The organism is Candidatus Competibacter phosphatis, from assembly GCF_012939995.1.
Lineage (GTDB): Bacteria > Pseudomonadota > Gammaproteobacteria > Competibacterales > Competibacteraceae > Competibacter > Competibacter phosphatis.
The window spans coordinates 1-51,326 of sequence record NZ_SPMZ01000054.1 but is presented as its reverse complement, the minus strand read 5'-3'; the positions used below and the strand labels follow the sequence as shown (position 1 = coordinate 51,326).

The 51,326-nt window shown below is 59.7% G+C and carries 38 protein-coding genes, 1 tRNA gene and 4 pseudogenes; 20 read left to right on the top strand and 23 right to left on the bottom strand.

What is annotated here, in order from left to right; genetic code table 11:
- From E4P82_RS16270 to E4P82_RS16240, 7 genes are all read right to left on the bottom strand, one after another.
- Positions 1–266: transposase (locus tag E4P82_RS16270; protein WP_246327633.1), on the bottom strand; the 266-nt coding region annotated here is incomplete at its 3' end.
- A gap of 386 nt (positions 267–652) precedes the next feature.
- Positions 653–913 carry a hypothetical protein gene (locus tag E4P82_RS16265; RefSeq protein WP_169249866.1) on the bottom strand — a complete coding sequence of 87 codons (261 nt, stop codon included), beginning with the start codon at positions 911–913 and terminating at the stop codon, positions 653–655.
- A gap of 277 nt (positions 914–1,190) precedes the next feature.
- Positions 1,191–2,222 (bottom strand): dihydroorotase, encoded by a 1,032-nt coding sequence (pyrC, locus tag E4P82_RS16260; RefSeq protein WP_169249865.1) that lies wholly within the window; start codon positions 2,220–2,222, stop codon positions 1,191–1,193.
- A 147-nt stretch (positions 2,223–2,369) separates the two neighbouring features.
- Positions 2,370–3,140, bottom strand: a complete 771-nt coding sequence (locus tag E4P82_RS16255; protein ID WP_169249864.1) for an alpha/beta hydrolase — start codon at positions 3,138–3,140, stop codon at positions 2,370–2,372.
- Between the two features lie 1,486 nt (positions 3,141–4,626).
- Positions 4,627–4,920: a hypothetical protein gene (locus E4P82_RS16250; protein WP_169249863.1), complete on the bottom strand. Its 294-nt coding sequence runs from the start codon at positions 4,918–4,920 to the stop codon at positions 4,627–4,629.
- 212 nt (positions 4,921–5,132) lie between these two features.
- A complete protein-coding gene (locus tag E4P82_RS16245) occupies positions 5,133–7,136 on the bottom strand; it encodes an acyl CoA:acetate/3-ketoacid CoA transferase (RefSeq protein ID WP_169249862.1) in 2,004 nt (667 codons plus the stop codon).
- Between the two features lie 61 nt (positions 7,137–7,197).
- Positions 7,198–8,589, bottom strand: coding sequence for a GntP family permease (locus E4P82_RS16240; protein ID WP_169249861.1), 1,392 nt, complete (start codon positions 8,587–8,589; stop codon positions 7,198–7,200).
- A 211-nt stretch (positions 8,590–8,800) separates the two neighbouring features.
- On the opposite strand from E4P82_RS16240, the gene E4P82_RS16235 reads away from it, so the two are divergent.
- A complete protein-coding gene (locus tag E4P82_RS16235; RefSeq protein WP_169249860.1) occupies positions 8,801–9,709 on the top strand; it encodes a LysR family transcriptional regulator in 909 nt (302 codons plus the stop codon).
- 73 nt (positions 9,710–9,782) lie between these two features.
- On the opposite strand, the gene glnD is transcribed toward E4P82_RS16235, so the two are convergent.
- Positions 9,783–12,524 (bottom strand): [protein-PII] uridylyltransferase, encoded by a 2,742-nt coding sequence (glnD, locus tag E4P82_RS16230; RefSeq protein WP_169249859.1) that lies wholly within the window; start codon positions 12,522–12,524, stop codon positions 9,783–9,785.
- A 26-nt stretch (positions 12,525–12,550) separates the two neighbouring features.
- Positions 12,551–13,318, bottom strand: coding sequence for a type I methionyl aminopeptidase (gene map, locus E4P82_RS16225; protein ID WP_169249869.1), 768 nt, complete (start codon positions 13,316–13,318; stop codon positions 12,551–12,553).
- A gap of 291 nt (positions 13,319–13,609) precedes the next feature.
- Here map and rpsB point away from each other — a divergent pair, with 291 nt between their 5' ends.
- The 14 genes and pseudogenes from rpsB (at position 13,610) to lpxB (ending at position 27,268) form a co-directional block, all read left to right on the top strand.
- Positions 13,610–14,368, top strand: a complete 759-nt coding sequence (gene rpsB / locus E4P82_RS16220; RefSeq protein WP_169249858.1) for a 30S ribosomal protein S2 — start codon at positions 13,610–13,612, stop codon at positions 14,366–14,368.
- A gap of 142 nt (positions 14,369–14,510) precedes the next feature.
- Positions 14,511–15,386 (top strand): translation elongation factor Ts, encoded by an 876-nt coding sequence (tsf, locus tag E4P82_RS16215; protein ID WP_169249868.1) that lies wholly within the window; start codon positions 14,511–14,513, stop codon positions 15,384–15,386.
- Between the two features lie 83 nt (positions 15,387–15,469).
- Positions 15,470–16,195 carry a UMP kinase gene (pyrH, locus tag E4P82_RS16210; protein WP_169249857.1) on the top strand — a complete coding sequence of 242 codons (726 nt, stop codon included), beginning with the start codon at positions 15,470–15,472 and terminating at the stop codon, positions 16,193–16,195.
- A gap of 5 nt (positions 16,196–16,200) precedes the next feature.
- Entirely contained in the window at positions 16,201–16,758 is a 558-nt protein-coding gene (gene frr, locus E4P82_RS16205; RefSeq protein ID WP_169249856.1) for a ribosome recycling factor, read from the top strand.
- A 54-nt stretch (positions 16,759–16,812) separates the two neighbouring features.
- Positions 16,813–17,577 (top strand): polyprenyl diphosphate synthase, encoded by a 765-nt coding sequence (uppS, locus tag E4P82_RS16200; RefSeq protein ID WP_169249855.1) that lies wholly within the window; start codon positions 16,813–16,815, stop codon positions 17,575–17,577.
- Positions 17,570–18,382: a phosphatidate cytidylyltransferase gene (locus tag E4P82_RS16195; protein ID WP_169249854.1), complete on the top strand. Its 813-nt coding sequence runs from the start codon at positions 17,570–17,572 to the stop codon at positions 18,380–18,382. The genes uppS and E4P82_RS16195 overlap by 8 nt, the downstream gene beginning before the upstream one ends.
- On the top strand, positions 18,379–19,578 hold the full coding sequence (gene ispC, locus E4P82_RS16190; RefSeq protein ID WP_169249853.1) for a 1-deoxy-D-xylulose-5-phosphate reductoisomerase: 1,200 nt from the start codon (positions 18,379–18,381) through the stop codon (positions 19,576–19,578). The genes E4P82_RS16195 and ispC overlap by 4 nt, the downstream gene beginning before the upstream one ends.
- Before the next feature lies 1 nt (position 19,579).
- Positions 19,580–20,944: a sigma E protease regulator RseP gene (gene rseP, locus E4P82_RS16185; protein WP_169249852.1), complete on the top strand. Its 1,365-nt coding sequence runs from the start codon at positions 19,580–19,582 to the stop codon at positions 20,942–20,944.
- Positions 20,945–20,981: 37 nt separating this feature from the next.
- Positions 20,982–23,270, top strand: a complete 2,289-nt coding sequence (gene bamA, locus E4P82_RS16180; RefSeq protein ID WP_169249851.1) for an outer membrane protein assembly factor BamA — start codon at positions 20,982–20,984, stop codon at positions 23,268–23,270.
- 76 nt (positions 23,271–23,346) lie between these two features.
- The gene (locus E4P82_RS16175; protein ID WP_169249850.1) at positions 23,347–23,844 is read left to right on the top strand and encodes an OmpH/Skp family outer membrane protein; all 498 of its coding nucleotides are present in this window, start codon (positions 23,347–23,349) and stop codon (positions 23,842–23,844) included.
- A 5-nt stretch (positions 23,845–23,849) separates the two neighbouring features.
- The gene (gene lpxD, locus E4P82_RS16170) at positions 23,850–24,878 is read left to right on the top strand and encodes a UDP-3-O-(3-hydroxymyristoyl)glucosamine N-acyltransferase (RefSeq protein WP_169249849.1); all 1,029 of its coding nucleotides are present in this window, start codon (positions 23,850–23,852) and stop codon (positions 24,876–24,878) included.
- 21 nt (positions 24,879–24,899) lie between these two features.
- The gene (gene fabZ, locus E4P82_RS16165) at positions 24,900–25,340 is read left to right on the top strand and encodes a 3-hydroxyacyl-ACP dehydratase FabZ (RefSeq protein ID WP_169249867.1); all 441 of its coding nucleotides are present in this window, start codon (positions 24,900–24,902) and stop codon (positions 25,338–25,340) included.
- Positions 25,337–26,110, top strand: a complete 774-nt coding sequence (gene lpxA / locus E4P82_RS16160; protein ID WP_169249848.1) for an acyl-ACP--UDP-N-acetylglucosamine O-acyltransferase — start codon at positions 25,337–25,339, stop codon at positions 26,108–26,110. The genes fabZ and lpxA overlap by 4 nt, the downstream gene beginning before the upstream one ends.
- A 14-nt stretch (positions 26,111–26,124) precedes the next feature.
- Positions 26,125–27,268 (top strand): annotated as a pseudogene (lpxB, locus tag E4P82_RS16155) (lipid-A-disaccharide synthase).
- A 347-nt stretch (positions 27,269–27,615) separates the two neighbouring features.
- On the opposite strand, the gene E4P82_RS16150 reads toward lpxB, so the two are convergent.
- The gene (locus E4P82_RS16150; RefSeq protein ID WP_169249847.1) at positions 27,616–29,547 is read right to left on the bottom strand and encodes a vanadium-dependent haloperoxidase; all 1,932 of its coding nucleotides are present in this window, start codon (positions 29,545–29,547) and stop codon (positions 27,616–27,618) included.
- A 474-nt stretch (positions 29,548–30,021) separates the two neighbouring features.
- Here E4P82_RS16150 and E4P82_RS16145 point away from each other — a divergent pair, with 474 nt between their 5' ends.
- The 5 genes and pseudogenes from E4P82_RS16145 to E4P82_RS23780 all read left to right on the top strand — a co-directional run bounded on the left by E4P82_RS16145 (position 30,022) and on the right by E4P82_RS23780 (position 34,831).
- Entirely contained in the window at positions 30,022–30,213 is a 192-nt protein-coding gene (locus E4P82_RS16145; protein ID WP_169249846.1) for a type II toxin-antitoxin system VapB family antitoxin, read from the top strand.
- A pseudogene (gene vapC / locus E4P82_RS16140) lies at positions 30,213–30,615 on the top strand (type II toxin-antitoxin system VapC family toxin). The gene E4P82_RS16145 and the pseudogene vapC overlap by 1 nt, the downstream one beginning before the upstream one ends.
- 31 nt (positions 30,616–30,646) lie before the next feature.
- Positions 30,647–31,243, top strand: a complete 597-nt coding sequence (gene rnhB / locus E4P82_RS16135) for a ribonuclease HII (protein WP_169249845.1) — start codon at positions 30,647–30,649, stop codon at positions 31,241–31,243.
- The gene (gene dnaE / locus E4P82_RS16130) at positions 31,240–34,647 is read left to right on the top strand and encodes a DNA polymerase III subunit alpha (RefSeq protein ID WP_420887132.1); all 3,408 of its coding nucleotides are present in this window, start codon (positions 31,240–31,242) and stop codon (positions 34,645–34,647) included. The genes rnhB and dnaE overlap by 4 nt, the downstream gene beginning before the upstream one ends.
- The gene (locus tag E4P82_RS23780; RefSeq protein ID WP_420887131.1) at positions 34,577–34,831 is read left to right on the top strand and encodes a hypothetical protein; all 255 of its coding nucleotides are present in this window, start codon (positions 34,577–34,579) and stop codon (positions 34,829–34,831) included. The genes dnaE and E4P82_RS23780 overlap by 71 nt, the downstream gene beginning before the upstream one ends.
- On the opposite strand, the gene E4P82_RS16125 is transcribed toward E4P82_RS23780, so the two are convergent.
- The 13 genes and pseudogenes from E4P82_RS16125 to E4P82_RS16065 all read right to left on the bottom strand — a co-directional run.
- Positions 34,809–36,614, bottom strand: coding sequence for a PHA/PHB synthase family protein (locus E4P82_RS16125; RefSeq protein ID WP_169249844.1), 1,806 nt, complete (start codon positions 36,612–36,614; stop codon positions 34,809–34,811). The two genes, E4P82_RS23780 and E4P82_RS16125, sit on opposite strands and share 23 nt — an antisense overlap.
- Positions 36,615–36,699: 85 nt before the next feature.
- Positions 36,700–37,707: an ABC transporter permease gene (locus tag E4P82_RS16120; RefSeq protein WP_169249843.1), complete on the bottom strand. Its 1,008-nt coding sequence runs from the start codon at positions 37,705–37,707 to the stop codon at positions 36,700–36,702.
- On the bottom strand, positions 37,704–38,588 hold the full coding sequence (locus tag E4P82_RS16115) for an ABC transporter ATP-binding protein (RefSeq protein ID WP_169249842.1): 885 nt from the start codon (positions 38,586–38,588) through the stop codon (positions 37,704–37,706). Before E4P82_RS16115 ends, E4P82_RS16120 begins: the two co-directional genes overlap by 4 nt.
- Before the next feature lie 131 nt (positions 38,589–38,719).
- Positions 38,720–42,968, bottom strand: a pseudogene (rpoC, locus tag E4P82_RS16110) (DNA-directed RNA polymerase subunit beta').
- A 58-nt stretch (positions 42,969–43,026) separates the two neighbouring features.
- The gene (gene rpoB, locus E4P82_RS16105) at positions 43,027–47,190 is read right to left on the bottom strand and encodes a DNA-directed RNA polymerase subunit beta (protein ID WP_169249841.1); all 4,164 of its coding nucleotides are present in this window, start codon (positions 47,188–47,190) and stop codon (positions 43,027–43,029) included.
- Between the two features lie 220 nt (positions 47,191–47,410).
- On the bottom strand, positions 47,411–47,782 hold the full coding sequence (gene rplL, locus E4P82_RS16100) for a 50S ribosomal protein L7/L12 (RefSeq protein ID WP_169249840.1): 372 nt from the start codon (positions 47,780–47,782) through the stop codon (positions 47,411–47,413).
- A gap of 72 nt (positions 47,783–47,854) precedes the next feature.
- Positions 47,855–48,388 (bottom strand): 50S ribosomal protein L10, encoded by a 534-nt coding sequence (gene rplJ / locus E4P82_RS16095; protein WP_169249839.1) that lies wholly within the window; start codon positions 48,386–48,388, stop codon positions 47,855–47,857.
- A 219-nt stretch (positions 48,389–48,607) separates the two neighbouring features.
- Complete coding sequence (gene rplA, locus E4P82_RS16090; protein ID WP_169249838.1) at positions 48,608–49,303, bottom strand: 50S ribosomal protein L1; 696 nt, start codon at positions 49,301–49,303, stop codon at positions 48,608–48,610.
- A gap of 1 nt (position 49,304) precedes the next feature.
- Positions 49,305–49,710, bottom strand: a pseudogene (gene rplK / locus E4P82_RS16085) (50S ribosomal protein L11).
- 123 nt (positions 49,711–49,833) lie between these two features.
- The gene (nusG, locus tag E4P82_RS16080; RefSeq protein WP_169249837.1) at positions 49,834–50,373 is read right to left on the bottom strand and encodes a transcription termination/antitermination protein NusG; all 540 of its coding nucleotides are present in this window, start codon (positions 50,371–50,373) and stop codon (positions 49,834–49,836) included.
- 11 nt (positions 50,374–50,384) lie between these two features.
- On the bottom strand, positions 50,385–50,759 hold the full coding sequence (gene secE, locus E4P82_RS16075) for a preprotein translocase subunit SecE (protein ID WP_169249836.1): 375 nt from the start codon (positions 50,757–50,759) through the stop codon (positions 50,385–50,387).
- Between the two features lie 79 nt (positions 50,760–50,838).
- Positions 50,839–50,914 (bottom strand) — tRNA-Trp (locus E4P82_RS16070).
- Positions 50,915–50,969: 55 nt separating this feature from the next.
- The coding region (locus tag E4P82_RS16065; RefSeq protein WP_478219233.1) for an EF-Tu C-terminal domain-related protein at positions 50,970–51,326 on the bottom strand (357 nt) is incomplete at its 5' end.

Below are 51,326 nucleotides of genomic sequence, written 5' to 3'. Positions count from 1 at the left end.
CTCCATCTCCCAGTCGCTTTCTCGCCCAGCAGCTTCTTCAATTGGCTATTCTCCGCTTCCAGTCGCTGATCCGCCGTCTGTGCCTTCGCACCGTTTAATCCTTGGCGACCCGCCGCCAGAAATTGCTCTTTCCACCGGTAGACCTGGTTTTCGTTGACCCCGTGCTGGCGAGCAATCTCCGCCACGCTTTGACGCTCGCTCAAGACTGCCAGCATGATTGCTAATTTTTCCTCAACGCTCCAACTCTTGCGTTGCTTCCCCATCATGACCTCCACTAAAAGTCTCTTCAGTTTGACTTCTTATGGAAGAAATTCGTGGGGCATTACCATTCCAGAACTCATGATGGCCTCCTCTATTTGCAAAAAGTACTCGGCGTCCATACCTATGGGTTTAATGCACGGAATGATTCATCCTGAAAAACGATTCCAATCGCATCGGCTTATTTAATTGGAGGGATTAGCGCGGATTTTGGTTTTCTTAAGCTTGTGCAAGGTGGTGCGGAGATCGTCCGCTTTCATCCCTGAATTTTCAGATTCCCGAATCAACTTTTTCCAAGTGCTTTATTGGCTTACCCTGATCGCGCGGTGCCCTACAAACGTAGAAGCGGAGGCCCCGAAGGAGCCTCCGTTCGATACCGCAGGGTAGGCGGGTCTTAGCCGATCACCACCGTCAACTGCTCGTAATGATCGACCTTGGTCTGGGTGCGCTGATACTTCTTGTGCAGCTTGTCGACCTTGTACTTGATGAAGCCGATCTGCTTGAAGCCGCCGTTCTGGGTCCACTGGCTGACGAAGCTCCAGGAACCGCTGGTGGTGGTCGAACCGGTGTAGGTATAGCCGCCGCTCAGTTTGGCCATGGCCTGACGGTCCAGGGTCTTGCTCAGGTCCAGGTCTTGGATGGTGGTGGTGCTCATGGTCGTGTCCTCTTCAAAGGGTTGGGAAAGTTTGTTTCTGTACGACCTGAATAGAGCAGGCTCCATGCCAAGATGAAAGATAATCGGCTATAAATTCATAATTATATGATTATCAATGGTTTTATTGGTTTGATTGCCGACAAGAATCCTGTCACCGGTTTCTCGGGATGAGAAATAATGTTGCCTGTAATAAAACTAATTTGAGATTAGTTGGGATGAGAGTGGCTTATTGGCAAGCCGCATATTGGCGGGGCCGACTGGCCGATTCTGAACATGCCTACGCCAGACGCCATGCCAGCATTTCTCCGGCTCGTAGCGGGATCAGCTCGTCGTCGTCGAATGGAAAGGAGGCGGGTACGACCATCGGTTGGCGGTGCAGGGTGATGGTTCCCGTGTTGCGCGGCAGGCCGTAAAAATCCGCGCCGTGGAAGCTGGTGAAGGCTTCCAGCTTATCCAGTGCGCCGACCGAGTCGAAGGTTTCGGCGTACAGCTCCAGCGCGGCGTGGGCGGTGTAGCAACCGGCACAGCCGCAAGCGGTTTCCTTGCCCGAACGTGGGTGAGGGGCGCTGTCGGTGCCGAGGAAGAATTTGGGATCGCCACTGGTGGCGGTTTTGATCAGCGCTTGTCGGTGGCGCTCGCGCTTGAGCACTGGCAGACAGTAGTAATGCGGTCGGATGCCGCCCTGGAAGATGGCATTGCGGTTGTAGAGCAGGTGATGGGCGGTGATGGTTGCCGCGACCGTGGCCGGCGCTGCCCGCACGTAGTCCGCCGCATCCTGGGTGGTGATGTGCTCCAGCACGATTTTCAGCGCGGGAAAGTCGCGAACGATCGGGTTCAAGACCCGGTCGATGAACACCGCTTCGCGGTCGAAAATGTCCACATCCGGGTCGGTGACTTCGCCGTGGATCAACAACGGTAAGCCTTGCGCCTGCATGGCTTCCAGCACTGGATGGATTTTGCGGACGTCGGTTACGCCGGAATCGGAATTCGTGGTCGCGCCAGCCGGGTAGAGCTTGCAGGCGTGAATGTGGCCGGAAGATTTGGCGCGAGCGATTTCGGCTGGTGAGGTGTTGTCGGTCAGGTACAGCGTCATCAGGGGTTGGAATTCCAGTCCTTCAGGTATCGCGTCCAGAATCCGCGCCCGGTAGGCCAGCGCCTGTTCGGTCGTCGTTACCGGCGGGCGCAGATTGGGCATGACGATGGCGCGGGCGAACTGGCGGGCACTGTGCGGCGCGACCGCGCGGAGGGCCGAGCCGTCACGCAGGTGCAGGTGCCAGTCGTCGGGGCGGGTGAGGGTGAGAGTATCCATGCGGGTTTCCGGTTGAGGCGAGGACGGTTCGGCGATGGATTATAAGCTTCCGGGTTGCCGCAAACCGCAAAGTACCGGCTCATGCCATCTGTGGGTTAGGTGCCTTTGGAACTTGCCGTGGGTACCGCCAGTTCGATCGACACATCGTCAATTCGATGACTGGCCTTGCAGTAGCGGAATGTATTCAGGACTGTCGGAAATGGTGTTGTGGCTCGTGCCGGTGACAATCTTCAGTACTGCAATTCCGTCACGAAAAGCTGTGAATAGCGATTCGGTGCTGGTGCGTGGAATGACTTCATCGTGTTCGGCTGCCATGACAAGCGTCGGGGCGTCGACCCGCGCCGCGTATTTCCAGGATTCGAACTTGTCCAGCAGCAGCCAACGCACAGGTAAGTACGGAAACTGGTGTGCGGCGAGTTCTTGGATGCTGTCGAAAGGGGTGACAAGGACCAGGCGGGCAACGGGTCGCAGACTGGCTAAGTGAACCGCGACGCCGCTGCCCAGACTACGGCCCACGACCACGATGTTCGGGTGCTCGGTACGGATCTGATCGAACAGAGCGAGAGCATCGGCGAAGAGTGCGGCTTCGGAAGGTTTGCCTGAACTGCCTCCGTAACCTCGGTAGTGCATCAAGTAGATGGCGTGGTCGGGGAAGGCCGTTGCAAGGCTGGGCAGGTTGAAGGAGACATCCTCCGCGTTGCCGCCGAAGTAGATGAGCGCATTCGGGCCGTTGTGCGGGCGGGTGGTGACGAGCACCTTGGCTCCGTCTACTTGCAAGGTGATCATGACCACGCCACGGTCAAGCGATCGTGGTTGCGGAAAGTAGATCAGTGAACGCTGAAAAATGAACAGGGCGGCGCATAATCCGAGATAGATAAACGTGACACTGGTTGCCAGTGTGAGCATGGTGCGTGACATTAGGGTTAAAACAGAGCTTGTCGGTAAATTATAAGCTTGGCGAGAAAATTATCCGATAGCAAAACACGTTATTAGATATTTTTGCTAAAGAATTCAAGAGTATTATTTAAGAAAATGTCCTCTTCAAGAGAGAGGATATTCTTGAAAAATGGTCGCTTTTCACCTTGAGTGATATGAATATCCACCATTTTTGCGATTTGCCTTTTTTCCCATAGGTCAGCCCTTGAGTAATAGTCTCTTATTTCAAGTACTTCACCTCTATTAACTAGCGGCTCTAATTGCTCTAAAACTGATCTGCCAATATAACTGCCTGCGTTTCTGCGTAACTTGCGAAAATATTCGAATAAGATGGGCTTGTTCTTGAATCGCCCACTACCAAAAAAAACGAACAATATACACAAGAATGAATTCAGAAGCCTCGCCAGCTATTAACCATTTTTTTTAGCTGATTAGTGATATCAATAACTTCATCGCCAGAAAATAGATTTTCGTGCTTACAAATGATATCTAGAATATACGGTATAAACTGAGGAAAATTATTTAGCAGTGAAACCAATTGAGTCAAAATATAAGATTTTTTCTTGGGCTATACTGGCTTTGGCTAATTGAACAAACTTTTTTTGGTTCAATTACTTATTGATTTTTTGGATTTCAATAAGCAATTGCTCCGTGTCAATAGACAGTAGTTTTTCAGATTCGCCTTTTTGTTAACTTGCGAAACTTTGTTGGAATGAGTCCAGAGTATCCTCGGATGATTTTAGGTATATTAAATTTAGAATTTAGAATGCTTTCTTCAACTGATGGCGTCTCTTCTGAAGCAAGGATAGTTGCTGTTAAGTCTTCCTCGTCTTTTTAATTCTGAGACATCCTTAATTTCAGTCTTGCTGGTATTAATAAACAAACCTTCTTTGCTAAGACGATCAACAAGTAGTGATAACCAATGGTGAGCGGTTGCTGAGTCTTTTGCAAAAAATCCTATAGTCATCAACAAATCGGCAAAAANTCGATTTTTTGCGAAATTAGATAATTATCTACCTCTATCAAGGATGCTTCAGAAAGAATTCTGCTCGCATTAGATCCAACAGGTAATCCATATGAATCTCGGTTTGACCAAAATAAAAAGAAGCTCGTTTTATTTGTGACACCACTTTTTTTTATCTGCATCTGGACACGAAGAAAGAATGCATTCAAGGCGATGGAGATTTAGGCGGTCATAAAAAATTAAGAAATATCACATGAAAACTACAACATTTTATATTTTTTTATTTTTTTAGATTTTTTTTTGAAAACATGCTCTCGAAAATGATGTGTAGTTATAGTTAGGATCAAATAGGTATCCTTTTTTGTGGGGAGAATCTATAGGAAAAAAATATGTTTTTTTGCTCTTGTTGATCCGCATTTTTTTCTACTTTTATCAGCTAGCTGCAATACTAAAGCCAAATATTTCATTTCATCTAATGGCTGTATATGTGCACATTTTCGAAAATCAAATAGTTCCTTTTTTTGGAAATAGTACGTGCCCGATTGGCGAGACCTTTAGTGATTTTAAATTATTTTGCTTGAACGATTCTTTGATCTCTTGTTTTATCTGATCAAGTATCTTGTCTTTAATCATTTCAAGTTCAAATGGTCTTGCAAAGATTTCTATGTCTGTAAGAACCTTCTTTTCTTTACGTTCTCTATCGCTAGCGAAATTGCATCTTGAATCTTCATGGTTTAAAAAAACGATCAAATTACTTTGTGTGGATGCTCTAGATGATTGTGTGGTTTCATATAACATGCAGCTCTTCCTTGGAGAGGAGTCATCAGTTCTACCGTAGAGGTAGATAGGTTCTTATAACGAACTCCGAGCGGGGGGGTGATAAACAGTTTCCGCATGATATAGTGCAACTTTAGCGTAGCGGTCACGAAATTCCAGGGCACTGTTTCGGATAGATGACACGAAAGATACGGGCCAACGCACCACCCTGGATGGCTGGCCCGCGTGGTTGCTCAGGCGCTCCCCTTGTTGGATGCCTTGGAGGGATCGAGCCGCGCCGCTGCCTCGGCAGCGGTCTCGTAAAGCTGAGGCGCAAGATCGCGCTGGCGCAGGGCATCGCCAAGCTGGGCTCGCAGAAAGGTGTTGGTGGTGTAGCGGGTCACGCTCAAGTAGAGCTGAACCACGTCGCTCACCATGTCCATATATTCCTGCATCAGTTCCGGGGTGATCGAGAAATTATCGTAGTTGACGATCGCGAATACCTTCTTGCCCAACGGTTCGATCCGGTTGCGCACCGCCGCCCGGATGCGTTCGATATCCTCGTGGCTGCGGATCGCCAGGCCCTCGAAATTCAGGAAAAATCGGTTTTTGACCGGATCGTAGGACAGACGCTGATCGAGTGGCCGCACCGCCAGCAGGTCGTGCAGGCCCATCGGTCCTTCCTGGAAAATGCGGGCATCCATGAGCTTGAGTTGAGGGCTGATGGCGGGTCGAAATCCCATCTTTGCCAGCACGTCGCGCTCCAGATCGACCCCCGGCGCGATCTCGATCAGTTCCGGCCCTTCCTGGGTCAAACGGAACACCGCCCGTTCGGTCACGTACAGCACCGGCTGCTTGCCGCGATAGGCGACCTCGCCGCTGAAAGTGCGTTGCTCGACCGCTTCGATGAACTTGGCGGTGCCGCCGTCGCGCTGGATGTGTAACTGACCGTCCTCCACCGTGATATCCAGCCCACCGGCCGTGAATGTGCCGGCGAACACCACCTTCCGGGCATTCTGACTGATGTTGATGAAGCCGCCGGCGCCGGCGATGCGCGGGCCGAATTTCGAAACGTTGAGATTGCCCTGCCGGTCGACCTGAGCCAGCCCCAGCACCGCGATGTCCAGCCCGCCGCCGTCGTAGAAATCGAACTGGTTGGGCTGATCGATGATCGCCTGGACATTGGTGGCGGCGCCGAAATCCAGCCCGCCGGCGGGAATGCCGCCCACCACGCCCGGTTCGGCGGTCAGGGTCAGCAGATCGATGATCTTCTCCTCGGCGGCGATGCTGGCCACGCCCTCCGGCATGCCGATGCCGAGATTGACGATGGCGTTCATCGTCAGTTCCAGCGCCGAACGACGGGCGATGATCTTGCGTTCGCTCATCGGCATCGGCGCGATCGAGGCCAGCGGCACCTTGATCTCGCCGGAAAACGCGGGGTTGTATTGAGTGGCGAAGGTTTGCCAGTGATGTTCCGGCGGAGCGACCACGATGCAATCCACCAGAATACCCGGCACCCGCACATCCTTGGGTCGCAGGAAACCGTGCTCGGCCACTCGCTCCACCTGGGCGATGACGATGCCGCCGGAATTGCGTGCCGCCATGGCGATGGCCAGCGATTCTAGCGTCAGCGCCTCCTTTTCCATCGTCAGATTGCCGTCGACGTCGGCGGTGGTGGCGCGGATGATGCCGACATTGATCGGAAACGCCTTGTAAAACAGATATTCCTGACCGCCGATTACCATCAGTTCGATCAGATCCGCCTCGGTGCGGGTGTTGAGCTTGCCACCGCCGTGGCGCGGATCGACGAAGGTACCCAGCCCGACCCGGGTCAAGGTCCCCGGCTTGCCGGCGGCGATATCGCGGTACAGATGGGTGATCACGCCTTGCGGCAGGTTCCAGGCTTCGATCTTGTTGTCCACCGCCAGTGCTTGCAGCTTCGGCACCAGTCCCCAATGCCCGCCGATGATGCGCTTGACCAGCCCTTCGTGGCCGAAGTGATTGAGGCCACGAGTTTTACCGTCGCCTTGGCCAGCGGCGTAGACCAGGGTCAGATCGCGAGGTTTGTCCAGCATCGGTACGTCGGGGGTCAGATACAGTTCCTCCACGGCGCGGGCGATATTCTCGGCGAAGCCGGTGCCGACAAAGCCGCTGGTGGCCACCGTGTCGCCGGGACGGATCAGACTTACGGCCTCGCGGGCATTGACGACCTTGCCGCGTTCGGGAATGTGCAGGGAGGTGAGCAGGGGATGCGGCATGAGATGTCCCTCATTGATTTAATGGGAACCGCCGCCCGCAGTCGCGGGCGGCAGGCCAGGCTTAGAAACTGCCAAACATCGTTCCCAGGGTGATGACCACCACCAGGGCGCTCAGCGGAATCACCACGGACACCATGAAGATATCAAAGTAGGACTGCCGATGCGTCAACCGGCAAATGCCCAGCAGCGTGATCACCGCGCCGTTATGGGGCAGCGAATCGAAACAACCGGAGGACATCACCGCCACCCGATGCAGCAGTTCCGGGCTGATGCCGGCCGCGTTGGCCAGTTCCAGATACCTTGGTCCCAGAGTGCTGAGCGCGATGCTCATGCCGCCGGAGGCGGAGCCGGTGATGCCGGCCAGGACGTTGACCGCGACTGCTTCCGAGATCAACGGGTTGGGCGAGATGCCCAGTACCGCGTTTTTCACCACCAGGAACGCCGGCAGCGAAGCGATGACGTTGCCGTAACCGACTTCGGAGGCGGTGTTGAAGATCGGCAGCAGCGAACCCATGGTGCCGGTATTGAGCGATTCGACCACGTTGCGCCAATGCCGCCAGTGGACGACGACGATGAACACAATCGCGATGACCAGGGCGACGATGATCGACCATAACCCCGCGACCGCCGACAGTTTGGTGGCGCCGAATTTGGGATCGGCCAGATAGCTGGCATCGATGTTGGGAAAGACGACATAAGTGAACAGCGCGTTGAAACCGATCACCAGCAGGATTGGTAGCAAGGCAATGAAAAACGAAGGGCTGTGCGCCAGATCACCCTTGGTATCCAAGCCTTCGTGGAGGTGCTCGCCATAACCTTCGCCGGCGGCCATCGCCCGTTTGGCGCGGGTTTGCAACCATAGAACGCCGCCGATCAGCATGATCAGACCACCGATGAGACCCAGGCCCGGCGCGGCGAAGGTGTTGGTGCCGAAGAACGGCGCGGGAATGGCATTCTGGATGGCCGGAGTGCCGGGGAACGCGGTCATGGTGAAGGTGAACGAGCCCAGGGCGATGGCGCCGGGGATGAAGCGCTTGGGCATCCCGACTTCGCGGAACAACGCGGCGCCGATGGGATAGACGGCGAAAGCCACCACGAACAGCGATACGCCACCATAGGTCAGAATGCCGCAGGACAGCACGATGGCGAGAATGCCGCGTTCCTTGCCGACCTTGGCGACGATCCAGTGAGCGATGCTCCGAGCCGAGCCGGAGTCGTCCATCAGCTTGCCGAAGATCGCGCCCAGCAGGAACAGAGGGAAGAACTTGATCAGATAGCCGCCCAGCTCTTTCATGAAGATCTGGGTGTATGTGGGCAGCAATACATCGAAGCCACCGCCGATCAGCACCGCCAACAAGGCCATGATCGGGGCCAATATCAATACGTTGATGCCTCGATAGGCGAGGTACATCAGCAGACCCAGCGAAACGAGAATACCGATTACACCGAGCATGAATGTTTTCTCCTTGGGGTTGGATTAGGAATCGGCGTTCGTTCCCATGTGTTGTTTGTTCGAAAAACCGGGCAGCGAACGCGATCTCAGTGTAGTTGCAAGCCAGTTGTGTGAAAATTCACAAAAAAAAGTGGGAAATTCGTGCAGAAATGCACAATCGCAACCACACTTCATCCTCAAGTCGATACGAAACGGATGGAAAGGTGGGGCGATGAAACGGGAAATGGACTGGAATGATCTGCGCTATTTTCTGGCGGTGGCGCGTTTGGGACGGCTCAGCCCCGCCGCCCGGCGGCTACGAGTCGAGCACAGCACGGTTGCCCGGCGCATCGAAGGCATGGAGCGGGCGATGGGTACCCGGCTGTTCGACCGTCATCGCGAGGGGCTGATGCTGACCGAAGCCGGTCAGGCGTTATTGCCCATGGCGGAGGTGGTCGAGTCCACGATGGCGGTGGTGGCGGAAGATCTGTCCGACCGGGATACGGCGGTCCGGGGCGAGGTCCGGCTGGGAACACCCGAGGGACTGGCGGTGTGCTTCCTGACTTCCAGGTTGAAACCGTTGCTCGACGACTGTCCGGGATTGACCGTGGAGTTGCTGGCCTTGCCGCGTCTGGCGAACCTGGCCAGCCGCGAGGCGGATCTGGCGATTACCCTGGAACCGCCGCGCCGGGGTCCCTATGTGGTGGCGCGCTGGAGCGATTTCACCTACTTCCTCTATGGCGCCCGGGATTATCTGGCCGCGCATGAGCCGATCGTCACCCGCGCCGATCTGGCCAACCATCCGTTCATCGCCTACATCGACGACTATCTGCTGATTCCGGAGTTGAGGTTTCTTGAAAAACTGTGCGACCAACCCAATCTGCGTTTTTGCAGCACGAGCATGCTGGCGCATAAGGAAGCGGTTCTGGCGGGCGTCGGGCTGGCGGTGCTGGCCCCTTACATCGGCGCCAGCGATCCGCGCCTGGTCAAGGTGTTGCCGGAGGAAGCCTGTTTTCGGTACACGTTCTGGTTGGCCGCCCATGCCGACCGGCTACGACTCAAGCGCGTGCGGGTGGTCTGGGATTACCTGCGCGCGCTGGGCGATGCGCACCACCGACTGTTTCTCCACGGCGAGGATTGACCGGAGGGCGGAGCGCCTCCGGTGGTTGGCGGTCGGTGCCACGGTAACCGGAATCAGAGCGAGTACGAAAGACTCACTCTTCACCCGAGTCCAGTTGTTCGATCAGCGCCTTCCTCAGCGCCGCGTATTTTGCCGAATTGTTCAAGGGTCGATTGTCCCGGTCGGTGACGAAGAACACGTCTTCAACGCGGGCGCCGATGGTGGCGATCTTGGCGTTGTGCACTTGCACCCCGCATTTCATGAACGCTTGGCCAACCTGGCACAGCAACCCCGGTCGGTCCCAGGACACCAGTTCCACCAAGGTGCGGCCATTGGCTTGATCCTCCCGAAACGAAACCCAGGTGGGTATCTGAAACGCTTTCTGGATTCGGGAAATGTGTCGGTTGGGCTCCGGCGGCGTTTTATCCGGCCGGCTCAGGTAGTGCAGCAAGGTGGAAGTAATTTCCTTGATTCGCCGTCGATCGCGGATCGGCGAACCGGAGTCCTCCAGGGCCGTGAAGCTGTCCAGGGTGTAACCGCTGTGGCCGGTGATGATGCGGGCATCGAGAATGGTCAGTCCCAACTGGTCGAGGATGGAGGTGATCAACGCGAACAGATTGTCCTGATCGCGGGTGTAGATAAAGACCTCGGTGCCGCCCCGGCCGGGATCGTCGCGGGCCATGACCAGCGGTCGCTCGTGATAGCCCTTCTTGAGGATCGCGCGGGTATGCCAGGCAATTTCGTCGGCGGAATGGCGCAGGAAATAGTCGTCGCCGAAGCCTTCCCATACCCGGTTGATGCGCTTTTCATCAATTTTGGTGGCGTGCAGCCGTTGCCGTGCCTGCGCCTGCGCTTCGCGGATGCGTTCCTCCTTGTCGATGGGGTGGTCCAGCCCGCGCCGCAGTGCCTGACGGGTGGCCTTGTACAAGGTCCACAGCAGCGATGCCCGCCAAGTGTTCCACAGGTGGGGATTGGTGCCGCGAATATCGGCGACCGTCAGTAGATAAAGGTAATCCAGATGCATCTGATCGCCCATTTGCAGGGCGAATTGATGGATGACGTCCGGGTCGTGGATATCTTTCTTCTGCGCGGTCAGCGACAGTGTCAGGTGGTGACGCACCAGCCAGGCCACCAGCCGAGTGTCGAAACTGCTGAGCCCGTGCTGGCGACAGAACCGTTCGGCGTCCTGAGCGCCCAGGATGGAATGGTCGCCGCCGCGTCCCTTGGCGATGTCGTGGTACAGACCGGCGATGTAAAGCAATTCCGGCTTGGGCAGTTGCTCCATGATCGCGCTGTATTCCGGGTCCCGCTGGGCGAATTGAGGAAGGAAAAACCGCCGCAGGTTGCGCACCACGAACAGGATATGCTGATCAACGGTGTAGGCGTGGAACAGGTCGTACTGCATCCTTCCGACGATATGGCCGAATTCCGGCAGGTAGGCCGGCAGCACACCGTAGGCGTTCATCAGCCGCAATTGCATCGTTACGCCATGCGGTTGGCGGAGGATCTCCATGAACAGGCTGCGTGGGCGTACGTCATTGCGGAACTTGTCGTCGATCAGCGGCCGGTGGTCACGGATCAGGCGGATGGTGGAGGCTCGCAATCCCTTGATTTCCGGGTGTTGCTGCAAGACCAGAAAAATTTCCAGCAACGCGAACGGGTAGCGCAGAAACACGTTGGGCTGGGTCACTTCCAGGTAGCCGCGGCGGACCTGGAAACGGCGGTTAATGGGTTGCGGTTCGCCTGGTTCGTCGGCCAGCAGGATCGCCTCCTCGAACAGTTGCAGCAACATCTCGTTCAGCCGGCTGAGCGCGTTGACGGTGCGGTAGTAGCGCTGCATGAACTGCTCGACAGCCAGGTTTTGCGCCTGATCCCGGTAGCCGAACTGCTGGGCGATCCGGCGCTGGTGATCAAACAGCAACATGTCTTCGCGGCGGCCGGTCAGCGTATGCAGGGCGAAGCGCACCTGCCAGAGAAAGTTGCGGCAGTCGATCAACTCGTCGTATTCGCTCGGACTCAGGAAACCGTGACTCACCAGTTCCTGCAGGGTGCTGACGCCGAAATGCCGTTTGGCCACCCAGCCGATCATTTGCATGTCGCGCAATCCGCCGGGACCGTCCTTGATATTGGGTTCCAGATTGAAGGCGGTTTCGTTGTATTTGTGGCAGCGCTGGCAGCGTTCCCGCTGTTTGGATTCGAAGAAGGCGGTATCCGGCCAGATGCGGTCGGGGCCGGTGGCGGCGCGCATCTGTTCGAACAGGACCGGTGTGCCGATCAACAACCGCGCCTCCATCAGGCTGGTGGCGACCGTGATGTCGGCGGCGCCTTCATGGACGCAATCCTCAAGCGTGCGCACGCTGTGTCCGACCTCCAGCCCGATATCCCACAGGAAGGCCATGAAGGCTTCCAGCTCGGAACGGCGGGCTTCCAGCGTCCGCTCATCCAGCAGGATCATGATGTCCACGTCCGAGCCGGGGTGCAGCTCGCCGCGGCCGTAGCCTCCGACTGCCGTCAACGCCAGATCCGGGGTATCGGCCTCGAAAAATCGCAGCCAGACGAATCGCAGCAGATCATCCATCAAGCCGGCACGGGCGGGCACCAATTCGTAAGCGGGCACGCCTTGCTGAAACAGCTCCTTGAACCGGGCATCGGTCTGTTTGAGCAGAGCCCGGAACATGGCCAGCGGGTTGGCGGCGGACGCCAGATCGCGGGCGAAAGCCTCCGCGTCGAATGGAGCGATCTCGACCGGTCGCAAGTGGTCCGGTGGCGGTTCGACGTGGACGGAGAATGTGTTGGGCACGGCGATGGATGGGAAAGCGATATCGGTGACGGCCATGGGATCTTCCGGGGTATGGTGGGCGCTTATAGCGGATCGCCCGGGTGCGGCGTGAGGACTTCGTGGCCGGTTTCGGTCACCAGCACGGTATGCTCCCATTGGGCGGAAACGCTGTGGTCCTTGGTGATCACGGTCCAACCGTCGGGGAGCAGCTTGACGTGCCGTTTGCCGGCGTTGATCATCGGTTCGATGGTGAAGATCATGCCGGGAACCAGCTCGACGCCGGTACCGGGGTCGCCGTAATGCAGCACCTGTGGTTCTTCGTGGAATTCCCGGCCGATGCCGTGACCGCAGTACTCGCGCACCACCGAGCAGTGCTGGGCTTCGGCGTGCCGCTGGATGGCGTGGCCAATGTCGCCGAGGCGGATGCCGGGCCGCACCATCTCGATGCCGATGCACAGGCATTCGTAGGCTACCCGGCTGACGCGTTGCGCGGCGACCGGCGGGGTACCGACCTGAAACATCCGACTGGTGTCGCCGTGATAGCCGTCCTTGATCACCGTGATATCGATGTTGAGTACGTCGCCTTTCTTCAACTTCTTCGGTCCGGGAATGCCGTGGCAGACCACATGGTTGAGCGACGTGCAGATGGATTTGGGGAAACCGCGATAGTTGAGCGGAGCGGGGATCGCCTGCTGGACATCGACGATGTAGTCGTGGCAGATCCGGTCCAGTTCCTCGGTGGCGATTCCCTCCCGCACATGAGTTTGGATCATGTGCAGGACCTCGGCGGCCAGCCGGCCGGCGACGCGCATCTTTTCGATTTCTTCCGGTGTCTTGAGAGTGATGCTCATCGATTTCTTGGGGGGTTTCTGGAACATGGCGTCGATCCACGGGCATATGGGCGGTGGGCGAGGGACGGCGCCCGGAGCGGCTCGCGGTGTTTGGGACCGTGTCCGCGGACGGTGGTTCATTTGGTTTTCCCAAGCAATCCATGGTATAAAGCGCGCGCCTTTTAGGCAAACCTTCTCGCGTTGCATACACTTCACACATTCGCCGGCACGGGCGGCCGGGTGCCCCCCATGAGGGGTCGCCGCTTGGGGCGAATGGAGGCTTAACCCCCAATCCTTAAGGAGAATTCGGCAATGGCGACCATTTCCATGCGCCAGATGCTGGAGGCCGGTGTGCATTTCGGCCACCAGACCCGTTACTGGAATCCCAAGATGGCCCCGTATATCTTCGGGGCGCGCAGCAAGATCTACATCATCAATCTGGAGAAAACCCTGCCGCTGTATCTGGAAGCGCTGAATTTCATCGGGCGGCTGGCTTCCAAGGGTGGCAAGATTCTGCTGGTGGGCACCAAGCGCTCGGCGCGCGAGGCGACCGCCGAAGCGGCGCTCCGTTGCGGCATGCCGTATGTCAACCACCGCTGGCTGGGCGGCATGCTGACCAATTTCAAGACCGTCCGCCAATCCATCAAGCGGCTCAAGGACCTGGAGTTGATGGCGCAGGACGGCACTTTCGAACGCTTGGCCAAGAAGGAAGTCATCGGTTTGCGGCGGGACATGGACAAGCTGGAGCGCAGCCTGGGCGGCATCAAGGACATGGCCAGCTTGCCGGACGCGCTGTTCGTGATCGACGTCGGTCACGAAAGCATCGCCGTGCAGGAAGCCAACAAACTGGGAATCCCGGTGATCGGGGTGGTCGACAGCAACAATTCGCCTGACGGCATCAGCCATGTCATCCCCGGCAACGATGATGCCATCCGCGCCATCCAGCTCTACGTGGGTGGTCTGGCGGAAGCGGTGCTGGAAGGCCGCGCGGTGCTGACTTCGGGCCGCGTCGAGGAAGAGTTCATCGAAATCCCGGAGGAAGAGGCGTTGCCGGCGGGCGATGGTGTTTGATCCCCGCTGATCTTCCGTCAATACCGGGTTTTGTCGGAAAGGCTCGTGCGCCTGACGCTCGCGAGCCTTTTTTAATGAGTTCGGTTCAGTCCGGTTTCAGATTGAGTGCGGTAAATTTATCGTTGCGAGGTATGTGAGCATGGTGGCAATTACGGCGACGCTGGTTAAGGAACTGCGCGAACGCACGGGTTCGGGAATGATGGAATGCAAGAAAGCCCTGCAGGAGACGCAAGGCGATATCGAGGCGGCGGTCGAAGCGATGCGCAAGGCCGGCCAGGCCAAGGCTGACAAGAAAGCCAGCCGGGTGGCGGCCGAGGGCCTGATCGTCATCAGGCAGACGGCCGACGCGGCGGCCATGGTCGAGGTGAACTGCGAAACCGATTTCGTCACCAAGAACGACGACTTCCGGGAATTCGCCACCGCTGTGGTCGAGGCGGTCCTGGATAGTGATCCCGCCGACCTGGAAGCGCTGCTGGCCCTGACCACGGCAAACGGCCGGAGCATCGAGCAGAATCGACGGGAATGCATCGCCAAGATCGGTGAGAATATCAATGTCCGTCGCTTCGCCCGGCTGACGACTCCCACCGGCGTGTTGGGTAGCTATCTGCACGGTACCCGCATCGGCGTGCTAGTCGAACTGGCCGGCGGCGATGGTGATCTGGCCCGGGACATCGCCATGCATGTCGCCGCCAGTCGGCCGCTGTGCGTCAGTGCCGACCAGGTGCCGGCCGAACAGGTGACCAAGGAGAAGGAAATCTTCGCGGCACAAGCAGCGACCAGCGGCAAACCGGCCAACATCGTCGAGAAGATGGTGGAGGGGCGGCTGCGCAAGTACTTCGATGAAATCACCTTGCTGGGGCAGCCGTTCGTCAAGGATCCCGAACAAAGCGTGGAAAAACTGCTCAAGGCCCATCAGGCCCGAGCGGTCCGTTTCGAACGCTTTGAACTCGGTGAAGGGATCGAAAAGAAGTCCGACGATTTCGTCGCCGAGGTGATGGCTCAGGCGCGAGGCGGCTGAACGGGTGACGCGCTTCACTGCCGCCACCGCCGCGATTACAGTACAATTCTCTCAGTGCCGATATTGCAGGTTGCGCGATGCCCATGCTGGATTCCAGACCAACGTTCAAGCGAATTCTTCTCAAGCTCAGCGGTGAAGTCCTGATGGGCGAGGGCGACTATGGCATCGATCCCGACGTGCTGGCGCGCATTGCCGGCGAGGTGCGGGAGCTGTGCCAGCTCGGCGTTGAAGTGGGCATGGTCATCGGTGGCGGCAACCTGTTTCGAGGGGCCGGGCTGGCCAAGAAGGGTATGGATCGAGTCGCGGCCGACCACATGGGCATGCTGGCCACGGTCATGAACTCGCTGGCGATGCAGGATACCCTGGAGCGACTGGGGGTGTTCACCCGAGTGATGTCGGCGATCCGCATCAACGAGGTTTGCGAGGACTACATTCGCCGTCGCGCCATCCGCCATCTGGAAAAGGGCCGAGTGGTGATTTTTGCCGCCGGCACCGGCAACCCCTTTTTCACCACCGACTCCGCCGCCAGCCTGCGGGCCATCGAGGTCAACGCCGAGGTGATGCTCAAGGCGACCAAGGTGGACGGTATCTATTCGGCGGATCCGTTCAAGGATCCCAAGGCGCTGCGTTACGATCGGCTGACTTACGACGAAGCCCTGGCGCGCAAGCTACAGGTGATGGATGCCACGGCTATTGTCATGTGCCGGGAAAACGACATACCGCTGAAAGTTTTCAACATCAATCGCCACGGGGACCTGGTGCGGGTCGTGTGCGGCGAGAGCGTGGGCACCACCGTGGTGCGGGAATGACGATCATGATCGATGACATCAAGAAAGAAGCCGCTGACCGGATGGCCAAGAGCGTGGATAGCCTCAAGCAGGAATTGACCAAGCTGCGAACCGGCCGCGCGCATGCCAGCCTGCTGGATCACATTACGGTCAGCTACTACGGCAGCGAGGTGCCGCTGGGCCAGGTGGCTTCGGTCGGCGTCAGCGACGCACGCACGCTGTTGGTGACACCGTGGGAAAAAAACATGGTGGGACCGATCGAGAAGGCTATCTTGAAGTCCGATCTAGGTTTGAATCCCGCGTCCGCCGGGACGGTAATCCGGGTGCCGCTGCCGGCGCTGACCGAGGAGCGCCGCCGCGATCTGGTCAAGGTGGTTCGGCAGGAAGGCGAAGGCGCCAAGGTGGCGATTCGCAACATTCGCCGCGACGCCAACAACCAACTCAAGGCTTTGCTCAAGGAAAAGAAGATCGCCGAGGACGCGGAACGGCAGGCCCAGGACGAGACTCAGAAACTCACCGACCGACACATTCAGGACGTGGACAAGGTACTTGCGGCCAAGGAAGCCGAATTGATGGAAATTTGAAGCGTCGGCGCGGGTTGTCTGCGGTGAGTGCGAACCTGACGAGGAAGCTCTCGAATGTCGGTTGACGTCCCGATGTCACGGGCGCCGTGCCAGCCGTTACCTCGCCATATCGCCATCGTCATGGATGGCAACGGTCGTTGGGCGCAGCAGCGGTCTCTGCCACGCACGGCGGGCCACCGAGAGGGTGCTAAGGCCGTGCGCCGGATCGTGCGGGCGTGCAGCGAGCGCGACATCGAAGTGCTGACGCTGTTTGCCTTCAGCAGCGAAAACTGGCGGCGGCCGCGACCGGAAGTCGAGGTGTTGTTGAAGCTGTTTCTGACCACCCTGCGCGGCGAAATCCGTCGACTGGACACCGCCAACGTGCGGTTGCGTTTCATCGGCGATTACAGGGCCTTTCCCGAAAATCTGCAGGATTACATCGTCAAGGCCGAGCGGCGGACCGCCGCCAACACCGGGTTGACCCTGGTCATCGCCGCCAATTACGGCGGGCGCTGGGATCTGGCCCAGGCGGCGCGCCGGGTGTCCGAAGCCGTGCTGGAAGGCCGATTACAACCGGGCGACATCACGCCGGCTGTCCTGCATTCCTTTACCTGTTTGTCCGATCTGCCTGAACCGGATCTGTTCATCCGCACCGGCGGCGAGCAGCGCATCAGCAATTTTCTGCTGTGGCAGATGGCGTATGCCGAGCTGTATTTTACCGACCGATTGTGGCCGGATTACGATGACGGCGATTTGGAATCTGCTTGCGCCGCGTTCGCCAGCCGGCAGCGGCGGTTCGGTCGGACCGCCGAACAGGTGGCGCAAAACCAACATGCTTAAACAGCGAATCGTCACGGCGGTCGTGCTGGCCATACTGGTGGTCTGGGCGGTGCTGAAACTACCGCTAGCTGGTTTCGGCCTGCTGCTGCTGGCGGTGATCCTGCTGGGCGCCTGGGAATGGGCCGGATTGGCGAGGTTGAACGGGCTGCGTCACCGCTTGGTGTACGGCGGATTGGTGCTGACCCTGATCCTGGCGTTCTGGCCGTGGGTGGGCAACGCCGCCTTCGTCGTCGGTTTGCTGGGCTGCGTGTTGGCCGGCTGGTGCTATGCCCTGTTTTGGATGTGGCGCTACGCCACACGCCCCACACGTCAAGAGGACCGCTCGGCAACCGTCGCGGTGGCCGGCGTGATCGTGCTGGCGGCGCCCTGGGTGGCATTCATGGCGCTGCGGGACGAATTTGGACCGGCCTATGTGCTATTCCTGTTTCTGCTGGTCTGGATCGCCGATATCGGTGCCTATTTCGCTGGCCGCCGCTGGGGGCGGCGCAAGCTGGCGGTCACCATCAGCCCGGGCAAGACATGGGAAGGAGCGCTGGGCGCCGGCATGGCCGCGCTGATGTTCGCGCTGGCCGGCGCGGCGGTGTTGGGTGTGGGCGCGCGCTGGCCCTGGTTCGTGGCGATCTGCATGGTGACGGTCGGTTTTTCCATCGTTGGAGATCTGTTCGAGAGCATGCTGAAGCGACAATGCGGCATGAAGGATAGCGGTACGCTACTGCCCGGCCACGGCGGCGTGCTCGATCGGGTCGACAGTCTGACCGCCGCCGCGCCGATATTCCTGCTGGGGCTGTACGGAATGCGGGGATGAGCGAGCGTATCGGAGTCGCCATCCTGGGGTCGACCGGTTCGATCGGTGTTAGCACTCTCGATGTGCTGCGACGCCATCCCGACCGTTTCCGGGTCGCGGCCCTGACCGCTCACCGGGATGTCGAGGCGCTATTCCAGCAGTGTCTGATGCACGAACCGGATGTTGCGGTGCTGGCCGATACCGCCGCCGCCGAACGGTTGCGGGAACGGTTGCGGGTGGCGGGCCAGTCGGTCGAAGTGCTGGCCGGCGTCTCGGGACTGGAGCGCGCGGCAACCCTGCCCGAAGTCGCTTATGTGATGGCGGCCATCGTCGGCGCGGCCGGTCTGCCGCCGACCCTGGCGGCGGCGCGGGCCGGCAAGCGGGTGCTGCTGGCCAACAAGGAGGCGCTGGTCATGGCTGGGCCGCTGTTCATGGCGGCGATCCGTCAGCACGGCGCGGAGCTGCTGCCGATCGACAGCGAGCACAACGCCTTGTTTCAATGTTTGCCGGCGGATTTCGCGAGTATCGGCCTCGCCGCCGCCGGGGTGCGCCGGCTGTTGCTGACCGGTTCCGGCGGACCGTTTCGAACCGCGCCACTGGCCCAATTGGCGGATGCCACCCCCGAGCAGGCTTGCGCCCATCCCAATTGGAACATGGGCCGCAAGATTTCGGTCGATTCCGCCACCATGATGAACAAGGGGCTGGAGGTCATCGAGGCGCACTGGTTGTTCGAAGCACCGACGGCGGCGATCGAGGTAGTGGTGCATCCGCAGAGCGTGATCCACTCGATGGTCGAATATCAGGATGGTTCGGTGCTGGCGCAATTGGGAAATCCCGATATGCGCACCCCCATCGCCCATGCCCTGGCCTGGCCGCGGCGCTTGGCCTCCGGGGTGACCTTCCTGGATTTTGCCCGCTTGGGGAAACTGGAATTTCAGGCGCCCGATTTCGCCCGTTTTCCCTGTTTGCGGTTGGCCTTCGCCGCACTGGAAGCCGGCGGAACCGCGCCGGCGGTGCTGAATGCCGCCAACGAAGTCGCGGTTCAAGCCTTCCTCGATCGGCGCATTCGCTTCACCGACATCGCCGCCGTGGTGGAGCATGCCTTGGAACGGGTGCCCACGAGCGCGGCCGAAGAACTGGCGGCGATTCTCGCCGGCGACTCACAGGCACGAACCGTCGTCGCCCGCTGGATCGCCGCCCGGACGTTGGAGGTGTGAGATGAGCAATTCGCTGATTTCGGCGCTGGCCTTGATCGTCACCCTGGGGGTGTTGATCACCGTCCATGAATTCGGTCATTTCTGGGTCGCGCGGCGCCTGGGCGTCAAGGTCTTGAGGTTTTCCATCGGTTTCGGCCGGCCGCTCTGGCGACGGATTGGTCGGGATGGTGTGGAGTATGCGATTGCCGTGCTACCCTTGGGTGGCTATGTGAAGATGCTGGACGAGCGTGAAGGCGAAGTGGCGCCGGACGAACGGCAATGGGCTTTCAATCGCCAGCCGGTGGGTTCGCGCATCGCCATCGTGTTGGCCGGACCCGCCTTTAATTTTCTGTTCGCCGTGCTCGCGTATGCCTTCATGTTCATGGTGGGCATACCGGGGGTCAAACCATTGCTGGACGAGCCGCGACCGAAGTCGTTGGCCGAAGCGGGCGATTTTCGCAAGGGCGACCTGGTGATGGCCGTCGACGGTAAAGCGACTCCGACACTGGGCGCGGTGATGCTGGCGTTGGTGGATCGGGCCATGACCGGGGAGGCGATCGAAGTCGAAGTGCTGGATGCCGACGACCGGACTCGAATCCGTACCTTGGATACCCGCGAGTCCCAGGGGTTGGCCGATCCGGCGCAGGTTTTCGAACGGGTTGGGCTGGTGCCCTGGCAACCGGTATTGCCGGCGGTGATCGGCCAGGTGATGCGCGACGGCGCGGCCGAGCGGGCTGGCTTGCGGCCGGGTGACCGGATCGTGTTGGCCGACGGCAAACCAATCGCGGATTGGCGGCAATGGCGTGAGGTGATCGAGCGGCATCCCAGCCAAGCTTTCAGTGCGCGCATCGAGCGCGAAGGGGTCGAGCGGTCGCTGGAGTTGATCCCCGACGCGCGGGAAGACGAACGAGGCCAGCGGGTCGGGTTCATCGGCGCCGTCGCCGATATGCCGGAAGACCTCGCCCGGAACTTGCGGGTCGTGGTACGTTATGGTCCGCTGGACGCGGTCGGCGCGGCGATCGGTAAGACTTGGGACATCTCGTTGCTGACCCTGCGCATGTTGGGACGAATGTTGGTCGGCAGGGCCTCGCTGGACAACCTCAGCGGTCCGTTGACCATCGCGCGGTTCGCCGGTCAGGCGGCCAGCGCCGGTTTGATCGCGTTCGTGTCGTTGCTGGCCCTGGTCAGCATCAGCCTGGGGGTGTTGAACCTGCTGCCGGTGCCGGTGTTGGACGGCGGCCACTTGCTGTATTACCTGATCGAACTGATCAAGGGCAGTCCGCTGTCGGAAACGGTACAGAGTCTGGGGCAGCAAGTGGGGATCGCCGTTTTGCTGCTGTTGATGGGACTGGCCCTGTTCAACGACTTCAGTCGTATCATCGGATAAGAACCAATCGCCCGGGCCTTGGGGTAATCACCTACTTATGAACTTGTATCGTCGCCTGATTCTTTCTTTCGGTCTGATGGTCGTGGCCTGCGGGGCGCGAGCCGGCGAATTCGTCGTGCAGGACATCCAGGTCGATGGTCTGCAGCGTATTTCCGCCGGTACCGTTTTCAACTACCTGCCGGTGCAGGTCGGTTCGTCGGTTTCCGAGCAGGAATATCCGGAAATCATCCGCGCGCTGTTCAAGACCGGATTCTTCAGCGATGTCAGCCTGGAACGCAAAGGCAGTGTGTTGGTGGTGACCGTGATCGAGCGTCCGGCGATTTCCGAGGTTCGGATCACCGGCAATGAGGATATCAGCACCGACGACCTGAAAAAGGCGCTGGCCGAGGTCGGCTTGGTCGAAGGCCGGGTTTTCGACCGTTCCCTGCTCGACAAGGTGGAGCAGGAACTACTGCGGCAGTATTACAGTCGCGGTCGTTACGCGGTGCGGATCGACAGCCAGGTACGACCGCTGGAGCGCAATCGCGTTGCCATTACCATCGAGATTTCGGAAGGCGCGGTGGCCAGCATCGGTCAGATCAACATCGTCGGCAATCAGGCTTTTTCCGATAAGGAACTGTTGGGGTTGCTGCAGTCCTCCACCACCGGTTGGCTGTCCTTTTTCAGCAAGGACGATCAGTACTCCAAGCAGAAACTGGCGGCGGACATCGAGACGCTGCGCTCCTTTTATCTGGATCGGGGTTATCTCAAGTTCAACGTCGATTCCACGCAGGTTTCGATCACCCCCGACAAGAAAGATGTCTACATCACCATCAACATCACCGAGGGCGAGCCCTACACCATTGAGGACATCCTACTGACCGGTAATTTCGGGGATGTTCCCGAGTCGGATTTGCGGAAGTTGATTACGATCGAGGCGGGCGAAACCTTTTCCCGCGCCAAGATGGCCGAAACCACCAAGAAATTGAGCGAGCGTCTGGGCGAGGATGGCTATGCGTTCGCCAATATCAATACGGTTCCCCAGGTCAACGACGAAACCCGCAAAGTCACCTTGAACTTCATGGTGGATCCGGGCCAGCGAGTTTATGCGCGGCGCATCAATTTTCAGGGCAATATCAAGACCCAGGACGATGTGTTGCGGCGGGAACTGCGCCAGGCGGAAGGCGCCTGGGTTTCGACCAAGGATCTCGATCGTTCCAAGACGCGCCTGCAACGCCTGGAGTATCTGGAGAGCGTCAGTGCCGAGACGCCGGCCGTGCCCGGAACTAACGATCAGGTCGATGTGAATTACACCGTCGTCGAGCGCCCGTCGGGGAGCCTGATGTTTGGCATCGGCTACGGCCAGGATTCGGGGTTGTTGCTGAATGCGAGTGTGACCCAGAACAATTTTCTCGGCACCGGCAATCAGATGAGCGTGGTGCTCAACAGGGCCGACTATGGCGAAAACTACAGTATTTTCTATAATAATCCCTACTTTACGCCGGATGGCGTCAGCCGTGGGTTCCGGCTTTACTATCGAAATATCGATGCCTCGCAGATCAATACCGCCGACTACGTACTCAACAACTACGGTGTTCAGGTCAGTTTCGGGTTCCCGCTCAACGAATTCGATACGTTGGTGCTGTTGCCCGGCTACGATCATGTTACGATCGATACGACGACCGGCACGCCCGTTGAAATTTTCGATTATATCGACCAGAACGGCGACACTTTCAATGAGTTCAAGCTGGATGCCACTTGGGCGCGCGATACCCGCGACCGGGTTGTTTTTCCGACCAGCGGTAGCCTGAATCAAATTTCTACCGAACTCGCCGTGCCGGGTAGCGATGCGGAATACTACAAACTCAACTACCGGGGCGTAATGTACTACCCCTTCGCCCGATGGTTGACTTGGTCGCTGAGCACGGATATCGGCTATGGCGACGGTTACGGTAATACCGATGGCTTGCCCTTCTTCGAGAATTTTTACGCGGGTGGGCTGCGGTCGGTGCGGGGTTACAAGGCCAATACACTGGGTCCCCGTTACAGCGACAATGAACCGAGTGGTGGCGCGTTCAAGACCGTCGCCAGCACGCAGCTGATCTTGCCGGTGCCGTTTTTGGAAAAATCGGAAAACGTGCGGACGGCGGTGTTCTTCGATGTCGGTAACGTCTTCGCGACCCCGAGTGATTTCGATGCCAACGAACTGCGTTATTCGGTCGGTATCGCCGGGTTGTGGCTGTCTCCGCTGGGCCCCATCGCGGTGAGTGTCGCCGCTCCGTTCAATGACAAGCCGGACGATGAGACGGAGGTTTTCCAATTCTCCTTTGGCGTGCCGTTCAACTGATGCGGGATAGAAGGCGATTTTTAACTTGCTGATGTATATTCGTGTTTTTTTTGATGGAGGTTATCGAGTGAAGCCTATGTACAGATTGTTGGCCGCGACCGCCCTGGCGCTGCCCCTTTCGTTGGTCCAGGCGGCCGATTTGAAAATCGGTTTCGTCAGCATCGCCAAGATTCTGAGTAGCGCGCCGCAAGCTGAATCGGCCAGCAAGCGGCTGGAACAAGAATTCGCGCCACGGCAAAAAGGGTTGGTCGAGGCGCAGAAGTCGTTGCGTCGATTGGAGGAGAAACTGAGCAAAGATGGGGCGGTCATGAGCGACAGTCAGCGCCGCAATCTGGAGGGCGACATCCGCAATCAGGCTCGGGAATTGAAGCGGACCAGCGATGAGTTCCGCGAGGATTTCAACCTGCGTCGCAACGAGGAACTGGGCAAGTTCCAGAAGCAAGTGCTGGATGTGATCAATAGTGTCGCCAAGGAAGAAGGTTTCGACCTGGTGATTAACGATAGCGCAACGCTGTATGCCAGCCCACAGGTGGATGCCACCGACAAGGTTTTGAAGCGTCTCACGTCCAGATAATCCCGATGACCACGCTGGGTGAGGTGGCGGCGGCGGCGAACGCCCGCTTGCAAGGGTGTGACGCCACGACCGTCATCACCGGCGTGGCACCTCTGAACGGTGCGGAGTCCGGCCAGATCAGCTTCCTGACTCACCCACGCTATCGCCCGTTTCTGGCTCATACGCAGGCGGCGGCTGTGATTTTGTCGCCCGAAGATGCCGCGTACTGCCCGGTGCCAGCTCTGGTGGCCACCAACCCACATGTCGCCTATGCTCGAGCCGCAGCCTTGTTCGTGCCGACCACTAGGTCGCATGGCGGGATTCATCCCACGGCTTGGGTCGATCCCAGCGCCCAGGTTGCGGCCAGTGCCTGGATCGGTCCGCAGTGTACGGTGGAGGCCGGCGCGGTGGTGGGCGAGGGGGTATGCGTCGGTCCCAACTGCGTGATTGGCGAGCAGACGGTGGTGGGTGCCGAAACGCGATTGGTGGCACAGGTGACCCTGTGTCACCGCGTTCATATCGGCCGGCGGGTGCTGGTGCATCCGGGCGCGGTGATCGGCAGCGACGGTTTCGGTCTGGCGCTCGGGCCGGATGGACGCTGGGTCAAGGTGCCCCAGCTCGGCGGCGTCTGGGTCGGCGACGATGTCGAGATCGGCGCCAATACCACGATCGATCGCGGTGCCCTGGAAGATACCGTGATCGAGGAGGGGGTCAAGCTGGATAATCAGATTCAGATTGCCCACAACGTGCGGGTTGGCGCCCACAGCGCGTTGGCCGGTTGCGTCGGCATCGCGGGCAGCGCCCGCATCGGGCGCCATTGCATGCTCGGCGGCGGGGTCGGCGTCGCCGGCCATCTGGAGATCGCCGATCGCGTGCAAGTGACCGGTATGTCGCTGGTGGCCCGATCCATCGCCGAACCGGGTGCCTATTCTTCGGGTTTGGCGGTGGAGCCGAACCGACTTTGGAACAAGATCAGCGCCCGCCTGCGTCGCTTGGACGAGCTGTTCCGGCGCGTGGCGGCACTGGAAAAAATCAGTAAAAATGGCTCCATTTGAGAGGATAAGGTTTTGGAATCGATGGATATTCAGGAAATTCTGGAATACCTGCCGCACCGGTATCCCTTTTTACTGGTCGACCGGGTTCTGGCCATCGAACCGGGGCTGTCGCTGATTGGGCTCAAGAACGTCAGCTTCAACGAGCCATTTTTCCTCGGCCATTTCCCGCAACGGCCGATCATGCCCGGCGTGCTGATCCTGGAAGCGCTGGCGCAGGCGACCGGGATTCTGGCATTCAAGAGCGACGGTGTACGGCCGGATCGCCAGTCGATGTATTACCTGGCCGGGGTGGATAACGCCCGCTTCAAGCGACCGGTTGGACCAGGCGATCAATTGATCCTGGAAGTGCGGCTGGAGCGTATCAAACGCGACATCGGCAAGTTCATCTGCGAAGCCAAGGTGGATGGCCAATTGGCGGCGAGCGCTGATTTGATGTGCGCCAAGCGAGGCATCGACTTGTGATCGATGCGCGCGCCGTGGTGGACCCTTCGGCCCGATTGGCGGCGGATGTGACGGTTGGTCCCTTTTCCGTCATCGGTCCGGACGTGGAGATCGACGCCGGCACCTGGATCGGTCCGCATGTCGTGATTCAGGGGCCGACGCGGATTGGTCGCGATAACCGGATTTATCAGTTCAGCTCGCTGGGCGAAGTTCCGCAGGATAAGAAATACGGTGGCGAACCGACTCGCTTGGAGATCGGTGACCGTAACACCATCCGCGAATTCGTGACGATCAACCGTGGCACGGTGCAGGACACCGGCCTGACCCGGTTGGGCGACGATAACTGGATCATGGCCTACGTCCATATCGCCCACGATTGCGTGGTCGGCGACCGGACCATTTTCGCCAACGGCGCATCGCTGGCGGGCCATGTCCATATCGACGACGATGTGGTGCTGGGTGGGTTCGCGCTGGTGTACCAGTTCACCCGGTTGGGGATTCATAGTTTTTGCGGGTTCGCCTGTGGGGTGCATCGGGATGTACCGCCTTACGTCACCGTGGCCGGCTATCGCGCCGAGCCCTACGGCATCAACGCCGAGGGGTTGCGCCGCCGTGGTTTTCCCGATGAAGAGATTCAGGCGATCCGTCGCGCCTACAAAGTGATCTACCGTTCCAACATGCGCTTGGATGAGGCGACCGAAAAGGTTCGGGAAATGGCGGTGGAATGGCCGCGGCTAGGGGTGCTGGCCGAATTTTTGACGGTGCCTTCGCGCAACGGTATCGTCCGCTAGGAGCGTGTCCGCTCATGCACATCGCGCTGGTAGCCGGCGAGCTGTCGGGCGATTTGCTGGGTGCCGACCTCATCGCCGTCTTGAGGACGCATTACCCGCATGCCCGCTTCAGCGGCATCGGCGGACCCGGCATGATCAAGCAGGGATTGCGTAGCTTGGTGCCCTTGGAACGGTTGGCGGTGATGGGCTTGGTGGAGGTCTTGCGTCATTTGCCGGAATTGCTGCGTATCCGGCGGCGACTGTACCAGGAGTTGCTTGCCGATCCACCGGCGGTGTTCATCGGGATCGATGCACCTGATTTCAATCTGGGTTTGGAACGCCGGCTGCGGATTTGCGGTATTCCGACCGTACATTATGTCAGCCCTTCGGTGTGGGCGTGGCGGCCTTGGCGGGTGCGCAAGATCGCCCGGTCAGTCGATCTGATGTTGACCCTGCTGCCGTTCGAGGCGGCGTTCTACCAGCGGCATGGTGTGCCGGTGCGTTATGTCGGTCATCCGCTGGCCGATACCATCCCTCCGCATAACGATCCCTTGCTTGCCAGACAGTCGTTGCACTTGGCGGTGCCGACCGGGGGGGCGCATCGTTGCCTTGTTGCCCGGCAGCCGCCGGGGCGAAGTGGGTCGCTTGGGGCCGCTGTTGCTGGATACGGCGGCTTGGATATGGGCACGGCGGCCGGAGGTGCATTTTCTGTTACCGGCGGCGACCCCCGAGTTGTTCGAGATATTGGAGTCGATGCGAGCCGAACGCACTCCAATGTTGCCGCTGACCCTAGTTCAGGGACGATCCCGCGAGGTGATGGCGGCCGCCGATGTGGTGTTGCTGGCATCGGGAACCGCGACGCTGGAGGCAATGTTACTCAAGCGGCCGATGGTGGTCGCGTATCGGGTGGCGCCGGTGACGGCCTGGATCGCCCGGCGGTTACTGACGGTGTCGCATTTTGCTTTGCCGAATCTGCTGGCTGGACGCACTTTGGTGTCGGAGTTCGTGCAGGATGCGGCGACGGTGGATAATCTGGGTCCGGCGGTGCTGCGTTGGTTGGATGATGCGGTTGCCCGCTCAGAGTTGATGGTGGAGTTTGAGGCGCTGCACGCGCAATTGCGTTGCGATGCCAGCCGGCAGGCGGCGGCGGCGGTTGCGGAGTTGTTGGAGCAGGAGTGAGCATCTTGAGATACCGAGTATTACTGCTCTTTGTGAGTGTTGCGTACAACACTAACTGAAGTACTTTGTTGTGCCCTGCTTACCGACTGTCCCTGCATACATCGTCTTCCTCCGTATTGAGCTAACCAGATAGCTGCTTGATGCATTGGCTGACCAACATGCTTTGCTCCGCGCAACTGTACATGGGATAGACTGATTCTTGTCAGCTTCTTGGTATGCAGTGCACGATTCTGTGTTCATCGGCGCTTCGCGCCGATGAATGAACGTACCCAACTGACCACGAAAGCGTGAAAACCCACTGTAGTGGATCGGCTGGAGTGCTTTATTGGGCATCTACGAGACAAGGTTCAGATGTTTCGAACTTGTCCTTGATTAATGTGCACCATGTATCGATCAAATGCACGGAAGGTGAATGAAACCGGCCGCTCCGCGTATTCCACCGTTCGCTTGCGCAAAATCTCAATGGCGATCGCCTCACCCAGTCGCAAACTGCGGGTGTTGTCGCTTCGCCAATGGACTCCGCCCATGCTTCGGCCCATGGCGACATTGCTGGCGATCTTGTTGAGTTCGCCGCCCACGGTGATGCTATCGGCGTCAGCTCCGGTGTATTCCTGTGGCTCGCAGAAGTCCTCAAGTGTTCCGCCATCCTTGCGGTAGCCCGGCTGCAAGAGAGTTAACTTATGCTCTGGGGGATCTTTAGGCTGGTGCTTGTTGAAGTCATTGAAAACATCGGACAATTTTGCATCCTCATCGAACCAAGCCTTAAGCACCGTGACGCAGGCCCCGGCGACGGTCGCATGTCCAGCGCCATAGGCCGGGTGACTCGGCGACCCGGCAGAAAACGCCATGGGCAGGAACAGGGTTTCATCTCCTTCGTTCTGCGCGGCATTGTGCGACGTCACGGCGGCCAGCGTATCGTTGAGTGCATTGTCGAATTGATTGCAGGCTTGAATCGTGACCGGTAGGCCGTATTCGCGCTTGTCACCCTTGTAGCCCTTGTGCTGCATTTGCAGCAGGCCACCATACACCTCGGGGCGACAACGGCGGTGAACCAGCCATTTCTGGCGCCAGATGACCTTGAGGGCACGGCTGGCGACCTCAGAGACCAACGTCAGCAGGTCCGGCCCGCCTAGCGTGGCGAAGCCACCCTCACGCGAATAGCGGTTGCCGCGATAGGGATTGCCTGCGTCAACAGGCGCGCCAATCCCATCCAAGAATAGCGCCACGTTGAAGTAGGCTTGGTGCAGCGCATCGCGATTTACGAAACGCGCGAGGTCACGCATGGTGGAAATATAGCGCTTGACTACCGTTCCATTAGCGCTACCGTCAGTCGTCGGATAGTAGATATTGGCGGGACAATTGCGTTGATCCGCATAGTTGTTGCAACTGCCATAGTCGCGCCCATACTTATCCTTGCCTGTGTTCTGCGCCAGCAGCCAATCGCCGTGCGTGGTAAGGAAATCGCGTTTGGCAATGTAGGGAACTTCCTTCTGATCGATTGACTGCACCCCGTATCCGATGGGCCGGATGAAGAATTGGCTAACAAGGGGGCCGGCGTCCTCGCCGAACAATCCGGTGCGGAAAATCGTTTGTATCCGTATATCCGCGCCGCCACTGCCTGCCTGCAGGTCAAGGGGCGCGCGCAAGTGCCCGGGATCGGCGTCATGGCGTATTGCACAGTCGAACATTGTGTTTACCGCCTTGCGCGCCGTGTTGACACGGTCGACCACGTTATAGCCAAGCTTGTTCGGCCCCGTGCCATCGTGTGCTGAAATGTCAGCACAACCAGTGTCAGGCGATGTGCGGCTTTGCTGGAACGCGAGCAACGGCGCGTCGCGCAGCAAGGCCATCCAGTAGAGTTCGACCATCTCGGCTGCCGTGCTGATCGACCGGCAGCCCGGCGCGGGCAACATCTCCAGCGATTTCGGATCGGGGCCATGCGTTTCACTTGAGGCACCCGCCATCGGGCTGGTGAATTTTGCGGCTGACTTGGTAAGTTTGGGGTCTGCGCAGTTCTCGAAGCTACTTTGGTCCGGACTACTGACAGACCCCTTGGGCACTTCCTCGAAATTGATCGGCATGCCCGCTTCGATTTGTATGCAGGTACGCTCGAATTTGCGGTAAGCGGTTTCGTCGACTTCGCCATACTTGTTGTGGGGCAGCGTCTTGTGGAAATTACCAATGAACGGAGCGTTCATCTGATCTTGCGGTGGTGCGCCAAGGTTGACCGGTTCAGTCGTTACAAGACTTTCATCTGTATTGGGTGTAGGAAGAGCCATTTGATACTCCCTCTTTAAATTGTGTAGGAAATGAGAGGCTATCTTAAAAAAACAAAATCACGGGTATCCCACCTCAGGAACCCGCTAAATAAACAACAAGCGTTTTTCAAGATAGCTTCTAAAAATTAAAGTAGAGGGGATTATGACCGTCAAGTCTAGGTTACTTGATCAGGTTAGAGGCAAAATTCAACTCAAAAAAATTATAACATTCGTATTAAACGCACTTATGCAACTGGATCAGCGCTACATCCTGTTCCATACAAGCGGCATCCCCGGAAAATGAGCAAGCAAGAGGCCAAGTGGTTTTTGTCTCACCTTGGCTGTGAATTTCAGGGTGGCTTCTTCCTCTCGAAATCAGACGCGCGATGCCCTGCGGTTTCTTTAGCGGCGCTGCCCTGGTGTCCCCCCGTGCCCGATTGTGCCCCACCATCCAAAACCTTATGATGTGTAAAAACCGAACAAGAGATACACATCATGCGTACCAATATCGTGATCGACGATCAACTCATGAAGGAGACCTTGCGGGTAACGGGTTTGAAGACCAAGCGCGAGGTCGTTGAATTGGGCCTGCGCACCTTGTTGCGATTGCGCCAGCAGGAAGAAATCCGCCGCTTTCGTGGCAAGCTCGACTGGCAAGGCGACCTCGACGCCATGAGGACCGACTGATGATCCTGGTCGATTCCAGCATCTGGATCGACTACTTCAGAGGGACCCTCACCGTGCAGACCGAGCGTCTGGACGCGCTGCTAGGCAGCGAGCCCTTGGCGGTGGGAGACCTCGTCCTGACTGAAGTCCTGCAAGGATTCAACAGCGAACGAGACTTTAACCAGGCGCGCAAGCTGCTGACCTCCCTGGAAGTGGTGGAAATTGGGGGTCGGGAAATCGCCATTCAGGCCGCCCGTCACTTCCGTACCCTGCGGCTGTTCGGCGTAATGGTCAGAAAAACCATTAACACGTTGATCGCAACATTCTGTATTGAAAAAAAATTATGCTTTGCTGTACAGCGACCGCGATTTCGAGCCGTTCGTAGAACGCCTCGGCATGCGTTCCGCGATGGTACAGAGTTAAACATTCATTTGATGAAGCCTGAAAAAATCTCATGCCCGACACGCTTCTGATCGCCGGCGTGGACGAAGTAGGGCGCGGCCCGCTGGCCGGCCCCGTCATTGCCGCCGCCGTCATCCTCGACCCCGCTCGTCCCATCGCCGGCCTGGCCGATTCCAAAAAACTCAGCCCCGCCCGCCGTGAACGACTGGCGCTGAGCATCCGCGCCAACGCCCTGGCCTGGGCGCTGGGCCGAGCCGAGGTCGCCGAAATCGACCGGCTCAATATTTTTCAGGCTTCACTGCTGGCGATGCAGCGGGCGGTCGAAGCCTTGCCCATGACCCCGGATCGAGTGCTGGTGGACGGCAAGCACTGTCCGCCACTGGCCTGCCCTTGCACGGCCATCGTCAAGGGCGATGCCACCGTGCCGGCGATCAGCGCCGCCTCGATCCTGGCCAAGGTGACGCGGGACGCCGAATTGCGCGAATTGCACGACCGTTATCCGCGCTACGATTTCGCTCGGCACAAGGGCTACCCGACCGCCGTTCATCGGGAAGCGCTGCGCCGCTACGGTCCTTGCCCCGAACACCGCCGCTCCTTCGCGCCGGTCGCCGCCGCGCTGCAAGCCGCCATTGTTGAGGAACAGGCATGAGCACGCCCTTCGTGCACCTGCGCCTGCACACCGAATACTCGCTGGTGGATGGACTGATCCGCATTAAGAGCCTGGTCAAGCAGGTGGCCGCCGCTGGCATGCCGGCCGTGGCGGTCACCGACATGAGCAACCTGTTTGCGTTGATCAAGTTCTACAAGGCCGCGCTCGGCGCCGGCATCAAACCGATCGTCGGTGTGGAAGTCTGGGTGCGACGGGGGGGCGACGACCCGGCGCGGTTGGTGCTGCTGTGCCAAGACCTGACCGGCTATCGCCACCTGACCCGGCTGGTCAGCCGTGGTTATCTTGAAGGCCAGCAGCGCGGCGTGCCGATGATCGACTACCGCTGGCTGGCCGGTAGCACTGCGGGTTTGATCGCCCTGTCCGGCGGTCGTGAGGGCGAGCTGGGCCAAGCGCTGCTGAACGACCGGGCGAAGCAGGCCCGAAACTGGCTGGCCGAGTGGTGGCAACTATTCCCCGAACGCTTTTATCTGGAGCTGCAACGCACTGGGCGACCCCAGGAGGAAGAATATCTCGAAGCGGCCCTGGATTTGGCGGCGACGACCGGAACGCCGGTGGTGGCGACCAACGAGGTTTGTTTCCTCCAACGAGAGGATTTCGAGGCGCACGAGACTCGGGTGTGCATTCACGATGGCGTGACCCTGGACGATCCACGCCGGCCACGCCGCCATAGCGACCAGCAATATCTGCGCTCGTCGGCCGAGATGGCCGAATTGTTCGCCGATGTGCCGGAGGCGCTGGAAAATAGCGTCGAAATCGCTCGTCGCTGCAATCTGCAACTGGAACTGGGCAAGAACGTGCTGCCGGATTTCCCCATTCCGGCGGACACGAATATCGGCGATTTTTTCTCGGCCCAGGCCCGCGTCGGCCTCGAACAGCGGCTGCGACGCTGGTTCGATCCCGACGCCCCCGATTGCGTCGAACGCCGCCGGCCTTACGATCAACGCCTGGAAATCGAACTGAAAGTCATCATTCAGATGGGCTTTCCCGGCTACTTCCTGATCGTAGCTGACTTCATCCAATGGGCGCGCGCCAACGGGGTGCCGGTCGGACCGGGGCGCGGTTCCGGCGCCGGCTCGCTGGTGGCCTATGCGCTGGGAATCACCGATCTGGACCCGCTGGCCTACGATCTGCTGTTCGAGCGTTTTCTCAACCCCGAACGGGTGTCGATGCCGGATTTCGACATCGATTTCTGCATGGAAGGGCGCGACCGGGTGATCGAATACGTCGCCCAACGCTACGGCCGCGACCGGGTGTCGCAGATCGCCACCCACGGCACCATGGCGGCCAAGGCGGTGGTGCGCGACGTGGGCCGGGTGCTAGGTCATCCTTATGGCTATGTCGACCGTATCGCCAAGCTGATTCCCTTCGAGATCGGCATGACCTTGGACAAGGCCATCGAACAGGAAGCGGAACTGCGCCGGTTGTACGAAAACGATGAGGAAGTCCGTGCCCTGATCGATTTGGCCCGCAAGCTGGAAGGGCTGGCGCGCAATGTCGGCAAGCACGCTGGCGGGGTGGTGATCGCGCCGTCCACCTTGACCGATTTTTCGCCGCTGTACTGCGAAGAGGGCGACGCTGGGGCGGTCACCCAGTTCGACAAGGACGACGTCGAGTCGGCCGGGTTGGTGAAATTCGACTTCCTGGGCCTGCGGACCCTGACCATCATCGACTGGGCGGTGCGGACCATCAATCGCGAGCGGGCGGCGACGGGTGAGTCACCGCTCGATATCGGCACGATCCCCCTGGACGACGCGCTCGCCTTCGATCTGTTGAAACGTCACCAGACCACAGCGGTGTTCCAGTTGGAATCCAGCGGCATGAAGGATCTGATCCGCCGTTTGCAGCCGGACTGTTTCGAGGACATCGTGGCGCTGGTGGCGCTGTTTCGGCCGGGACCGCTGCAATCGGGCATGGTGGACGATTTCATCGACCGCAAGCACGGCCGCGCCCGCATCGAATATCCCCATCCGACGCTGGCGACGATTCTCCAGCCCACCTACGGCGTCATCCTCTATCAGGAACAGGTGATGCAGATTGCCCAGGTACTGGCGGGCTATACCCTGGGAGGAGCGGATTTACTGCGTCGGGCCATGGGCAAGAAGAAGCCGGAGGAAATGGCCAAGCAGCGCGAGACCTTCGTCAAGGGATCGGTCGAGCATCGAGTCGATTCGGAAACGGCTTCTTACATATTTGATTTAATGGAGAAATTCGCGGGTTACGGCTTCAATAAAAGCCATAGCGCCGCCTATGCCCTGGTGTCTTACCAGACCGCCTGGCTGAAGGCCCATTATCCGGCGGCGTTCATGGCGGCGGTGCTGTCCTCGGACATGGACAAGACCGACAAGGTGGTGGTGTTCATCGAGGAATGCCGCCGCATGGGCCTCAAGTTGGTGCCGCCAGCCATCAATGTGTCCGAGTACCGCTTCACGGTCGGCGCCAGTGGCGAGATTTTGTACGGTCTGGGCGCGATCAAGGGGGCAGGCGAGGGCGCCATCGAGGCGCTGTGGCGCGAGCGGGAGCGAGGCGGGCCGTACCACGATTTGTTCGACCTGTGCCAGCGGGTGGATTTGCGCAAGCTCAATCGTCGGGTGCTGGAAGCGCTGGTCCGTTCCGGGGCCTTCGACGAACTCGGCGTCAACCGGGCAACGCTGATGGCGCAATTACCGGAGGCGCTACGACTGGCCGAGCAGCATTCCCGCAACGATGCCGCCGGCCAGAACGATATGTTCGGGTTGGCCACCGCCGAGGAAACGCCGACGCGGCCGTCGTATGGCGCTGTCCTCGAAAGTGCGGACCAGCCGGTACAACCGGGTTGCACGACAATGCCGCTGGCGGAGTGCTCGGGGAATCATGTCCGGCGGGAATGGGACGAAGAGGAGCGGTTGCGCGGCGAGAAAGAGACGCTGGGGGTGTACCTGACCGGTCATCCGATCAATCGCTTGAAGTCGGAGTTGGAGGCGCTGGGCGCGACCCGGCTGCGTGATCTGAACGAGAACGGCGGAGGTTCACGTCGAGGCAACGAGCGTTCGTTGACCGTCGCTGGACTGGTGGTCAGCCTGCGGACCCGCAACGCCAACCGGGGCGGGCGAATCGCTTTCGTCACCTTGGATGACGGCGGCGGGCGGATGGAACTGCGCATCTTTCCCGAAGTGTACGAACAGCATCGGTCGCTGATCGTCGAGGACGCCATTCTGTTGGTGCAGGGGAGTTTGGGTTGGGACGAGTTCAACCAGACTACAAGGCTGAACGTCGAACGGGTGCTGGATCTGGACGGGGGGGCGCGCCGAACGAGCCCGACGGCTGCAACTACGCTTGGACGCGGAACAGTGCGCTTCGGGTGCGTTGCGGGATCTGGCCGGCGTGCTGGCCGAGCATCGCGCTGACGGCCGCTGCGCGGTATGGGTGGAATACGTCGGTTCCGGCGCGCGGGTGGAACTGGCATTCGGTTCGGACTGGCGGGTCAAGCCGTGCGAGGCGCTATTGCGCCGGCTGCGGGAGCTGGCCGGCGCGGAGGCAGTGCGGTTGTTGTACGACCCGCAGCTGCTTACTGATCGTAACGCATCTTGACGTAGGAACCTGGCGCGTCCTCGATCGGTTGCAGTTTACCGTCGCCTGGCGTGCGGGCCGGTACTTGCGGGCCGGCGTGTGGTTGCAGCCAGGTCAGCCAATCCGGCCACCAGGAGCCTTCCTGCTGGACCGCGTCCTTGAACCAGTCGTCGGGATTCGGTGGGGTATTGGGATTGAGCCAGAAGCCGTACTTGTCGGACGAGGCCGGATTGATGACCCCGGCGATATGCCCGGACCCGCTCAGCACGAACTTCACCGGGCCGCCGACCAGTTGGGTGCCGGCATAGGTGGAAGTCCACGGGGCGATGTGATCTTCGTAGGCCGACAGGAAGCAGACCGGCGTCTTGATCTGGCGCAGGTCGATCGGCACGCCTGCCAGGGTGATGCCGCCCGGCTCGCGCAGCAAGTTCTTCTGATACATGTTGCGCACGTAGAAACTGTGCATGTCTCGCGGCATCCGGGTGGAATCGGAGTTCCAGTACAGCAGATCGAAGGGGTAGGGATCGTTGCCCATCAGGTAATTGTTGACCACGAAGTACCAGATCAGATCGTTGGCGCGCAACATGCTGAACACGCCGGCCATCTGGCTGCCATCCAGATAGCCACGATCGCCCATCTGTTTTTCCAGCAGAGTGATCAATTCCTCGTCGATGAATACTTCCAATTCGCCCGGCTCGCTGAAATCGGTCATGCAGGCGAAGCAGATGGCGCTTTTCACCCGCTGGTCTTTCTTGGCGGCAAGATAGGCCAGCGTGCTCAGCAGGATAGTCCCACCCAGACAGTAACCGGCGGTATTGATTTCTCGCTCGCCGGTGGCCTGCTCGATGGCGTCCATCGCCTCCACGATGGACAGCATGTAGTCCTCGAACTTCTTGTGCGCCAGTCGCTCGTCCGGGTTAACCCAGGAGGTCATGAACACCGTGAAGCCCTGGTCCACCATCCACTTGACCATGGAGTTCTTGGGCCGCATGTCCATGATGTAGAACTTGTTGATCCAGGGCGAGACGAACAGGAACGGTCGCTGGTGCACGGTCGGGGTGCTGGGGTTGTATTGAACCAGTTGCAGCAACTCGTTCTGAAAGATGACCTTGCCTGGTGTGACCGCAATGTTCTCGCCCGGCTTGAAGGCCTTGAGATCGGTCATCTTGATCTGCAACTGACCGCGACCGCGTTCCAGATCTTCCAGCAGATTCTGGAGACCCTTGACCAGATTGTCCCCGCCCGAATCGAGCGTGGTTTGCAGGACGGTCGGATTGGTCAGCACGAAGTTCGTGGGCGCCATCGCGTCCACGAACTGGCGGGTGTAGAACTGCACCTTGCGGGCGGTCTTGTCGTCCAGTCCCTCAACCTTGCGCACCAGTCCCTGCAGGTTGTCGGCGGCGAGCAGATAGGATTGCTTGATGAAATCGAAGACCGCGTTTTCCGCCCATTGCGCATCCTTGAAGCGTTTGTCGCCGGGCGACGGCTCAATGAGTGGTTTGCTTTCCTTGCCCTGCATCCGTTGGGAGGTGGCCTGCCACAGATCAAGATAGTTTTTCCAGAAATTGACTTGAGCCTCAATCAGTTGTTCCGGGTTTTTCAGCAGCTTGTCGAACAGTTCCTGAAAGGACTTGCTAATGATGGCCGGGTCCATGATCGGAAGCTGATCACCGCTTTCCTGGCGCTTGAGGAATTCCTGTAGTACCCGCTGGCTCTGTTCGATGATCTTAGAAAAATTCTGAGCGAGTTTGTTGTAATCGGGTTTCTTGCTGTCGGGGGAGGGCGACGCAGAGGGTGTGGTCATGGGGATACCTCACTTTGGTCATGGTAATCCCATAATTATAGGCGAGGGTAACCGCGATGCTTCATGCCATGGTTTGGTCGATCGCTTACTCCCACCGAAACATCCAGGCGCCGATGAGCATGCAGCCCAGGCTCATCGCGGCCAGTACCAGCAGATGTCCGGAAACATCCGCCAGACTGGCGCCATCGATCATGATCGCCCGCGAGGCATCGATGATATGGGTCAGCGGCGCCAGTTGGGCGCACTGCTGTAAAAAGGGATGCACACCTTCCAGCGAAAACCAGACCCCCGACAGAAAGGTCATGGGCCAACTCAGGGCATTCAGGAGCCCTGCCGCCAATTCCTCGCTGGTGGCGCGGGCGGCAACCAGCAACCCGAGGCTGAGCAGGCTGACCGCGCCGAGCGCAAACACCACGAACAGGGCGAGATAAGAGCCGAACATGGCAAAACCGACGAACAGGTCGGTACCGATGAATACCAGCACGGTTGAGACCAGGACCAGCAGCAGTCGTGAAAGGATTTGGGCGGAAAGAAATTCCAGCGGTCGCAGCGGGGTGGCCTTGAGGCGCTTGAGCATCCCATTCTTGCGGTAGCGCACGATCACGTAGCCGACCCCGAACAGGCAACTGAACATCATGTTCATCGCCAGCACGCCGGGTAGCACCCAATCCACATAGCGGATGACGCGGCCGCTCACGCTTTGTTTGTGGAAGGTCGGTGGGGCGTCGGCGCCGCGCAGTATCCGCTCCAGCACGTAGCCTTTCGGCGATTCCTCGTTGATCCAGTAGCGCCGCCCGGCAGGGTCGAGCAGCATGTCGAGCTGGTGGCGTTCGACCTTGGTCAGCGCGGCGCTCGGATCGGTGATGGGGATGAAACGGATGTAGCGGGTCTGGAAGAATTCGCTGCCGTTACGGTCGCCGGTATCGTTGAGCAGCCCCACTTTGTAAAGGTCCAAGCCTGGACCGGAAAAAGCGAAGGTGAAGCCGGCGATCAGGGAAATAGGGAACAGCAGGTTCCAGGTCAACGAAGAACGATCGCGCAGGAATTCCCAGTTGCGGTGCACGAACACCGTCCAGAAGCGTTTGAAACTCACGCCCGCAACTCCCGGCCAGTCAGTTCCAGGAACAGATCCTCCAGGGTGCGCGGCCGGATCTGCAACCGCGTTAGCGAGATGTCGCCAGCCAGCAATTCGCGGATGGCGGCGGTGACGTCGCGGGTCAGAATTTCCACCGAATTCTGGCCGCGCACCACGGTGTGCGATAGCGGGGGAGGCGGATCGGGAAAGTCCGCCGCCGGCAATTGCAGCACCACGTCATCGAAATGGGCTTCCAGTAGTTCGTGCGGCGTGCCTTGGGCAATGATTCGGCCATGGTCCATGATGGCGATTTCGTCGCACAGGTGGTAAGCCTCTTCCATGTAATGGGTGGTGAGCAGGATGGTCTTGCCGCGTGCCTTGATGCGGTGGATCAGTTCCCAGAAATTACGGCGGGCCTGCGGATCGAGGCCAGTGGTGGGTTCGTCCAGGAAAATCAGTTCCGGGTCGTTGACCAGGGCGATGGCCAACAGCAGCCGTTGACGCTGGCCGCCGGACAGCTTGCGGGTATCGCGGTCGAGAAATTCGCCCAGCGCGCAGGCTTCGATCAATTCGCCGAACGGTAGGGTCCGGGTATAGAAGTTGCCGAACATCCGCAGGTTTTCGCGGCCGGTGATGAAATCCTGCAGCGCCGTGGATTGGAACATGATGCCGACTTCCTGGCGAAAGCGCGCTCCCAGAGCCTCGCCACGATAACGGATGTCGCCAGCGGTCGGTTGCTGAATGCCTTCCAGCATCTCGACCGTGGTGGTTTTGCCCGCGCCGTTGGGGCCGAGCAGGCCGAAGCAGCAACCGGTCGGAATGGCGAGGTCGATGCCGTTCACGGCATTGACCCCGCGAAAGTGCTTGACCAGATTGCGGGTTTCCAGCAAGGCGTTCATGGAGTTTACCGACTGGAATCGAGGGGAATGTGCTGGGCGTGACGGATTGGCCAGGAGGAAAAGACCGCAAGAAAAAAGGCGGGTTTCGTCACGCGTCCCCCGCCTTCCTTCAGCGCCTCGGTGGTTCCGAGCTATGCGGTCAGGTCTTTCGAGTCGACCTCGCTGTCGTCGTTCTTGTCGTCATCGCCGATGACTTTGACTTCGGATTCGCCGCTCTCGAACATATGACTGCTGTTGAGGGTGAGCTGACTCGGAATCCAGCCTTGTCGCCGTTGCAGGTGGTAGGCCAAGCCGGTGCCGGCTGGGATCAGCCGACCGACGATTACATTTTCCTTCAGTCCGCGTAGATCATCGCGTAACCCGCGTACCGCCGCTTCGGTCAGCACCCGGGTGGTTTCCTGGAACGAGGCGGCGGAGATGAACGACTCGGTGGCCAGCGATGCCTTGGTGATGCCCAGCAGAATCGGTTGCCAAATCGCCTTGACCCGGCCTTCGGCTTCGGCCCGATCGTTCTCTTCCAGCCCGCGGGTGCGCTCGATCTGCTCACCCTTGATGAAAGGCGTTTCGCCCGGATCGATGACATCGACCTTGCGCAGCATCTGGCGAATGATCACTTCGATATGCTTATCGTTGATCTTGACGCCCTGCACCCGGTAGACGTCCTGAATTTCCTTGACCAGATAGGCGGCCAGTTCCTGCACCCCGAGCAAGCGCAGGATGTCGTGTGGGTTGGGTTCGCCGTCAGCGATCATTTCACCCTGCTCGACGTACTCGCCGTCGAACACACCGACGTGCCGCCACTTCGGAATCAATTCCTCGTAGAGCACATCGCCGCCCTTGTCGCGGATCACCAGTCGCTGCTTGCCCTTGGTCTCCTTGCCGAACTCGATGATGCCGGATTTCTCGGCGAGGATGGCCTGTTCCTTGGGTTTGCGGGCTTCGAACAGGTCGGCCACTCGTGGCAGACCGCCGGTGATGTCGCGAGTCTTGGAAGACTCCTGCGGGATGCGGGCGATGATGTCGCCCACCGCCACTTCGGCGCCGTCGGCCAGGTTGACGATGGCGCCGGCCGGCAGCGGATATTGCGCCAGGTTACTGGTGCCGGGGATGAACAGATCGTTGCCGTAGGCATCCACCAGCCGCACCAGTGGCCGCTTGTCCTTGCCCTGCGCACCGCGCTGCTTGGGGTCCATGACCACCAGGCTGGTCAGGCCGGTCATTTCGTCGGCGTGCCGTTGCACGGTGATGCCTTCCTCGAATTCGGCAAAGCGCACCGAACCGGCCACCTCGGTGACGATCGGATGGGTGTAGGGATCCCAGCGGGCGATGACCTGACCCGCATCAATCGTATCACCATCCTTGACCGTCAGTTCCGCGCCGTAGGGGACCTTGTAGCGTTCCCGCTCGCGGCCCTGGTCGTCCACCAGGGTGATTTCGCCCGAGCGAGAGACTGTCACCAGGTTGCCGTCCCGGCGCTGCGCCACCTTCATCTTGTGCAGCCGCAAGGTCCCTCGCGATTTGATCTGCACGCTGTTGCTCACCGTGGTCCGCGAGGCCGCCCCGCCGATATGGAAGGTGCGCATGGTGAGCTGGGTGCCGGGTTCGCCGATGGATTGGGCGGCGATCACGCCCACCGCCTCGCCGCTGTTGACGCGGTGACCGCGCGCCAGGTCGCGACCGTAGCAGGTGGCGCACACCCCGTAGCGGGTCCGGCAGGTGATGGCCGAGCGTACCCGAATGCGATCGATGCCGAGTTCGTCGAGCATGGCCACGCCTTGCTCGTCCAGCAGGGTGCCGGCGGGAATGGCGATATCGTCGCTACCCGGCTGAAAGACGTCCTGGGCCACCGTCCGACCTAGCACTCGGTCGCGCAGCGGTTCCTTGATATCGCCTTCCTCGACCACGGGCGTCATCCACAGTCCTTCGTTGGTGCCGCAGTCCGGTTCGGTCACCACCAGATCCTGGGCCACATCCACCAGCCGCCGGGTCAGATAACCGGAATTGGCGGTCTTGAGCGCGGTATCGGCCAGGCCCTTGCGGGCGCCGTGGGTGGAGATGAAGTACTCCAGCACGCTCAGACCTTCGCGGAAGTTGGCCTTGATCGGGGTCTCGATGATCTCGCCGGACGGCTTGGCCATCAGCCCGCGCATGCCGGCCAATTGGCGGATCTGCGCCGCCGAACCACGAGCACCGGAGTCGGCCATCATGAACACGGGGTTGAGAGAAGGTTGGCGGACTTCCTTGCCTTCGCGGTCAATCACCGTTTCGGAGCCCAGATTGTCCATCATCGCCTTGGCGACCTGGTCGTTGGTGCGCGACCAGATATCCACCACCTTGTTGTAGCGCTCGCCCTTGGTCACCAGCCCGGAGGTGTACTGGTCGTCGATTTCCTTGACTTCCTGTTCGGCTTTTTCCAGCAGCTCGGTTTTCTTGGCCGGAATCTGGAAGTCTTCGAAGCCGATCGAGGAGCCGGAGCGGGTGGCGTAATGAAAACCGGTGTACATCAACTGATCGGCGAAGATCACGGTGTCTTTCAACCCCAGCCGCCGGTAGCATTCGTTGATCAATCGGGACACGGCTTTTTTTGGTCAGCGCCCGGTTGACCAGATCGAAGGGTAGGCCGGCGGGCAGGATGTCGGACAACAGCACGCGCCCGGCGGTGGTCTTGACCCGTTTCAGTACGGTGCGGGTGTGGCCCTCCTCGTCGAGTTCTTCTTGGGGCAGGCGTGCCTCGATCCAGGCGTGAAGCTCCACCTGCCGATTTTCGTAGGCGCGATGCACTTCCTTGAGACCGGAGAACACCATGCCTTCGCCCTTGGCGTTGATCCGCTCGCGGGTCAGGTAATACAGACCGAGCACCACATCCTGGGATGGGACGATGATCGGCTCGCCGTTGGCCGGGCTGAGGATGTTGTTGGTGGACATCATCAGCGCCCGGGCTTCGAGCTGCGCCTCGATGGACAGCGGGACATGCACCGCCATCTGGTCGCCGTCGAAGTCGGCGTTGAAGGCGGTGCAGACCAGCGGGTGCAATTGGATGGCCTTGCCTTCGATCAAGGTTGGTTCGAAGGCCTGGATGCCCAGCCGGTGCAAGGTGGGCGCACGGTTGAGCAACACCGGATGCTCGCGGATCACCTCTTCCAGGATGTCCCACACCACCGGTTCCTCGCGCTCCACCATTTTCTTGGCGGCCTTGATGGTGGTGGACATGTTACGGAATTGCAGCTTGCTGAAGATGAACGGCTTGAACAGCTCCAGCGCCATCTTCTTCGGCAGTCCGCATTGGTGCAGGCGCAGGGTGGGGCCGACCACGATCACCGAACGACCGGAGTAGTCCACTCGCTTGCCGAGCAGGTTCTGGCGGAAGCGGCCCTGCTTGCCCTTGATCATGTCGGCCAGCGACTTCAGCGGCCGTTTGTTGCTGCCGGTGATGGCACGCCCACGGCGACCGTTGTCCAGCAGCGAGTCGACCGCTTCCTGCAACATGCGTTTTTCGTTGCGGACGATGATGTCCGGGGCCGAGAGTTCTAGCAGTCGCTTAAGCCGGTTGTTGCGGTTGATCACCCGGCGATAGAGGTCGTTGAGGTCGGAGGTGGCGAAGCGCCCGCCGTCCAGTGGCACCAGCGGCCGCAGATCGGGCGGCAGTACCGGTAGCACGGTCAGCACCATCCATTCCGGTTTGTTACCGGAGTTGAGGAAGGATTCCACCAGCTTGAGGCGCTTGGACAGGCGTTTGAGTTTGGTCTCGGAGCTGCATTCGAGGATTTCCTGGCGCAGTTTCACCACCAGTTCCTTCAAATCCAGTGAATGCAGCAACTGGTGAACCGCCTCGGCTCCCATCCGGGCATCGAACTCGTCGCCGTACTGCTCGACTGCGTCCAGATAGGCTTCGTCGGTGAGCATCTGACCTTTTTCCAGCGTTTGCGTCATGCCGGGGTCGATGACCACGTAGGATTCGAAATACAGCACTCGCTCGATGTCGCGCAGAGTCATGTCCAGCAACAGGCCGATGCGCGAGGGCAGCGATTTCAAGAACCAGATATGGGCCACCGGGCTGGCCAGTTCGATATGGCCCATCCGCTCGCGCCGCACCTTGGCCAACGTGACTTCCACCCCGCATTTCTCGCAGACCACCCCACGGTGCTTGAGCCGCTTATACTTGCCGCACAGGCACTCGTAGTCCTTGGTCGGGCCGAAGATCTTGGCGCAGAACAGCCCGTCGCGCTCCGGCTTGAAGGTCCGATAGTTGATGGTCTCGGGTTTCTTCACCTCGCCGCAACTCCAGGCCCGGATCATCTCCGGCGAGGCTAGCCCGATGCGGATGGCGTCGAAGTCCTCGATCTCGTCAAAGGTCTTGAACGGGTTCAGCAGCTCTTTCATCATCTCTCACCCACGGGATTGCATGACGCCGCCACAACCGGCGGCGGGTCCGGCGGCCTCACTCGTTGCGCGTCGGCGGCGCCACATCGCTTTCCAGCTCGATATTGATACTCAGAGAACGGATTTCCTTGACCAGCACGTTGAACGATTCAGGCATGCCGGCTTCCATCCGGTGGTTACCGTCCACGATGTTCTTGTAGACCTTGGTGCGGCCGTTGACGTCGTCCGATTTCACCGTCAGCATTTCCTGCAAGGTATAGGACGCACCGTAGGCTTCCAGCGCCCAGACTTCCATTTCGCCGAAGCGCTGGCCGCCGAATTGCGCCTTGCCGCCCAGCGGCTGCTGCGTGACCAGGCTGTAGGGACCGGTTGAGCGGGCATGCATCTTGTCGTCCACCAGGTGGTTCAGCTTGAGCATGTACATATAGCCGACCGTCACCGGTCGTTCGAAGGGATCGCCGGTGCGACCGTCGTACAGTGTGCTCTGACCGGTTTCCGAGAGCCCCGCCAGCCGCAGCAACTCGCGCATTTCCTCCTCGGTGGCGCCGTCGAATACCGGTGTGGCGATCGGCACGCCGCCGCGCAGGTTACGGCACAGCGCCAGTAGCTCCGTGTCGTCGAACTGCTGAAAATCGACACCTTGCCCGCCAACCTGGTTGTAAATCTGATCCAGGAGCGCGCGCGCGTCGGCGAGTTGTGCCTGCGCGTCCAGCAAGCGGCCAATCTTGATCCCCAGGCCCTTGGCGGCCCAGCCCAGATGGGTTTCCAGCACCTGGCCGACATTCATCCGCGAGGGTACTCCCAGCGGGTTCAGCACGATATCGACCGGTGTGCCATCTTCCAGATAAGGCATGTCTTCCTGCGGCACGATCATCGACACCACGCCCTTGTTTCCGTGACGACCGGCCATCTTGTCGCCCGGCTGGACGCGGCGTTTGACGGCCAAGTAGACCTTGACCATCTTGAGCACGCCTGGAGCCAAGTCATCGCCCTGAGTCAGCTTGCGGCGTTTTTCCTCGAACTTCTGGTCGAAATCCTTGCGCTGCTGATCCAGTTGTCGGTTGATCTTTTCCAGTTGCTCGTTCAACTCCTCGGCTTGCATCCGAATGTGAAACCACTGCTCGCGCCGTAGGGCGCTCAGATAATCGAGCGTGACGGTCGCGCCGCCATGCAGGCCATGAGGTCCACCTTCGGCCGTTTGGCCGACCAGCATCCGCTCCATGCGCTGGTACAGGTCGTCCTCCAGGATCCGCATCTGGTCGTTCAGGTCCTTGCGGATCCGTTTCAGTTCCGTTTCCTCGATTTGCTGGGCACGGGAATCCTTTTCCACCCCGTCGCGCGTGAATACCCGGACATCGATCACCGTGCCGTCCATGCCCGAAGGAACCCGCAACGAGGTGTCCTTCACATCCGAAGCCTTCTCGCCGAAGATCGCCCGCAACAATTTTTCTTCCGGCGTCAATTGGGTCTCGCCCTTGGGCGTGACCTTGCCGACCAGGATGTCGCCGGCCTTGACTTCGGCACCGATATAGACGATGCCGGCTTCGTCTAGCCGTGCCAGCGCGCTTTCGCCGACGTTGGGGATATCGGCGGTAATCTCCTCGGGACCCAGCTTGGTGTCGCGGGCGACACAGGATAGTTCCTCGATGTGGATGGTGGTGAAACGGTCTTCCTGCACCACTCGCTCGGAGATCAGGATCGAGTCCTCGAAGTTGTAGCCGTTCCAGGGCATGAAGGCGACCAGCAGATTCTGGCCCAGCGCCAACTCACCCAGATCGGTGGACGGGCCGTCGGCCAGTACGTCGCCGCGCGCCACGATGTCGTCGACGTGGACCAACGGTCGCTGGTTGATGCAGGTGTTCTGATTGGAGCGGGTGTACTTGGTCAGGTTGTAGATGTCCACGCCCGGTTCGCCGGCTTCGGTTTCGGCATCGTTGACCCGCACCACGATGCGGCCGGCATCCACCGAATCCACCCGGCCGCCGCGACGGGCAATCACGCACACCCCGGAATCGCGCGCCACGATCCGCTCCATACCAGTGCCGACCAGCGGCTTTTCGGCGCGCAGGGTCGGCACGGCCTGACGCTGCATGTTGGAGCCCATCAGCGCGCGGTTGGCGTCGTCGTGCTCCAGGAACGGGATCAGCGCTGCCGCTACCGAGACGATCTGCTTGGGCGACACATCCATGTACTGCACCTTGTCCGGAGCGGTCAGGGTGAATTCGTTCAGATGGCGGCAGGAGACCAGATCGTCGGTCAGCCGCCCATCAAAATCGAGCGGAGCGTTGGCCTGAGCAATGACGTACTGGCCTTCCTCGATGGCCGACAGATAATCGATCTGGTCGGTGACGTGGCCATCCACCACCCGCCGGTAGGGCGTTTCCAGGAAGCCATAGGCGTTGGTGCGGGCATAGACCGCCAGCGAGTTGATCAGACCAATGTTCGGACCTTCCGGGGTTTCGATCGGGCAGACCCGGCCGTAGTGGGTGGCGTGTACGTCGCGCACCTCGAATCCGGCCCGTTCGCGGGTCAGGCCACCGGGCCCCAACGCCGACACCCGGCGTTTGTGGGTGACCTCGGACAAGGGGTTGTTCTGGTCCATGAACTGCGACAGTTGCGAAGAACCGAAGAATTCCTTGATGGCGGCGCCGACCGGCTTGGCGTTGATCAGATCCTGTGGGGTCAATCCTTCGGATTCAGCCAGGCTCAGCCGCTCCTTGACCGCGCGCTCGACCCGGACCAGGCCGATTCGGAACACGTTTTCGGTCATCTCGCCGACGCAGCGGATGCGGCGGTTGCCAAGGTGGTCGATGTCATCGACCTGACCGTTGCCGTTACGGATGTCGATCAGCACCTTGAGCACGGCCAGAATGTCTTCCATGGATAACACCCCGGGCGGGTGTTCCTTGGTCGGCACGCCCGGCATCGGCGCCCGCCGATGACTGACCCTGCTGTCGAATTTCATGCGGCCGACATCGGATAGATCGTAGCGCTCGGCCGAGAAGAACAGATCGTGCAGCAGGCGTTGAGCGGCGTCCTTGGTCGGCGGTTCGCCAGGGCGCATCATCCGATAGATTTCCACCTGGGCGTCCCACTGACTGCGGGTCGGGTCGGCGCGCAAGGTATTGGACAGGTACGGGCCGCGATTGACCTCATTGACATACAAGGTCTGGAATTCGGTGATGCCGCTGGTCTGGATCTTTTCCAGCTTATCCGGCGTCAATTCGTCGTTGGCCTGCGCCAGTTGCTCACCGGTTTCCGGATCGCGCAGGTCGTGAGCCAGAATCTTGCCGACCAGATATTCGCTCGGCACCCGCAGGCGTTGCACGCCGGCCTTGTCCAGGTCGCGGACGTGCTTGGCCTTGACGCGCTCGCCCGCCTTGAGCAGCACGCGATCCCCGATCATGATGTCGAAACCGGCGGTTTCGCCTTGCAGACGCTCCGGCACCAGATCCAGGTGGAACTGATCGTCCTCGATCCGGACCGTGTTGGTGTCGAAGAAGAGACCGAGAATCCGCTCATTGACGCTAATGGCGTTGGGATCGTTCGGATTGGGCTCGTCGAACAGCGCCCGCAACAGGATGGTGACCGGCAGCTTGCGGCGTCGGTCGATGCGCGCGTACACGATGTCCTTGACGTCGAATTCGAAATCCAGCCAGGAGCCGCGGTAGGGGATGACCCGCGCCGAAAACAGCAGCTTGCCGGAGGAGTGCGTCTTGCCCTTGTCGTGGTCGAAGAACACGCCAGGCGAGCGGTGCAACTGCGAGACGATCACCCGTTCGGTGCCATTGATGACGAAGGTGCCGTTATCGGTCATCAGCGGCAGTTCGCCCATGTAGACTTCGTTTTCCTTGATGTCCTTGATTTTATGGGTACCGGCCTCGGCGTCCTTGTCCATCAGCACCAGCCGCAGCCGCACTCGCAGCGGCGCAGCGTAAGTCAGTCCGCGCAACTGGCATTCGCGGACGTCGAACACCGGTTCGCCCAGCCGATAGCTGACATACTCCAGCCGCGCGTTGCCCGAATAGCTGACGATGGGGAATACCGAGCGAAAAGCGGCGTGCAATCCCGCCACCTGGCGTTCTCCTGGCGGCACCTCGGCTTGCAGGAACTCGCGGTAGGAATCCAGTTGGATCGCCAGCAGGTAGGGCACTTCGAGAATGCTGGGGCGTTTGCCGAAGTCTTTACGGATACGTCTCTTTTCAGTAAAAGTGTAGGCCATCGGGATTCCTCTCACGGAAGTACCAGCCAAGGGCGGGAGCCGCCTAATTCCATTGCCAGCCTCGGTTCGCTGTTCCGCGAGCCGAAACGGCGGTTTTCCCTGACAGGCTCAAAACGGAAACAGGCCGGCAGCCCGAAGCCACCAGCCGTTCCCGTTCGAGTCCGTCCAAGCCAGAAAATGTTGCGCAACGAGATCCCATCAAAGGGGAGCAGCGCGGCGTTTACTTGATGTCGACCTTGGCGCCGGCTTCCTCCAGCTTTTTCTTGATATCCTCGGCTTCGGCCTTGGGAATGCCTTCCTTGATCATGGAGGGCACGCCTTCCACCAGATCCTTGGCTTCCTTCAAGCCCAGACCGGTCAGGGCACGCACCACCTTGATCACCTCCACTTTCTTTTCGCCGAAGCTGGACATGACTACGTCGAACTCGGTCTTTTCCTCGACCGGCGCGGCGGCGGCGGCGGCCGGAGCCGCTGCCACGGCGGCGGCGGCGGTAACGCCAAACTTCTCTTCCATCGCGGAAATCAGATCCACGATTTCCATCACGGTCATGCCGGCGATAGTGTCCAGCATTTCTTGTTTGGAAACGGCCATTGCAGATTTACTCCTGGATAAAAAATGCTAAAAATTCTGACTGCCATCAATCAGGTTGTCTTGCCAAAACGGTCAGGCGGCTTCCTTCTGCCGCCGGACGGCTTCGATCGTGCGCACCAACTTGCCGGGAATTTCATTGAGAGTCCGCGCGAACTTGTCGAGCGGCGCCCGCAGGCAGGCCATGAACAGACTGATCGCCTCGTCGCGGGTCGGCAGGCTGGCCAAGCGATCCAATTCGCTGGCTGGAAAGGCCTGTCCACCGACCGCCAGCGTCTTGATGACCAGCTTGTCGTTGGCTTTCTCCTTAAGAAATTCCTTGAATATCCGCGCCGCCGCGCCAGGCTCTTCCTGGGAGAACGCCAGAATCAGCGGTCCCACCAAGTTGGGCTGCAGGCACTCGAACTCGGTCCCCTGCACGGCACGCCGTGCCAGGGTGTTCTTGACAACGCGCAGATAAACGCCGGTTTCCCGCGCTTTTACACGCAGGGCCGTGAGCTGAGCCACGCTCAGTCCACGGTACTCGGCGGCGATCGCGGAGTGCGCACTGGCAGCTACTTTGGCGACTTCAGCCACCACAGCCTGTTTTTCTGCCAGATTGAGACTCATCGCATTACCTCGTGGTTTTTCTCCGCTATCGCGGAGAATGGGAGCGGCGGCCTTACCAGGAATCATCCGGAAGGGCCTGACCGTCTGCGCGGGCTGTTCCGGTCATGACCGGAAACCATTGAGCCTGACGGCGCCCGCGGTCTTTGACGCTAGCCGGGATCGATTCCCGGCTGGCCCAAAGTTCCTTGTTCCATCCCCGGCGCCATGCCGGGAGACGGTTCAGAATGACAGTGTGGTTTGATCCACGGCGAGACCTGGTCCCATGGTGGTGGACACAGTGACTCGACGGATGTAGACGCCCTTGGACGTCGCGGGCTTGATCTTCTGCAAATCGTGCAACAGTGCCTGCAAGTTTTCCCGCAACTGATCGGAGGCGAAATCCAGCTTGCCGATGGTGCAGTGGATGATGCCGGCCTTGTCGGTGCGATAGCGAACCTGTCCCGCCTTGGCGTTGCGGATGGCCCCCGCCACGTCGGGTGTCACGGTACCGACCTTGGGGTTGGGCATCAAGCCGCGCGGGCCGAGAATTTTGCCGAGCTGGCCCACTATCCGCATGGCATCCGGTGCGGCGATCACCACGTCGAAGTCAAGATTGCCGGCTTTCACCGATTCGGCTAGATCCTCGAAGCCGACCACATCGGCGCCGGCGGCGTGGGCGGCGTCGGCGTTGGCGCCTTGCGCGAATACCGCCACCCGCACCGTCTTACCGGTCCCGTGCGGCAGCACCGTGGCGCTGCGCACCACCTGGTCGGATTTGCGCGGGTCCACGCCCAAGTTGACGGCCACGTCCACCGATTCCCTGAACTTGGCGCCAGGCAGTTCCTTGAGCAGTTCGAAGGCTTCCTCGATCGGATGGAATTTCCCTGGGGTCAGCTTGGCGCGAATCGCTTGCATGCGTTTGGAGATCTTGGCCATGTCATGCCTCCTCGCGAACGTCGAGACCCATGGAACGGGCGCTGCCGGCGATGGTGCGTACCGCAGCGTCGAGGTCGGCGGCGGTCAGGTCGGGCATCTTGGCTTTGGCCACCTCTTCCAATTGGGCGCGAGTGACCGTGCCAATTTTCTTGGTGTTGGGCGTGGGGCTGCCCTTATCGATCCCCAGCGCCTTCTTCAACAGCACCGTGGCCGGTGGGGTCTTCATGATGAATGTGAAACTGCGGTCGCTGTAGACCGTGATCACCACCGGAATCGGCAGGCCAGGCTCCAGATTCTGGGTCTGGGCATTGAATGCCTTGCAGAACTCCATGATGTTGACCCCGTGCTGACCTAGCGCCGGACCGACGGGGAGGGCTGGGGTTGGCCTTGGCGGCGGCGACCTGCAATTTAACGTAGGCTTGAAACTTTTTTTTGCCATTATGACTCCTGTCGGGTACAAGCGCCTCGCGGCTCCCCGAATGAGCCGTCCGGACGGGCGGACGGGCGGAAAATCGACCGATGAACACCGGTCAGTGGGATACTTTCTCGACCTGACTGAATTCGAGTTCGACCGGGGTCGTTCGGCCGAAAATCATCACGCCGACGCGCAGCCGGCTTTTTTCGTAGTTCACTTCCTCGACCACGCCCTCGAAATCATTGAAGGGGCCGTCGGTGACACGCACCATTTCACCAGGTTCGTACAGTACTTTGGGCTTAGGCTTGTCGACGCCGTCCTGAATCCGTTGCAGAATGGTTTGCGCTTCCTTTTCCGAAATCGGTGCCGGTTTGTCGCTGGTCCCTCCAATGAAGCCGAGTACCTTGGGAACGCTACGGACCAAGTGCCAGGTCTCATTGTCCATTTCCATCTGTACCAGCACGTAGCCCGGAAAGAATTTGCGATCGCTCTTGCGCTTCTGTCCGTCGCGCATTTCCACGACTTCCTCGGTGGGCACCAGAATCTGACCGAAGCGCTCGGTGATGGCTTCACGATTGATGCGTTCCAGCAACGAGCGCTTGACGTGTTGCTCGAAACCGGAATAAGCCTGCACCACATACCATCGCATTGCCATTGGACGCTCCGCTAGCCGGTGATCAGCCGAACCAGCCACAGTAGCAGTACGTCGAACAACCACAGCAGCACGCCCATGATGACGACCATGGCGATCACGATCAGAGTGGTTTGCGTGGTTTCGGCACGCGTTGGCCAGACCACCTTGCGCAGTTCGGAACGAGCACCTCTGACGAACTCCACGGTTTCCGCGCCGGGTTCAGTTTTCAGGGCGATAGCCACCGCCGCGCCGGCCGCCGCTAGCAAACCGATCACCCGAGCCAGCAGCGAATGATTCGCAAAAGCATAAAAAACCACCAGCGCGACCAGGACGATGGTGCCTGCGGCCAGGAGCTTGAACGTATCGGCGCGATTGACCGTTTGCGGTTCGGGTTTTGTCGGGTTCATGCGGGTCTTGGTTTACACGTTCCAAGGAATTCCCACCCCGCCAAACGGACGGAGTGGGAAGCGGGGCATGCCATGATGATGGCAGGCCAGGAGGGAATCGAACCCCCAACCTGCGGTTTTGGAGACCGCTGCTCTGCCAATTGAGCTACTGGCCTGTAACTTAAGGGGTGGATTCCTGGTACAAGACCCACCCAGATGTATGACTAAGGCTCACTCGATCACTTTAGCGACGACGCCGGCGCCGACGGTGCGCCCACCCTCGCGAATGGCGAAGCGCAGACCTTCGTCCATGGCGATCGGCGCGATCAGACTGACCACGATCCGCACGTTGTCGCCGGGCATCACCATTTCGACGCCCTCGGGCAGGTCGACCGAGCCGGTAACGTCGGTGGTGCGGAAGTAGAATTGCGGCCGGTAGCCCTTGAAGAACGGCGTGTGCCGCCCGCCTTCTTCCTTGCCCAGGACGTAGACTTCGGCTTCGAAGTTGGTGTGCGGGGTGATGGTGCCGGGCTTGGCCAGCACTTGGCCGCGTTCGACGTCGTCCCGCTTGGTGCCGCGCAGCAGGAC

Coding starts and splice junctions, on each gene's coding strand:
- E4P82_RS16265 (WP_169249866.1), bottom strand. CDS start 913: ATGAGCACCACCACCATCCAAGACCTGGACCTGAGCAAGACCCTGGAC.
- pyrC (WP_169249865.1), bottom strand. CDS start 2,222: ATGGATACTCTCACCCTCACCCGCCCCGACGACTGGCACCTGCACCTG.
- E4P82_RS16255 (WP_169249864.1), bottom strand. CDS start 3,140: ATGTCACGCACCATGCTCACACTGGCAACCAGTGTCACGTTTATCTAT.
- E4P82_RS16250 (WP_169249863.1), bottom strand. CDS start 4,920: ATGTTATATGAAACCACACAATCATCTAGAGCATCCACACAAAGTAAT.
- E4P82_RS16245 (WP_169249862.1), bottom strand. CDS start 7,136: ATGCCGCATCCCCTGCTCACCTCCCTGCACATTCCCGAACGCGGCAAG.
- E4P82_RS16240 (WP_169249861.1), bottom strand. CDS start 8,589: ATGCTCGGTGTAATCGGTATTCTCGTTTCGCTGGGTCTGCTGATGTAC.
- E4P82_RS16235 (WP_169249860.1), top strand. CDS start 8,801: ATGAAACGGGAAATGGACTGGAATGATCTGCGCTATTTTCTGGCGGTG.
- glnD (WP_169249859.1), bottom strand. CDS start 12,524: ATGGCCGTCACCGATATCGCTTTCCCATCCATCGCCGTGCCCAACACA.
- map (WP_169249869.1), bottom strand. CDS start 13,318: ATGAGCATCACTCTCAAGACACCGGAAGAAATCGAAAAGATGCGCGTC.
- rpsB (WP_169249858.1), top strand. CDS start 13,610: ATGGCGACCATTTCCATGCGCCAGATGCTGGAGGCCGGTGTGCATTTC.
- pyrH (WP_169249857.1), top strand. CDS start 15,470: ATGCTGGATTCCAGACCAACGTTCAAGCGAATTCTTCTCAAGCTCAGC.
- frr (WP_169249856.1), top strand. CDS start 16,201: ATGATCGATGACATCAAGAAAGAAGCCGCTGACCGGATGGCCAAGAGC.
- uppS (WP_169249855.1), top strand. CDS start 16,813: ATGTCGGTTGACGTCCCGATGTCACGGGCGCCGTGCCAGCCGTTACCT.
- E4P82_RS16195 (WP_169249854.1), top strand. CDS start 17,570: ATGCTTAAACAGCGAATCGTCACGGCGGTCGTGCTGGCCATACTGGTG.
- ispC (WP_169249853.1), top strand. CDS start 18,379: ATGAGCGAGCGTATCGGAGTCGCCATCCTGGGGTCGACCGGTTCGATC.
- rseP (WP_169249852.1), top strand. CDS start 19,580: ATGAGCAATTCGCTGATTTCGGCGCTGGCCTTGATCGTCACCCTGGGG.
- bamA (WP_169249851.1), top strand. CDS start 20,982: ATGAACTTGTATCGTCGCCTGATTCTTTCTTTCGGTCTGATGGTCGTG.
- E4P82_RS16175 (WP_169249850.1), top strand. CDS start 23,347: ATGTACAGATTGTTGGCCGCGACCGCCCTGGCGCTGCCCCTTTCGTTG.
- lpxD (WP_169249849.1), top strand. CDS start 23,850: ATGACCACGCTGGGTGAGGTGGCGGCGGCGGCGAACGCCCGCTTGCAA.
- fabZ (WP_169249867.1), top strand. CDS start 24,900: ATGGATATTCAGGAAATTCTGGAATACCTGCCGCACCGGTATCCCTTT.
- E4P82_RS16150 (WP_169249847.1), bottom strand. CDS start 29,547: ATGGCTCTTCCTACACCCAATACAGATGAAAGTCTTGTAACGACTGAA.
- E4P82_RS16145 (WP_169249846.1), top strand. CDS start 30,022: ATGCGTACCAATATCGTGATCGACGATCAACTCATGAAGGAGACCTTG.
- rnhB (WP_169249845.1), top strand. CDS start 30,647: ATGCCCGACACGCTTCTGATCGCCGGCGTGGACGAAGTAGGGCGCGGC.
- dnaE (WP_420887132.1), top strand. CDS start 31,240: ATGAGCACGCCCTTCGTGCACCTGCGCCTGCACACCGAATACTCGCTG.
- E4P82_RS16125 (WP_169249844.1), bottom strand. CDS start 36,614: ATGACCACACCCTCTGCGTCGCCCTCCCCCGACAGCAAGAAACCCGAT.
- E4P82_RS16115 (WP_169249842.1), bottom strand. CDS start 38,588: ATGAACGCCTTGCTGGAAACCCGCAATCTGGTCAAGCACTTTCGCGGG.
- rpoB (WP_169249841.1), bottom strand. CDS start 47,190: ATGGCCTACACTTTTACTGAAAAGAGACGTATCCGTAAAGACTTCGGC.
- rplL (WP_169249840.1), bottom strand. CDS start 47,782: ATGGCCGTTTCCAAACAAGAAATGCTGGACACTATCGCCGGCATGACC.
- rplJ (WP_169249839.1), bottom strand. CDS start 48,388: ATGAGTCTCAATCTGGCAGAAAAACAGGCTGTGGTGGCTGAAGTCGCC.
- rplA (WP_169249838.1), bottom strand. CDS start 49,303: ATGGCCAAGATCTCCAAACGCATGCAAGCGATTCGCGCCAAGCTGACC.
- nusG (WP_169249837.1), bottom strand. CDS start 50,373: ATGGCAATGCGATGGTATGTGGTGCAGGCTTATTCCGGTTTCGAGCAA.
- secE (WP_169249836.1), bottom strand. CDS start 50,759: ATGAACCCGACAAAACCCGAACCGCAAACGGTCAATCGCGCCGATACG.